This is a genomic window from Sphingobacterium sp. NPDC055431 (assembly GCF_053644255.1).
On sequence record NZ_JBSHLH010000021.1, the window covers coordinates 1 to 57,671 of the forward strand.

The following is a 57,671-nucleotide window of genomic DNA, read 5'->3' on the forward strand; positions in this document are numbered from 1 at the left end:
GGCAACCTTTGGCCCAAAGCAAGGGAAAGGGAAAGGAAAAACAACCATAGAGGCAAATAATCAAGAAAAAATTTGGAATACAACATAGAAGGGGCATATTGCATATGCCCGCAGCATACAAACCTAATTTATTATCATCTGGGAAACCCTTGGAAGGGGTGAAGTCTTTGTAGAACTTGGATGTTTGAAACGGCCAACCCCCAGAGGGGGTGAAATATTTTTCAAAAAATCTTTCTATGGATAGAAAATAGTTTTCTCATCTTAGATTTGAAATGAACGAAGGTGTAGGAACAGTATGCAAATAAAATCATATATTCCCTGGTCTCTCAGCATAAAAAAACTGAACTTAATCGCATTGCCATCGGTGCTAGCTGTGAAGTTAGGATGGGGGATCTAGGAGATTTCCTGGATTTTGGTTTGACCTTATTCGAGACATATTCGGAAAATTCGCAAAGTGGATAGAATATTTCTCGAATATGGCTCGAATGATTCTCGAATAAGGTCAGAATTAGGATAAGAAAATGACTTTAATTTTCTAGGTCCATGATCTCTTCTGCCAATGTCTCCCAATCTTGTTGCAGGGTTTCCAATTTGGCTTTTTCAGAGTTGTAATTTCTGGTATGTTCCTGCAATTTTACTGCATCGGAATAGATTTCCTCTTGAGCAAGCTCGGTTTCCAATTGCTTAACCAAGGTTTCTTGGTTTCCAATATTTTCCTCCAAGGCTGCAAGTTCCTTGTTTTTCTTCTGGATAATTCTTTTGGTATCTTCAGTAGGAGCGACTTTCTCCTTTTTAGGTTCCTCTTTCGGTTTCTTTTCCTGTTTTGCTTCGGGTTTGATCACACGTTTCGAGTTCCACTCCTCATATTCCTGATAGGTACCTGGATACTCCTTGATTTCTTTGTCTTCGATAAACCAAATCTTGTTTGCCACATGCTCTAAGAAGTAACGGTCGTGGGAAACCACGATCAATGTACCCTCATATTGTTGCATGGCTTGGATCAAGATATTAACGGAAGCCATATCCAAGTGGTTGGTCGGCTCATCGAGTACTAGGAAGTTAGCATCTGCAGTCAATGCCTTAGCTAAAGCCACCCTTGATTTTTCACCTCCGGAAAGGACTTTGATTTTTTTGAAAACATCATCTCCAGTGAAAAGGAAACTTCCCAAAATGGAACGTAGTTCTGTTTCGGTATGCTTAGGCGCAAAGGCCACCAGTTCCTGTAAAATGGAATTTTCTAAGTGCAAGGCTTCTAATTGATGCTGGGCAAAGAAGGTCTGGGAAACATTATGTCCCTTAGTGCTCTTGCCTTCAAATTCAGAATCTGCATCTGCTACGATCCGCAATAGGGTTGATTTACCTTTACCATTGGCACCGATCAACGCAATTTTATCACCTTTTTCAATCAGGCCATTCGTGTTTTCCAGGATTTCTACGTTCGGGTAAGATTTGGAAATGTTTTCCATGGTTACCACATGTCGACCTGATGGTTTGGAGAATTTAAAGCTGAAGTTCACTTCAGGGTTGTCATCATCCACCTCATCTACCTTTTCCATTCGGTCAAGGGCTTTTATACGAGATTGTACCATTTTAGCCTTACTTGCTTTCGAACGGAACCTTTCGATCAACCTTTCCTCTTGTTTGATCTTGGCCTGTTGGTTTTTATATTGATTGCCTTGGATTTCTTCACGCAATGATTTTTCTTCCAGATAGAAGCTGTAGTTTCCAGCATAAAGGGTCAATTTTCCCTTTCTGGATTCAACCGTTTTATTGATGATCCTATCCAAGAAATAGCGGTCATGGGAAACAATCACGATGGCACCTTCAAAACTTTGTAGGTAGGTTTCCAACCATTTGATGGAGGGTAAGTCCAAGTGGTTGGTAGGCTCATCCAGCAATAAGATGTCAGGAGCTTGCAGGAGGATCCTGGCCAGCATCACACGCATCCGCCATCCTCCAGAGAAGGTCGCCAAAGGTCTTTTTTGTTCCTCTTCTGAGAAACCTAAACCTGCAAGGATTTCATGAGCACGAAATTCGATACTGTAACCATCCAATGCCTCAAATTCAGTCTGCTTATCGCTCAATTTATTCAGGATTTCATCCGAATAGTCTGTTTCTAATTTTTTGAGCAGGTTTTCAATTTCCGTATGCAGCTGATTTTGTCTTTCAAAAGCTTCCATTGCAACATGAAGAATGCTTTTTTCAGAATGATAGGATAGGAGGTCCTGGTTTAAATAACCTAATTTTAGGTCTTTGGCCATGGATATGGTCCCGCTGGTAGGTGCGTATTCCCCTACGATAAGTTTCAATAAAGTGGACTTTCCGGTACCGTTAGCACCGATAAGACCTGCTTTATCCCCTGGTTTGATATGCCAGTTTGCCACATCGTACAATGCCCTTGAGCCAATTTCAAATGTTAAGTTATTTATAGATATCATTTCGGGTGCAAAAGTAATGAATATTTCTGCATCTTTGGCTACCTTTGCACTCATGTATAAGCTAGTTAAACCATTTTTCTTCTCGATGAACCCTGAACAAGCGCATCATAATGTGACTTCAGGCTTGAAATTTTTTAATAAAGTATGGGGTTCAAAAGCATTGTTGAAATCCTTGTATTGTGTAGAAGATCCGAGGTTAGAAACCAAGGTCTTTGGCTTGACCTTCAAGAATCCAGTAGGGTTGGCTGCAGGTTTCGACAAGAATGCAGAATACATCGAGGATATGGCTAGACTAGGATTTGGCTTTATTGAAATCGGTACCGTTACACCAAAGCCGCAACCTGGAAATGATAAACCTAGGATGTTCAGGTTGGTCGATGACCATGCCTTGATCAACCGTATGGGATTCAATAATAAGGGTGCTGATGTAGCTGCCGGAAAACTTAAATTCCTAAAGGAGAGAAACGGTGTTTTAATCGGTGGAAATATCGGTAAAAATAAGGTTACACCAAATGAAGAAGCTGTAAATGACTATATCTATTGCTTCAAGGCTTTGTTTGACTATGTGGATTATTTCGTGGTAAACGTAAGCTCACCCAATACACCGGGATTGCGTGATCTTCAGGAAAAAGAACCGCTTATGCATATCTTGAATACATTGCAGCAATTGAACCTGGAAAAGGCAAACCCAAAGCCTATCCTTCTAAAGATTGCTCCGGATTTGACCTTTACCCAATTGGATGATATCGTTGAGATCGTGATGGAAACCAAAATCGCAGGGGTAATCGCTACCAATACTACCATCGCCAGAGAGGGATTACAGAGCCACCGAATGTTGGTACAGGAACCAGGTGGCGTCAGTGGAAAACCATTGACCCGTCGTTCTACAGAAGTAATCCAATACTTGGCAGATAAATCCAATAAAGCCTTCCCGATCATTGGGGTAGGTGGTATACATTCTGCTGCGGATGCCATTGAGAAATTAAATGCTGGAGCAAGTTTGGTCCAGGTATATACCGGTTTTATCTATGAAGGGCCATCTTTGGTGGCAGATATCTGTAAGGGGATCTTGAAAGAGAGAAGTAGGTAGAACCAGGATGGAAGGGATGAGAGGATGGACCAAGATCGTGTCCATTATGTCGCTGGAAAGGTAGCCGATTTTGTAGGGGCTTATTGCATAAGCCCGCCTCCTGCAATCCTAACATCAAAATCTCCCTTTAGGGTGATTAACTCCTTCATCCTTTTAGGACAGATAATTACCCCCAGAGGGGGTGGAATCTTTGTAGAAATTTGATGTTTGTAATGGCGAACCCACAGCGTGGGTGAAATGTTATACATACCTTTTGTGTTAGCCTGAGTTTGCCGAATGGGCCTCGGAAGTATCCACTCTTCATTTGAAAAATAGTTCCCTCATCTTACGATTTCGGGATGACAAACACCTCAAAAAATAAAAAAATAGATTCTTCACTTCACTCTGAATCCCTCTTTAACGCATTTTGATTCTGAACGAATAGTGAGGAATCTGTACGGTTCTCAATATAAAGACCCTGTCATCCTAAATCTTTGATTTAGGAACTGTTCGCCAGTACAAACTATTGCAGATAGAAAAACTGTATGCCAATGCAATTATTCACAAAATTAGGTTTGCAATGTTCTGAGATCCTTCGGATGAACCTCAGGATGACTAAACGGAGGATAACCGCAGGTAAAGGAAAGTATGCCAATGCAATTATTCATAAAATTAGGTTTGCTATGTTCCGAGATCCTTCCTGCGTCAGGACGACAATGGGGTGTTAGCCGAAGATTTAGGAATTGTTCGCCAGTACAAACTATTGAAGATAGAAAAACTGTACGCCAATGCATTATTCACAAAATTAGGTTTGCAATGTTCCGAGATCCTTCGGATGAACCTCAGGATGACTAAAAAAACTTAACATAATGACATTTCCCATTGGGGCAAAAATAAAAAGAGCTGATTTTTTCAAACCAGCTCTGTACAATATCTATAAACTCAATACTATTGAGTTACTTTTTTCAAGATATAATTGTCTTTCAAAGGACCGTCGATAGGTTTTCCATCTTGGTCTAGGGAGAACAATTGGTTTTCGCCAACTTTTAGTTTCATGTTTACTTCTTTACCTACTAAATGAACGACACTGCCGTTGTCATGCCACATAAATTTACCGGTATCCTCAATTTTAGTGTCTCTTTCTTGATATTCACCTTCATAGGTAAAGGTTTCATCGGAGTTTAAGGTCACCGTAGTTTTGATTCCTGGACAGTCAGCGCAAGGAAATACGCCAGAATAGGTACCCGCCCAATCAACCGAATTTTGGGATGTATGGGTGCTGTCAACGGGGTTAGAATCTGTCAATACCGTTTCACTTGAATCTTTAGATTCCAATTGTTTATTAGCGTTTGAAGTACAAGAACCGAATGTCAATAACGCTGCGGTTCCAGCAAGTAAGCATAGTTGTTTCATATAACATAAATTTTATATTCAAAAATGCCCAAAAACTGCGCCAAAAGCTACATTACCAAGAGTTTTTGTAATAATAAATTTCCTTATAAAAAATTTCAGCTGTAAACCCATTTGGTCTACAGCTGAAAATTAATTATTAACAAAATACTAATATTGATCGATAAAATATTTTAAGAGATCTGTTGTAGTTACTATCCCTACAAGGTCTTCACCGTCCACGACTGGAATGGAGTGGAAAGAAACTTGAGAAAGGGTTTCTGTCACTTCCTTTATAGTCGCTTCAGGATCTACCGTCAATGGTGATTTAGCCATTAACTGCGGAATGCTGTACATATCATAAACGATAGTTTCGATATCATCCTCTTCGTTTACATCCGCATAGCTAATTTTCAATAAATCAGAATAACTGACTACCCCAACTAATTTTTTGCCCTCTACAATAGGCAAGTGACGGATATTATGTTTCTTGAATAGTTTCTCCGCCTCATATAAGCTATCTTTTGGAGTCAATGTGATCAACTCGGTTGTCATAATCTGCGATACTGGAACTCTTTGTTTCATGATATTTGATTTTAATGGTTTGCTTAATCCTTTACTCAAATATCATGTTTGCATTGCGCCAAAAACAGGAGATTAATTACGTTAATAAATGATCTTTACCGCGCTAATATTGTACTTTTTTTTGTAACTTAATAGTTGGCCCAAAATTCAAGAATTGCTTACCATTTTATATTCCGATAAGCAGCATCCCAGAAATTAAATTCCAATCTACTTGCGGCAATAAAGACTTCAAGCATGGCTTTTCTACCTTTATCTGTGCTGTTTTCTGCCATGTAATCACTATACTGTAGGGCTTTTTTCACACCTTCGGCAAATTCATCGCCACTATAGGTCTCAATCCAATTCTTGTAAGGGTTATTATCTGTATTCTGGTTTTGATAGATATGGTCTCCCACTTCTTTGTAAATCCAAAAGCAAGGTAAGATGGCTGCCGTAGCTACCTCTATGGGATCATAGGCCACCGTACTTTTCAAGAAGTGAATATAATGGTGACAAACGGGCTCTATCATAATCTCTTGATTGGGTTCAAGCTTGAATTGCTTGAAATAAGCCTCATGTAAAGCTCTTTCCACGATCAAGGCATTCTTGCCAAATTCAAAGAAGTCCAAGGCCATTTCATTGTCCTCTGCCTTTGAACCGAGTGCCGCAAGTGCTCGTCCATAATGTTCGAGGTATTTGGCATCCTGTAGCATATAGAACTGAAACTTTTCCAATGGGAGGGTTCCGTTTTTCAATTCTTCGATAAAGGGCATTTTCAATATTTTATGATAGATGGGTTGGATAGCTTCCCAAGCTTGATCAGTCCATTTCATATTTAATGAGTCTTTGAGGGTTAAAAAAGTGATTCAGTGGTCCATTTCCTTTTCCTATCAGCAGATCTTTGCTTCCTTTTATGGCACTGTTGATATACATGAGAGCATTTTCGGTGGATTGTTCCAAGTGATAGCCACGGGCAAGGAATGATGCAATGGCAGAGGAAAGCGAACAGCCTGAGCCGTGTGTGTTCTTGGTATTCACACGTTTAGATTCGAAATATTGCGCTGCTTGGTTTTTCTGGATCAATATACTGGTGAGTATATCGCTTTGAAGATGTCCACCTTTTAATAGTGCAGCATTACAGCCTAAGCTCAAGATTTCATCAGCGACTTCTTCCATCGCATGTACGCTGCTGATTTCTCTACCCACCAATACGGAAACTTCATCAAGATTAGGGGTAATGATTTGGGCTATCGGAAACAATAGTTCTTTAATGGCCGCTATGGTTTCTTCATGGATCAGCCGATGTCCGCTAGTGGAAACCATAACCGGGTCAAAGACGATACTGCCTTTATAATCTTTCAGGGAATTAGCAATGGTTTCGACCAATTTGCTATTATGTACCATCCCTATTTTGATGCTGTCGGGATAGATATCTTCAAAGAGACAATCTAATTGCTCCTTTACAGCCTCAACAGGGATGTCGAAGATGTTCTTCACCCCTTGGGTATTTTGTACCGGCAAAGCCGTCAATACATTCATGGCATAGCAGCCTAGGGATGAAATGGTTTTGGTGTCAGCTTGGATGCCGGCACCACCACTGCCGTCAAAGCCCGCTATACTGAGAACAGTTGGTACTTTATATTTTTTGTTTTCTTTCATTTTAATAATCCTTTCAACAGTTCGGCTGCTTTTCTTGGGTCTGAACTGCCGCAAATTCCAGAAACGACAGCAATGGAATTTGCGCCGGCTTGAAATGCCTGTCCAGCATTGTCCTGGTTCATGCCACCGATAGCGATCAGCGGTTTATCGGCTTTTAGTTTTATTTCTTGTATACCGTGAATACCCCAAGTGGTCACAGTATTGGTCTTTGTCGCTGTTTTAAAAATAGGGCTGAGCCCCAGATGATGGGTTGGGGCTATTTGAGGACTTTCCAGTTGATCTTGGTATTCCAATGACCAGCCAATTTTCAGGATATCTCCATATTTTTCAGCAATGTCCAGGGGCTGTGTATCCGAAAGGCCAACATGAACGCCCCAAGCATGGATTTCAACTGCAATTTCAGGAGCATCGTTGATGATCAGAGGAATCTGGTATTGGTCTGTAATTTTTTTCAGTGCCTTTGCCTTGTTCAAATATTCCGTATGGCTGAGTTCTTTTTCACGCAATTGAATGATATCCACCCCGCCCAATATGGCTTCTTCCGCAACTTGCAGCCAATTCATTTTAACACAATCTTTTTCTGAAATCACCAAATAAAGGGGATAGGGGAAATCAGGATGGATTGGCATATTTTTTTAGTTTTAAGTTGCCTAAAATCTGTTCTTTGGCAAGATTGTAAAGGATGTCATAAAAATTGAGTTGAAGGCTACCTGGGCCTTTCGATATTTTGGCAGCCAATTCGCCTGCAAGACTAGTGATGGCAATACCAGCGACAGCTTCTTGGTAGGGGTCTTTTGCTAAGCCAATGAATGCTGCGGTAATTGCGGAAGCCGTACAGCCCATTCCAGTTACCTTGGTCATCACGGCGGTGCCGTTTTTGATTTCGGTGATTTCATCCTTTGAAATGACATAATCAGTGGCACCGGAAATACAAACTATGGATCCCGTTTCCTCTTGCAGTAACTTTCCGGCATCTAGGGCCGAGCTGCTTGATTGGGTGCTGTCCACACCTTTAGCACTTTTATTGTTAAAGTTCTGAAGGGCGATAATTTCAGAAGCATTCCCACGAATGACCGTTGGTTTTAATTCCAATAGAGATTTTAGCGTTTCATTGCGTAGGGTAGAGATACCTGCACCAACCGGATCCAATACCCAAGGTTTAGCTAATTTGTTGGCCAGCTTTGCGGCTAGGATCATATTTTCTGCCCATGGTTTGCTTAGGGTACCGATGTTGATGACAAGGGCATTGCAGAAACTGAGGACTTCCTCTAATTCCTCTTCGGCATGGACCATAATTGGAGATGCACCAAGTGCCAGAAGGGCATTTGCGGTATTGTTCATGACCACAAAATTTGTAATGTTTTGAACGAGTGGAGATTTTTCTCGGACTTGAGTCAATAAATGATAAATGTCGTTTTCCATTATTTGAAAAATTAAAAACAATAATGGCTGAAGGGAGGGAATAGGCAATTAGGTTTGCCAAGCAATTTTGCTTTTCCCTACGACGGTTTTAACCGTATCAGGTTCAAAGGGTCTGTCTCAATTCCTATTAGAATACCCCTAAAGCCAATCAAATATAGCCCAAACAATCTGCAAAGACAAATTCTTGGGCTATAGCTTTATTTTTCGTTCAAAAGAATCTTAATTCTAAGGATGGTGTCTCGATCTTTCTGTTTTTCACTTTCGCTCAAGATTTCCCAAGGAATCAGGGAGGGGTGGAGTTTAAGCTCATCATTTCGTACTTCCCCATAGTCCCAACCATTGATATATCGGTGTGCCATCCAGCGGTTATGCTCGATAATGGCCAAGGTTTCCACTTCATCCTCACTGAAAGCTATTGCATCCGGCTGGTTTACTGGCCATTCTTTATGGGTCAATAAAAACTTATAGGGAATATGGTCTGCCTGCGCTCGGCTGGCATCTTTTGCATCTTCGCTCAGGGTTAACCAATCAGAGGTGTATCGGGCACTTTCTGAACTGGTACCGGAAAGTAATTTTCTATAATCATCATGGATGGCCTGGGCTAATTTGTCCAATTTATTGCCCGTGATAAATTCAAGGTTACAGATATCTTCCATCTGACCAAAGAATTTTATCCTATCGCTTTCTTCCGAATAGCGGATCAACTTCCGCAAACCTTTTCCTTCAGCATTGAGCACATAGATCGGGAATTTACTATTCTGGGTTTTGTCCAAGAGTTCCAAAGCGGTATTGAGATTAGTTTGGTCCTGGTCGAAAGCAGTAATGAACAAAGTTTCATTGCCTTTATCCAATAATTCCTCCCTAGATACCAGCTCATTGTAGGTTCCTTGAAAATTATGGAATTCAATAGGAAAAATCTTATTGGCTTTAGGATATTGCTCGATGAAGTAATTCCTGTCTTTTTCAGCTTGCTCGGAATAAACAGCAATTTTTAGGTCATTTTCGACAGAAATATGGAAAATCCTCATGGCTTGGACCAACATGGCTTTTGCGAAATCCCCATAGCCTAAAAATACGATTTTATTGATATCGGAAAGTTCCTTCCCGGATCGCTGAAGATCTATTGGAAATTGCGAAAAAAACTGCCTTGCCAACATCTTGTGGATGTTGAAGAATCGAAGTTGGATTTGGTTGTTATCTAAATGGATTCCGGTGTTCTTGACCAAGTCGATCAACCTTGGGTTGCTGATATGTAAAAAGCAAAGCAGGTCGTTCTGACATTTTGATCTATCGTAGATATCCTGAACAGATTCAATGATTTCAATTACGGTTTGCTCATTTTCTAGGAAGACGATCAGTGAAGAGGCGCGTTTGATCCCTGCTTCCAGTAGGGTACTTTCTTCTTCGGCATTTCCGATAATCACTAAGTGGCCCTGTTTTTTTACAGAATTGATGTCGGCATGCTCTGTTTCCTTTTCAATGGCAATTCCTTTTTGCTTATAGTCTTCCTTTAGGCTTTGGAAAAGTTGCCTACCTTTTTTTGAGATACCCACAGAGATGACATGGTTCTGTTTGAAAGAAGCCTTTAAGAGATTGAACTGTTCGGAGAATACCTTTTGAATAATCTTGTAGGCACCGAAAAGCAGAATGCCAATGGCACATATCTTAGCTAGGATCAATTCCCAGGGTACATTTTCAGCTTCTAGGCCTGAACCTGAAGGGTCGCCACCGAATACGATTTTGATGATGCGGTATATCCGATCAGGTAGGTACCTCAAGGAGTTGCTCTCAGGAAAGAACTTGGATAAACCGATCCAAGATAATATTATCAAAAAGCATACAAATGCTATTCCCAATAGACCTTTTTGTCTTCTTGTCAAATTCATTCTTTATTTGCTTAAGTTCTGTTTTGCTTCTTTTAGGAGCGTTTCAACTTCAGATTTCAGTTCTTTGTTCTTGATCTTGATCAATTGTTTTTCTGTAATGTCAACCATACGCTGACCTATCAATTTCGTTTCAGGCTTACTGCTGAAATAATTGGCAACCATAGCCCTGGCCAACGGATGGTAGTCATAGGTCACTGCCAACAATTGAAGGTTCGCCTCATTTTGGATAGGGTAGTTTTTCTTCAAGATATCGGTAATCTTGACGTTGGAGCTAGGGGATACTGACCTGACGAATGGATCTTCAAAATACCAGGTGTCATAGGTGCCGGTCGTATCAATATAGTTCAGGATTGCTCCGGTTTCATTGTCATATTTTTTACCATAGAATTTCTCCAAATCTCTAGCCAATTGGTCTTTGGACATGCTGACCTGTCCTGGAACTTCCCAGATATTGATGGCGATGCCATTCATGAGTGATTCAATGGTCATTAACCTTTTGTCGCCTGGCATTACATTGATCTGATCAAATCGCTGGTTGATAAAGGGCATAGTCAGGATGTTTCCGGTTTTTGCATCAACCACCTTTGCTGCATAACGCATTCCTTCGCCGTCATCCTGTACAAAGATCTGCTTGTCATCATCCGAGAAATGGAAGTATTGTGTGTTTTTGCTGATGCGGATAGTTTGGCCAAATGATTTTTTGTCCTCCAAATCCCATAACCGCATATGGGTGGCGTCTTCAGAAAGGGCCAGTATATTTCCTTGGTTATTGAAGACCATAAACGGCGTAGCGATGGTTTTCATTTCCAAAATAGGTTTATAGGTTTTGGTTTCTAATACCTGTGCATCGCCGGTAGAACTGACCTTGATCAAGTATTGAGAATTAGGACTGAAAGCGCCACTGCTCAAAGCGTCCTTTCCTTCGATAAGAACTTTTTTAGAAGCAATATCCACCACTTTCCAGCCATCAGGATTTACTAAAATCACTGATCTGTAATCTGGGCTAACCGTAAAACCAGCGATATCCTGTTCCTGCGTATAATTGATGTTCTGTTTTCCGGTTTCAATATCCCAAGATGCAAAGCTGTTCTTACCGGTCCTTGCGAGGACTTGGGTTTCATCCTTATTGAAGATGTAAAGTTTCGCTTGAGAATCAAATGGCTTTCCAACTGGTTTCCCCGTGCTGGCATCAAAGAAGTAGGTTTTACCACTTTTGCCCTTAACAAGTATCCGTTTAGTTTTGTGGAGTACTAGGTGAACCGTTACCTCTTCAGGTACCTGAATAAAGTTTTTGGTTTTTTCGCCAGTCTTAAGATCCATCTTTTCCACTGACTTTCCAGCTCTGTATCGTAAGAATGCAGAATCATCGGTAATACCTGGCTCAATATGGGCAAGATCTTTGGTTTCATAGAACTGTGCCACTCTTAAGGGGTCGCCTTTTTTGTTTTCAATAAAGGTCTGTGAATTTCCACTTACCAAAGATTGGGTCCAATCTGGTGAGTTGGTTTCTGCATTTCTAGCATCTTGTTCCATAATCTTCATCATGTTGCTGAAAAAGAAGATGTTTTCTGGTAATTTACTGGTTTTGGTAATGGATCCGTTCGACGTATTGATCTGGTTGATCTGGGAATCATTTCCTTGGTATAGATTACCATTACCGGTGAAGCCGGTAAACCTGACCAACATGGCTGATGGGGCAGACCATTGAACGCCATTGGATTTGTTGAAATAATTCGTTCCATCAGCATTGTGAAAGGCAATTTGGTTTCCATCATTACTGAAGGTCGGTGTCTTGATTCCAGATTTGAAGTGTTTTTTAAAGACTGGTTTAGGGTCGACTGCAGCTAGGTCATAGATGCTAACTTCAGAATCTTCTGGAAATAGACGCTCCACAAATAGAGTTTTGGAGCTATTGTCAATATATGCAGAAGATGGAGCAATCTGCTCTGTTGCCGAAATGACCTGTTCTTGTTTTGTTTCCGTATTGAAAAGTACGACTTCCCGTGACCTTTTATTGAATACTATATATTTAGCGTCTGGTGAAACAGCTATTATGGCAATAAAGGAGCTGTCCGGATTTAATCGAAGTTCCTCTTTTTGGTCCTTTTCAATATCGTATCTGACGATATTGCTGTTCGTTGTGGTAACATATGCCCTGTTCTGTCCATCGAACAGCGGGTAGCGGGTTTGGATTGCGGTGATATCATCCCGTTGTTTAATAAGTTTCCGATCAACGGCATCCCAAACTTGGAGTACATTCAAATTGTTTCCGGCACTGGCGAACCCAACCAACCATTTGCCATCAGGGGAGAAGCGCGTTACACCGTAATTGACATTTGGCATTCTGGTAAGATCATCTTGGACCGACAACATGGAGTGTGCAAAAAGTTCTGCACTTTCATCACCTCTTCGGGTTGCTTCCGCAATATATGCGGCGCCATCACCATATTCGCTTTCGGTCAATTTATTGATTCCTGAAGCATACAATGATTTTGCAAGATTGCGCAAGGCGGAGTTTCTTTGGTTCCAGGCAAAAATACCGGCAATGATGGCTAGGATACCCAAGGCAGCAATGGCCGTTGCAATGCGTTTGATATTTTTGTTCTTCTGTTTTATTTTCTCCAATTGGTAGGCTTGGTCCCTCTTGGTCAATTCACCCAATGGTACGCCCAATATTCCGGATATTATTTTCAACAAGGCGAGGTCCAATCTTTTCTTGTATTCCTCGACCTGGTTTTTGATGAGGTGGTTTGCTACTCCTTGTTCGTGCAAATACCGGCGATAGCCTTCGGCAGTGGTGAATCCTTCGTCCTGTGTATGTGGAATACGGACATCAGCAGCAAGTACTTCCTCCGGTTGATCTTTGATTACCTGTCCATTTTGATCAATGTTATATCGCAGTTCATCAGGGAAACATTGTGCTTCGGTATGTGTATCGCCATATTCAGGCTCACCTTTTAGGATCAAAGCCATGATCTGCTTGGATTTGCCCGTCTGTTTGAAATACCTGATTTCGTCCCGTACATAAGTTGATCTGGCTGACTTAGGAGAGCTTAAATAGATCAGGAATTCAGAACGGTCGAGTGCTGAGGTCAGGGAACTGCTCAAGCTAGAACTGGCCGAAAGTTCCTTTTCATCCTGAAAAACGGGGTAAATCTGTCTTGGGATTTCCTGGCCGGCAGCATTTTTCTTACCGATAAGGTCTTCAGGGATTTCATAGGTTTCTAATGCATGGTGTAGCCAATCCGCCCATTTCCTACCTTCACCCTGATTATCACTATGACTATAACTTATAAAAGCTTTATACTTCTTACTTAGGTCTTGCTCTTGATTTTCCATGTAATAGCTATTTGGTAGTATCTTGAATTTCAAATGACAAAAACCAATCCCTTTTCAAGAGTTTTTAAAAAATTTGAATAAAAACTGGCTTTTAACTTAATTTAATTATTGAATTAACTCCATGTTTTGCGCTGCTGCTAATTATCATTCGTAATATGTAGATTTTAATGAACAGGGGGATGGCTCCTTATTTCTGTAAAATATTTGTGGAATAAATATAGAGTACTGTTAAACTTTTATACCTTTAAAAACCTTTTTTAAAACATACGATTATAAACAGATAGAAGTATTTTATTTGATCGTATAGCATGTATAGAAACAAACAAAAGCTCTTTTGGGCTTTGGGCTTATCGCTATTATTTAGCACGGCATCTCCTGCGACAAGTTTTGTTGCTGCAGGGACATTAAAACAACAAACTCAAGAAGATTCTGTCCGGGTTCAATCGGTGCAGAAGATTAATCCCACTACAGTCCAAATCAAATTCAGTAACGATCAATTATTATTGGTTGATTTTTATGCTGACAATATTTTCAGGTTATTTCAGGACAATAAATCTGCTGTGCTGAGGGACCCGCAGGCAGAGCCAGCTGCCCAGATCTTGGTAAATAATCCTCGGAAGAAGCTGCACAATTTTGAAGTCAATGAGAAAGATGGTTCCTGGTTTATTTCCAGTAAGGAAGCCGCGATGGAAATCAGCAAAGCAAATGGCCTATTTAAGATCTACAACATCAAGAATAAGCAATTGGTAACCCAATCAATTGCCCCAATAGCATTCAACAAGAAGAAAGTTAGTCTTCAGTTAGCTGAAGATCCAACGGAATACTTTTATGGTGGTGGTGTGCAGAACGGTCGTTTTTCCCATAAAGGAAAATCCATCGCTATCGAGAATACCAATAATTGGACAGATGGGGGTGTAGCCTCGCCAACTCCCTTTTATTGGTCAACTAAAGGCTACGGTATGATGTGGTACACCTTTAAGAAAGGGAAGTATGATTTTGGCAATACTGAAAAAGGAAAGGTAAAGCTTAGCCATGATACCGATTATCTGGACTTGTTTTTTATGGTCAGCGATAATCCGGTCGGAGTATTGAACGATTTCTATCAGTTAACCGGAAACCCCATATTGTTGCCAAAGTTTGGTTTTTATGAAGGGCACCTGAATGCCTACAACCGCGACTTTTGGAAGGAAGATGAAAAAGGCGTTTTATTCGAAGATGGGAAACGGTATAAGGAAAGCCAAAAGGATGAAGGCGGTACCAAGGAATCATTGAACGGCGAAAAGAACAATTATCAATTTTCAGCAAGAGCGGTTATTGATCGGTATCAACAGCATGATATGCCATTGGGTTGGATATTGCCGAATGATGGATATGGAGCCGGATATGGGCAAGAGAAAACATTAGATGGAAATATCCAAAACCTTAAATCATTAGGTGAATACGCTCGTTCAAAAGGCGTGGAGATAGGGCTTTGGACGCAATCAGATCTGCATCCAAAGGATAGTATAGATGCCTTGCTGCAAAGGGATATCGTGAAAGAGGTTCGTGATGCTGGGGTTCGTGTTTTAAAAACAGATGTGGCCTGGGTCGGTGCGGGATATTCCTTCGGGTTGAACGGTGTTGCCGATGTGGGACATATCATGCCATATTATGGCAATGATGCACGTCCATTTATTATCTCATTGGATGGCTGGGCAGGTACGCAACGATATGCTGGTATCTGGTCTGGAGATCAGACCGGAGGGCAATGGGAGTATATACGATTCCATATTCCGACCTATATTGGTTCTGGTTTGTCGGGGCAACCTAATATCACTTCCGATATGGATGGTATTTTCGGCGGAAAGAACACAAAGGTGAATACAAGAGATTTCCAATGGAAGACCTTTACACCGATGGAATTGAATATGGACGGCTGGGGTTCGAATGAAAAATACCCACATGCTCTAGGTGAACCTTTTACATCGATCAACAGAAACTATCTGAAGTTGAAATCTGAGCTTTTGCCCTATGCATACAGTATAGCAAAGGAGGCCATTGATGGAAAACCCATGATCCGCGCGATGATGCTGGATTATCCTAACCCTTATACCCAAGGTTCTGCCACGCAATATCAATTCCTGTATGGACCTTTTATTTTGGTTGCTCCAATCTATCAGGAAACCAAAGTTGATTCCTTAGGGAATGATATACGTAACGGTATTTACCTTCCAGAAGGAAATTGGATAGATTATTTCTCTGGCGACCTCTATGCAGGGAACACCATCGTGAATAATTTTGATGCTCCGATATGGAAAACACCGGTCTTTATTAAGGCCGGTGCAATTATTCCACGGGTAAACCCTAATAACAATGTCCAAGAAATCAATAAAAAGCACAGGATATATGAAATTTATCCTGCTGGAAAATCACATTTCTACGAATATGATGATGATGGATTTACTCAAGCTTATTTAAATAAAGAGGGGGTTTATACATGCATTGAATCGGATGCTGAAAAGAAGGCAGAGGTGAAGATTCTGGTTCATAATGCCGAAGGTGATTTTAAAGGTTTTGAGAAGGAAAAGAGCACAGAGTTTTGGGTCAATATGACCAAAAAGCCAAAGAAGATTGCGGTGAAAGTTGGAAAGAAAAACTTAAAACTGAAGGAGGTGAATTCTAAGGCAGAATTTGAGCGTTCAAATAATGTGTACTATTATGAGGGAAGGCCGAATTTGAATGCTTTCTCTTCCAAAGGCTCCCTATTTGAGCATACAGAGATCATTAAGAATCCACAGTTATTGGTGAAAGTTGAGGAAACTGATGTTACCATAAATTCGATCAGTTTAACAATTCAAGGCTTTGAATATGCGCCAGTAGATCGCTTTAAAAAATCGACAGGGGTACTCAGCGCACCGAGTACCGTTAGCATTTCAGAGGAAAAGACAAAGGCTTATACTTTAGAGCCAACATGGGATCGGGTAGAGCATGCAGACTATTATGAAATAGAATTTGATGGACAGCAGTATAGTTATATCCAAGACAATCATCTCCTGTTTGAAGGATTGAAACCTGAAACCAATTATAATTTCAAGATCAGGTCGGTAAACAAGGACGGTGTTTCAAATTGGAAGGAATTTGAACAGACTACCAAATCGAATCCATTGCAATTTGCCATAACAGGATTATCTGCTGAAACATCTGTGCCTAATCAAGGATCAGAGGGAGTTGATAATTTGGTGGATTTTGATGAGGGTAATATGTGGCATACGAAGTGGGGACAGAAGGCAGTTCCATTTGATTTGATAGTGGACCTGAACAGTTTTAACCAGTTGGATAAGTTTCAATATTTACCAAGATCTGGAAGAGGAAATGGAATCTTGTTGGAAGGTAAGGTGGAATTCAGCAATGATAAGGAGGTGTGGACTGAAGCCGGTGGTTTCAAATGGGAGAACAATGATAGTATGAAGGAATTCAGCTTTAGGGACCAGCCGAAAGCAAGGTTTGTGAAGTTGAAAGTTTCTAAAGCTGTTGGAGATTTTGGTTCTGGAAGGGAGTTATATGTGTTTAAGGTTCCTGGAACGGATAGTTACCGTCCTGGTGATATCAATAATGACCGATTGATCGATATCAATGACCTGACTTCCTATACCAACTATACAGGTTTGAGAATGGGAGATGCCGACTTTGAGGGCTACGTGAGCAATGGAGACATCAACAAAAATGGGTTGATTGACGCGTATGATATTTCAGCTGTTGCTACGAAGTTAGAAGGGGGCGTTGAGTTAGATCCGAAGGAAGAGCTTTCAGGATCACTGAAGGTTTCTGCATCTAAATCTAATTTCAGCAAGGATGATATCGTGGAAGTTCACGTGAAAGCAGATAACTTGAAGGATGTCAATGCATTCTCATTTGCCCTGCCATATAATCCTCAAGATTTTGAATTCGTAGGAATTGACAATCATCTCGCAAAACAAATGAACAATATGACCAATGACAGATTGCATAGCAATGGTCAGAAAGCCTTATACCCTACATTTGTGAACTTAGGTGATAAGGAAGTCATCAACTCCAAAGATGGTTTGATCCTAACCATAAAATTGAAGGCTAAACGTGCTGGTCAGTTTAATTTGAAAGCCAAGGATGTCATGATCGTTAGTAAGAGCATGAAGACACTAGGCTCAAGGCAATAGACACTAGACATCAGACACAAGAGCCTTTCTAAGGGGGGAAGTTTGAATTTAGTCTGCTGTTTTAGGACGGCTGAAAATTCTACTGTCTTGTATCTTATGTCTTAAGTCTAAAAACCAGGAAAGGCCAGATTAATCTGGCCTTTCCTGGTTTTAATAATTCACTTATGCTAGAACGAATTGTAAGTCAGCTTGGAATTTCACGTCTTCACTCACCATTACACCACCAGTTTCAAGGGCAGCATTCCAAGTTAATCCGAAGTCATTACGGTTGATTTTACCAGAAACGGTATAACCAGCTTTTTGGTTGCCCCAAGGGTTTTACCAATTCCACCGAATTCTACATCGAAAGTAACAGGTTTGGTCACATCTTTTATTGTTAAGTCACCAGTTAATTTGAATTCATCGTCATCTACTTTTTCGATTCCAGTGGAAACAAATTTGATATCTGGGAATTGAGATACAGCGAAGAAATCTTCACTTTTTAAGTGTTGATCACGTTGGCTGTTTTTAGTGTTGATGGAATCAGCTTTGATTTCTACTGATACATGTTTTGCAGCATCTAGTACATCTTCGCTATTTTCTACACTAACATTGAAGTTTTCAAAATGACCTTTTACTGTGGAGATCATCATGTGTTTTACTTTAAATTCGATTTCGCTGTGTGCGGTATCTAAGTTCCAATTTGCCATAATATTATTCTCTTTATTTATTCTCTATTTGTTTTTGTTCAACAAAGATGAGGGGAAATTTATTCTTGCACATTGATGTATGTTAAGAAATGGAATGTTAATTAAAATATTTAGAATAGTGGGCAAGAATTTATTCGCGATTTCCTTTGCTATTCATATTTCCTCTTTACAGGGATATTGAACTTGGTCTTTACTCTAGGTTAAATTTACGACAAAAGGCATAATTATCACTAATGGAATGATTGATAATAAAAATTAAATAATTGATAATGAATTACTGACGGAATTATGACGGTTAAAATCTGTTAAAGCCATTTGAATTATTATTCCACATAGTATATTTGCCTTCAAATGAAAACGATTGTCACATTTGTACTTTTTTTCTTCTTCCTGTTAATAAGGAGTGGGAACAGTCATGAGGTAATCAATCATTCTGATAGACCCGCTATCAGTTTTATGGAGAACTTTGCTGGCAGTATTAGCCCAGCTCAGCAACATGAGTTTCAAAAGTTAAAATACACGCAAACAAATTCTAATGGATTAGGAGGGCATGCAGAGCATATCCTTTTAGAACAAGAATCTGAGTATTTCCAACTGTGGAAGGACTATCATCTTCAGATGGCTTTCTATTCTTGTCTGATTGCCTTTTCCTTTCTGTTGTTTTTTCCAAAAAAAACACATCAGAAATCTACGGATTTTATCCTCGATAATAATCCCAATCCTATTTTCATTTCTCAACGCTCCTTGAGAATTTAATACCCTTGATACTTCAATGGTCATTGGCATTTTATGCTGTTGATTTGATGGTATCTTAATTATTATTTTCTTAAGCACTAACAATCTTCATTGACTATTGAATGTCCTTATCCCTCATTTGGGTTCAAGCCCATTTTACATTCAAAAACTTTAAAAAAATCTTTAAAACAAAATGAAGAGAGTTGTCATGCTCATGAGTTCACTGGCTGTACTGTGCCTAGTGTCTTGCAATGAAAAAAAAGAAGAAAAGGAAGAGGCTTTCAGATACACTGTAACCTCTCCGGCAGAAATTGACACGAGCTTTAACAAAGAGTATGTGTCCCAGATTAAATCTGTAAGAAATATTGAATTGCGTGCGCTGGAGAAAGGATATCTCGAGCAAATCTATGTCGATGAAGGCCAAACGGTCAGAAAGGGTCAATTGCTGTTCCGTATCAAGCCTACCATGTACCAAGCCGAACTGAACAAACAAATGGCTGAGGTTGAAGTCGCGCAGATCGAAGTTCAGAATACCCAAAACCTGTCTGATAAGAATATCGTATCGCCGAATGAACTGGCAATGGCAAAAGCGAAACTGGAACGGGCAAAGGCTGAGGCAGCGATAGCAAAAATACACTTAAACTTTACAGAGGTTAGAGCACCATTTGATGGTACTATTGATAGGATTCCATTGAAATTGGGAAGTTTGGTTGATGAAGGGGAGCTATTGACGAGCTTGTCGGACAACTCGCAGATGTTTGCCTATTTCAATGTCTCCGAACCCGAGTATCTAGATTATCAACGCAATGTGGCCAACCGTGCCGATAATCACGTTTCCCTATTGTTGGCGAACAATGAAGAGTTAGAACATAAGGGCATGGTGGAAACCATTGAAGGAGAGTTCGATATCGAAACCGGTAATATCGCTTTCCGTGCTCGATTCCCTAACCCGAATAAATTACTGCGGAACGGAGAGACTGGAAAGGTCTTGATGAAAGTTCCAATGAAGCGTGCCCTATTGATTCCACAAAAGGCAACTTACGAAGTTCAAGATAAAAAGTATGTATTCATGATCGGCAAGGATGGAAAAGTCGTTTCGCAACCGATCAAGATCAGTGCTTCGCTACCCGATCTATATGTCGTTGCGGGAGGAATTGCGCCGAACGATAAGATCCTTCTAGAAGGATTGCAAAAAGTTAAGGATGGCGAAAAGATCAAATATGAGTATGTGGAGCCGAAAGATGCCATCTCAAATTTAAAGATCAGAACAGAATAAGTTGTAAGGAAAAAAATAGAATAACATGTTTAACAGATTTATAAATAGACCGGTACTTTCTATTGTCATATCCCTTATTATCGTATTCTTAGGGGTATTGGCCATGACACAATTGCCAGTAACACAATTTCCGTCAATCTCTCCACCGAAGGTAAATGTGAAAGCAGAATATCCAGGTGCGAATGGAGAGTTGATGATCAAAGCCGTCATCATCCCATTAGAAAGGGCAATCAATGGGGTGCCCGGCATGAAATATATGGCTTCCGATGCCGGAAATGATGGGGAAGCCAGTATTCAGATCGTTTTTGATTTAGGGACCGACCCTAACCAAGCCTCCGTCAATGTACAGAACAGGGTAGCTTCGGTAGTCAATAAGCTTCCACCGATTGTGGTCCGTGAAGGGGTAAAAATAACCCGAGAGGAATCCAATATGTTGATGTACATCAATATGTACAGTGACGAAAAGGATTTAGATGGGAATTTCATGTACAACTTTGCGGATATCAATGTGGTGTCAGAGTTGAGGCGTGTTCCAGGTGTGGGTGTCGCCGATATCTTGGGAAACAGGGAATATGCCATGCGTATTTGGTTGAAACCCGATCGGATGACAGCCTATAAGGTTTCTTCAGAAGAAGTGATGAAAGCCCTTGAGGAACAGAGCCTAGAAGCTTCTCCAGGTCGAGCCGGTGAGTCTTCGGGTATAAAATCCCAATCCTTTGAGTATATCCTAAAGTATTCCGGACGTTTTACGACGGAGGAGGAATATGGCAATATCATCCTTAAGGTAAATCCAAATGGGGAGATCTTGAGATTGAAAGATGTAGCCGATATACATTTCGGTTCTGCCATGTACGATATCTACTCCACCTTGAACGGGAGACCTTCTGCAGCGATTGTCCTGAAACAATCCTATGGAAGTAATGCCTCTCAGGTAATCAAGGATGTCAAAGCGAAAATGGAAGAGCTGCAGCAATCTTTTCCCAAAGGGCTGCACTATGAGATAAGTTACGATGTATCCAAATTCTTGGATGCTTCTATGGAAAAGGTAGTACATACCTTGGTCGAAGCCTTTATTTTGGTGGCTTTGGTGGTATTTCTGTTTTTAGGGGATTTACGATCGACCTTGATCCCGACGATTGCCGTTCCTGTGTCTTTGATCGGAGCATTCTTGTTTATGCAATTTTTTGGGATCAGCATCAACTTGATCACCCTTTTTGCCTTGGTGCTGGCTATTGGGGTGGTCGTTGATGATGCGATCGTCGTCATCGAGGCAGTGCACAAGAAGATGGAGGAACACCATGTATCGGCCTATAAAGCAACCAAAAAGGCTATGCATGAAATTGCAGGTGCAATTATCGCGATTACCTTTTTGATGGCTGCGGTGTTTATTCCTGTAGCCTTTATGTCGGGACCTGTCGGCATCTTTTACCGTCAGTTCTCGATTACCATGGCGACCTCCATTATCCTTTCGGGTATTGTGGCATTGACCTTGACTCCGGCATTATGTGCCATTCTCCTAAAGAACAACCATGGAAAGCCTCGTAAGAAATCCATCGTTGATAAATTTCTGGATTCCTTCAATAGAGGATTTGACAATATGCAGAACCGCTATGTCAAGTTGCTGAGTAAGATTGTAAACAAACGCATATTAACCTTCCTGATATTGATCGGTTTTTGTATTGGAGCCTATTTCCTAAATAATAGTGTGCCTTCAGGCTTTATCCCCAATGAAGACCAAGGGATGATTTATGCCATTATACAGACCCCACCAGGATCAACCTTGGAACGGACAAATAAGGCTGCATTGGATTTGCAGAAAGAAGCAGAGGATATCGATGGTGTAGCATCCGTTTCTTCACTTGCAGGTTATGAAATCCTGAATGAAGGTACGGCAGCAAATACCGGGACACTATTGATCAATTTGAAAGGTTGGGAAGAAAGGAAGGAATCTGCTTTAGAGATCATTGAGCAATTGGAGAAAAGTGCTGAAAACATTCCTGGAGCATCCATTGAGTTCTTCCAACCACCAGCAGTACCTGGTTATGGAGCAGCCGGAGGATTTGAATTGAGGTTGTTGGATAAAACCGGTAACAATGATTTCCAGAAAATGGAACAGGTGAGCAAGGATTTTGTGAAGGAGTTGAACAATAGGCCAGAACTGGCATCTGTATTTACATTCTTTAGTGCAAGTTTTCCGCAATACCTTTTAAAAATCGATAATGAAGTAGCTCAACAAAAGGGTATTTCCATAGATAATGCGATGACCACCCTGTCTACCTTGGTAGGATCGAACTATGAAACCAACTTCATCAAGTTCGATAGACAATATAAGGTCATGGTTCAGGCTTTACCTCAATATAGAGCTTTGCCTGAGGATATCTTAAAGCTATATGCCAAAAATGATAAAGGCGAAATGGTGCCATTTTCTGAGTTTATGCATATGGAAAAGGTATATGGACTTTCAGAGATTACCCGACATAATATGTATTTGGCATCAGAGATTTCTGGGTCAGCGAAACAGGGCTTTAGTTCTGGCGAAGCGATCAATGTAGTAAATGAAGTTGCTCTGAAAAGCTTGCCACGTGGCTATGCCATTGATTGGGCGGGTATTTCGAAGGATGAGGTAGCCCGTGGTAACCAGGCCATTTATATATTCATGATCTGTTTAGGCTTTGTCTATTTGATTTTGGCAGCGCAATATGAGAGTTTTATCCTCCCATTTGCTGTGATACTTTCCCTACCTGTCGGAATCTTCGGTGCCTTTTTCCTATTGAAACTGTTGCATCTTGAGAATAACATCTATGCGCAGGTTGCACTGGTCATGCTGATCGGTCTGCTGGGTAAGAATGCCGTATTGATCGTGGAGTTCGCTGTTCAGAAACATCAAGAAGGCCTGAGCATTTTTGAAGCAGCCATGGAAGGTGCAAAAGTCCGTTTCAGACCGATCTTGATGACCTCATTTGCATTTATTGCAGGATTGATTCCATTAGTCCTGGCTACGGGTCCAGGTGCTATTGGGAACCGAACGATTGGTACCGCGGCGGCAGGAGGGATGCTGTTCGGTACCATCTTCGGGGTCCTTGTGATCCCGGGATTGTACTTTATTTTCGGGACAATCGCCTCCAAACGTAAATTGATTAAACAAGAAGACGAAAACCCTTTATCTGAAGAAATCGATGGAAAATAAAAAATATAACTGCTTCAATTGGGTTGCCGTCGGAATATTGGCACTTTCTGTATCAAGCTGTAAAGTGCCTCAGGCAACGCAGAAGAAAGAAAATAAAGTAATGCCGACCAGTTTTGTGGATTCATTGGCCAGCCAAGATACCACAAACTCAGGCAACGTGAAATGGAGGGAGTTCTTTACAGATCCAAACCTGATTTCATTGATCGATACTGCTTTAAAGAATAATCAGGAACTGAACATTACCCTTCAGGAACTGGAGATTGCCAAGAATGATATCATGCTCCGAAAAGGAGCATTGAAACCTATCGTGGGCATTGGAGCTGGGGGGGGAGTCGAAAAAGTGTGTCGCTATACCTCGCAAGGAGCAGGTGATGCTTCCACAGAAATTACTCCTGGACATGAGATGCCCGATCCCTTAGGTGATCTAAATGTTTCTGTTTTTGCCCATTGGGAGGTTGATATCTGGCGAAAGTTAAAAGATTCTGAACAGGCAGCGGTAAACCGTTATTTGGCAACCGTGGAAGGTAAGAACTTTGTGCTGAGCAGCCTGATTGCTGAAGTGGCCAATTCCTATTATGAGTTATTGGCCTTGGATAATCAACTGTCCATCATTCGTCAGAACATTCAGCTGCAGGAAAAAGCCTTGGAGGTCGTGAAGATCCAAAAGGAAGCAACCCGGGTAACGGAATTGGCTGTTAAAAAGTTTGAGGCAGAGGTTGCAAAAACCAAGGGAATGGAATTTTCTACTTTGCAACAGATCAAGGAAACGGAAAACAGGATCAATTTTCTCTTAGGTAGGTATCCGCAGGAAATTGCAAGAAACCAAGCTAATTTCATTGATCTAGTTCCTGCAACAGTGAGAACGGGGATTCCAAGTCAATTGCTGAATAACCGCCCTGATATCCTACAGGCAGAGCATGAACTTGCTGCGTCAAAATTGGATGTTCAGGTGGCCAGAAAGGAATTCTATCCTTCACTGGATATCTCAGCTGCTTTTGGACTTCAGGCATTTAAACCATCTTATCTTTTCAGGTTGCCGGAATCCTTGTTATATAATTTAGCGGGGGACCTTACTGCACCACTTTTGAATAAGAACGCCATCAAGGCGGATTTCAATTCCGCAAATGCAAGGCAGATCCAAGCCATCTATAATTATGAACGGACCCTGTTGAATGCTTTCACCGAAGTATCTACCCAGCTGTCCAATATTGACAATTTGGAGAAAGGATATGTCTATAAGAACCAAGAAGTGGATGCATTGAATAAATCCATTGATGTATCCAATGAACTCTTCAAGTCTGCAAGGGCAGATTATTTAGAAGTTTTGATGACACAAAGGGACGTATTGGATGCAAAGCTCGAATTAATCGAAACAAAAAAACAACAACTCAATGCAGTTGTTAATGTATATAAAGCATTAGGAGGGGGGTGGAAATAAACTTCCTTCTAATATTATTAGGGTTAGTTTTCAAGGGAGCGGTAATTCTGCTCCCTTTTTATTTTTAGCATTGTTGATGTAGTAATTTTTATATATTTGGCGATTATTTATTAACCCATTAACAAATCATTATGCTTAAAATTACAAAGAGTCTTTTCTTGTTAACTCTAATTACTATTATTCATTTGCATTCCAATGCCCAGTCTAATCCATTTTCTATCGGAGCACATTTAGAATGGAACATGGAGTCGCCCACCTATGCCAAGCTATATTCGGTCAATGCTAAATATGATTTCAGAGAAAGACAAGCTATTCAAGCTCAGGTAGGATTAGGTGATTATGATGTTTACTATATAGGTGCCGATTATCTATATACCGTATTGCTCTTGAAAAAGATGCCGAGTGTGTTTGTGGGGGCAGGATTAGGTTTTGAAGGGATTCGCGGAACGGATGCTAATGATATTATCATAAATGCGCAGGCTGGATTCCAGTTCGACATCAAGAAGTTTTCTCCTTTTGTGGGATACAAACCTAAGTTTTATTTTGAAGCAGAAGGAATTGATCCATCTACGATTTTTATAGGATTACGTTATAGAATTTAAGATATTATTTAAAAGCACCTGTACTTTGTTATAGGTGTTTTTGCTTTTAGAGTACTGAAGATTTCCTAGGGATCAATTTAGTCTTTAGTTCAATGGTTTCATATTCCTCAATTGGGTATTTGGCATTGATCAGCTCCACTAACTTTTGGAAGGCAATCATTCCAATCTCTTCTGTAGGTTGAACCACTGTGGAAAGGGACGGGTTAAGGGAGTTTGGAATCCTAATATTGGAGAAGCCAATGACTGAAACCTCTTCGGGAACCTTGATGTTCATTTCAGCTAATATGCCCAAGGTCAGGGTGGTGATGTCATCGGTTGCACCAAAGATGGCATTGACCATGTTTCCTGTAGATTTTAGATAGTTCAGCTTTTTTATGATTGAATCTTCGATTTCATCATGTTTGCTATAGTCACATTCTAGGTAAAAATTATTATCAAATTCTATCTTATGGTCTTTCAGGCATTTCTGGAACCCTACTAATCTGGCTTCCGAAACTCCTATGTTTTTACCCGTGATATGTAAAATATTCTTCCTTCCAGAGTTCAGGAGGTGTTCGGTGGCATCATAGGCGCTCAGTTGGTTGTCGATTCCAACCTTATGGGTTTGCAGGTCATGGTTTACCCGGTCAAATAGAACCACCGGGATCCCCGAATCCTGTAGGCTCTTTAATTGTTCATAATTTGAATTGAAAGAAACAGGGGATATCAAAAGGCCATCAATTCCACGCATCTTTAGCACCTCAATGGCATGCTTTTCCAAATTGACATCATCACGGCTCTGCATGATGATGATATCATATTTATCAATTTGGGATCCCTTATGGATCCCATCAAGGACTTGGGAGATAAACGTATTGCTGATATTAAAAACGATGACACCAATCGTGTTGGTCTTGCCTGTTTTCAATGTCCGAGCGACCTTGTTAGGGACATAGTTATGTTTTTCAGCATAGTCTTTTACCATTTTTTTAGTAGACTCACTGATTTCATAACTATCTGATAGAGACTTGGAAACGGTAGAAATAGATAGTTTTAAGTCTCTGGCAATATCCTTTAAAGTCTTACGTTCTGTCATAATTAGTTCATCCTGAAATGATCCTGATAGGGAGATTTCTAAAAATTTAAATAAACAAATTTTAAATGATTTTGGCAATTTATTCTTCCTTTTTAATAAAAAGACATCCAATTTAAGTTAAATTGGATGTCTTTTTTAGCCTTTACTTAAAGATTTTTATTTACTTAGCTCGAAAGGTAAGACAGCATTTTCAACGATCAGCTTCTCGTTATCATAGATATCTAAAACCATGAAACCCTCGTAATAAGTTCCAAAACTCTCTGGAGGATTTGAATGCTTTTTTAGGGATTGGATTTTTCCCTTGACCTTAAATTTTTTCCACTCTCCTGGATTTATACTATAGTTGTAATTTGCAGTAAAAGGTCCTATGTATTCCATATATTCAACCCAGTTTTTTTGGTTTTCTACATCAAGATCAATTTCTTGACCCAAATAGCTGGATATGCCATTTTCTAATTTTAATACCAAATGTTGGCCTGAATTGGAAAAGGTATTATACCTGTAATCATAATATTCATTCGTAACGTTGGAGAGCGATTTACCAGAAGAGCTTATTGTCGAAAAGAACTGAAATTTTGGATTAGTGGTTCTAATGTCAAAAATGAGTGCTTCACATCCCACAGATCCAATCTCTTTGGCCTGGATGGATCCCTCGATTTCCCTTTCAGATTTAGCATTAGGGAATTCAAAAATCTTTCCCTTAAATTTAAATGACACCGTTTGATTCTGTGGGTCATATTTAAAGTCTTCAATAGAAAAGGATTTTTTAGGCTCTATAGTTTGGGAATAGAAAACACCATGTCCAGTAGGAGTGTTTGTGTTGTACTTTACGGATACCAATTCACCATTGGAGAGTATGGTAAAGGTAATTTCAGCATATTTACCTTCCGCAGCTTCAATTTGGGCCGAAACATAAATTTTTCCGCAATTTTCATTCCCCCCATTGAAAGATACTTTTCCTTTAATTTCCTTGTGGTTCTCAATGAGTTGAAAGGATGGGTCTTCGGAATCAATTTTTTCTTCGGTCTTGTCACAGCTAGTAAAAAACAAGCTTAAGCATAGGAATAAGAATAGGAAAGTGAAATTTTTCATAATCTGTTATCAGTTAGTGTGTTGGCATTAAATGCGCTTTATTTTAATTTCTTCTAGCGCTAATTGTTTAAAGATAGACAATGGAAATGAGTAAAAGTTTATTCTAGGTTAAGATTATTCTTGATTTTTTTCAAGAACTACCAAGCTTAGTGAAAGGAACGACCAAATCAGCATAGTTTATAGCATACAACTGTATTAAAAAAAGGATAATTATTCAAGAGGAATGTAAAGCTTCTATTAATTTGACGAAATCGATATCCTAAATCAAAAAAAGGGTACAAATCAATCATTATTCTTGATGTCTGTTTGGAGATGCGGAAACTAAGACCATTGAGAATTTTACCACAGATAGCTAGGCTAACTGGATCGGATCACTGGATCAAGATTGTGGTAGGAAGCAGTAATCATGCTAATAATATTAATTTAATATTAATACCCTCATTTATCCAATAGTTGGGCTTGTAGATTAGTTATCTGGGTGAATAATATTTCTGCAATATGTATTTGTGTTAATTTTTAAGAAACAATAGCAAGAAGTCAATTTGTTAATTAATGTGGGTTTAAAACTTATGTGGTTTTACATTCAATTTTTGGAATAATTTATGTAGAAATTTTAATTCAAGATATTGGAATCTAGAATAGGTATGCAAAAATTAAAAGTGATTATTACGGGGGCAACTGGAATGGTTAGGGAAGGAGTGCTTCAGGAATGTTTAGTCAATCCTGAAGTAGAAAGGGTATTGATTGTCAACAGAAAGGAATATCCGCTACAACACCCCAAATTATCACAAGCGATTCTGTCTGATATTCAGGATATTGAAAGCATAGGAGAGGATCTATCTTCGTACAATGCCTGTTATTTCTGTGCTGGTGTTTCTTCCGTAGGCATGGATGAACAAAAATACAGCATGTTAACTTATGACCTAACTTTAGGCTTTGCCAAAAAACTATTGGCCATCAATCAAGACATGACTTTCTGCTATGTTTCGGGTTCAGGAACCGATAGCTCCGAACAAGGAAGGACCATGTGGGCTAGAGTAAAGGGTAAGACTGAAAATGACCTGATGAAACTTCCTTTTAAAGCTGTGTACAATTTTCGTCCCGCATTTATGCGTCCTACCCCCGGTGCAAAAAATGTCAAGGGTATCTTTAAACTGATTACTGCCCTCTATCCAATCCTGAGACCGTTCAACAGAACCTATTTCCTAACCTTAGAAGAAGTCGCAAAAGCCATGATCGTCGTATCCATACATGGTTACAATAAGCATGTGCTTGAAGTTGAGGATATTTCATTCCTAGCGTCAAAATCCTGAGTCTTTCTTGTTCCCATGTCCTCCAAAAAACTCCATTTATTGTCTTGAAATAAAAAATTTATCGATTTTTTCAGAATTACATTTTCTCATAATTACTGATAATATAGAAATATATCTACAATTCCGTTTAGGTTTTCCATTATTTTCCTGTAAATTTATTGAGTAAAATTAACTATTGTGAATTGCTGTCTTTGCTATTAGAATATAATTTAATAGCTAGTTATAACTATTTACATTCCTTAACCATTATTACAAAACACGAAAGAGTTTATAAAATTTTTAAAAAGTATAGCTGAAATCAAATTTATTGCGTTAATTCGTGATGAACTTTAACTATTGAAGAGAACACCTAACACAGTTATTTAATTAGGAAACCTGTATTTGAGATTTTTAGAGCCAAAATTATAAATCGTTTTAGCATTATTTATTATTAACTATATTTTTATGTGGAATTCTGACAATTTTACTCGTAGAGGCAAGAGGCTATGGATTATTCCCTTAGTGCTCCTCGCAACTAGTTACAGTCCGGCTAATGCCAATGTTAGCTTTGGACCGAACGCAGTCCTAACCACTAATTTGCAGCAACAGACCGTTTCAGGCGTTGTCCGTGATGCAGGTACTAACCAGCCTATGGGAGGGGTGACCATCTCTGTCAAAGGTACCAATACCGCCACGCAGACCGACGACAATGGTAACTTCTCCATTGCAGCAAATACCGGTCAGGTAATCGTTGCCAATTTCTTAGGGTTCAAGTCCCAAGAGAAAACGGTAAGTTCCAGCACCATGAACTTCTCGCTAGAAAGTTCCGATCAACAGATCGAGGAATTGGTGGTTGTAGGTTATGGTACCATGAGAAAGTCTGATGTGACGGGTTCGATCTCCAACGTAAAAGGAGAGGACATGATCAAGGCACAGAGCTTCAGTCCCCTAGAAAACTTGAGGGGTAAAGCGCCAGGTGTCAACATCTATTCCAACTCGAGCCAGCCAGGTGCCTATGCCAATAGGGTGATTATCCGTGGTACAAACACCATCAACTCTTCTTCAAACCCACTTTACGTGGTGGATGGAGTGGTGATGCAAGATTTCCATTTGTTGAACCCGAACGATATCCAGAGTATCGAAGTATTGAAAGACGCTTCATCAGCAGCGATCTATGGTGCGCGTGGTGCCAACGGTGTTATCTTGGTTACGACCAAAAGGGGAAACAAGGATGGCAGAAGGACAATCAGCTACCAAGGTTCTGTGAGCAGTAACTCTGTTCAGCGCTACATGGATGTTCTGAGCGGTCAGGAATGGGTGGATGCCTTTATGATCGGTCTTGAGAACGAAAACAAATGGCAGGGCAAGAACTGGAACCTGAACAAGAATTCCTGGTTCAATGACCCGAACTATTTCGATGCAAGCGGTAACCCATTGTACAATACGGACTGGCAGAGAGAGGCGACAAGGAATTCCCTGTCCCATAACCACCAGATCGACATCCAACAAGGTGACGAGAATTCATCGGTTGGTGCGTTCTTGAACTACTCTGAAAACCAAGGGGTGGTGAACAATACCTACAGCAAACGTATCAACGGTAAATTAGCCTATGATTCTAAAGTTAAGGAATGGTTATCGACTAGTGTGAACTTATTGGCAAACCATACTTGGGGCCAACATACACCGGAGGATGGTGGGGGTCAGGATGCACGTCGTACCATGATCGAAATGCTTCCATGGTTACCTATCTACCAACCGGATGGTAAATACACTAACTCTTCATCTTCAACGGTTTCTAACGTGTTGGCATTTGAAGGTATGGCAAACCCAGTTTCTATCTTGGATTTGCAGAAGAGAATGCGCTACAATACCCAAATCTTCGGTAATGCGGCATTGACTTTCCATATTGCTGATGGTTTAGACCTGAAAACTCAATTCGGTATTGACAACCATAGAAAAGAATACAGAGGATATTCTTCTATTTTATTGAATAACATCTCAAGACCTAACGGTTGGGCTGAAGTGAGCAGCTGGAATGACCTGTATTGGCAAGAAGAAACGTACCTAACCTACAACAAGACTTTCGACAAACATAGGGTAAATGCTATGGCGGGTCTTTCTTGGCAGGAACGTACCTATTTCGGTTTCAATACCCGTACGGAAGGATTTACTACCGATGCTTATGAATATAACAACTTAGGTGTTGGTTCTATCCCAGGTTCTCCAGGTTCAGGAACAAACAAATGGGCGATGAACTCCTATTTCGTTCGTGGTAACTATAGCTACGATGACCGTTATTCAGTTACTTTAACTGCTCGTGCGGATGGTTCCTCTAAATTTGGACAGGATAAGAAATATGGTTTCTTCCCATCTGCAGGTTTAGCATGGAATGTTTCCAACGAACAGTTCATGAGAGACCAAAATACAGTTAGCAACCTAAAACTTCACACGTCTTACGGTATCACCGGTAACTCGGAGATCGATCCATATTCATCATTGTTCATGATCGGCGCGGGTACTACTTTGATCAATAGTAACCGTGAACCATCTTATGTGGTAGGAAACCTTGGTAACCCAGGATTACAATGGGAAAAGACCAAAACTTATGATGCTGGTTTTGAATTAGGTTTGTTCGAAAACAAATTGAACTTTGATATCTCATACTACAATAGAACAACAACAGACCTATTGTTGAGAGCACCGGTTCCTTATTCAACAGGATTCAATGATGTTTGGAAAAACATCGGTTCAGTTAGAAACAGTGGGGTAGAGGTATTGGTTACTGCTAATCCGATCCGCAGAGATGACCTAACCTGGAATATCAGCTTGAACGGTAGCTACAACAAGAACAAGGTGTTGAAACTAGGTGAAAACAACGAAGACATCCTATTGAACGGATGGGTTGGTGGACCTAACAGTATCATCCGTGTAGGCGAGAACTTGAACAGTTTCTATGGATACGAAAGAGAAAAGATCTATACCGTTCAGGATTTCGAAAACGGAGAGATCGATCAGAACAAGATCGGTAGACCAAAACGTTCTACGACCCAAAGAATCTTAGGACAAGGTGTGCCTGATTGGATGGGTAGCTTTATCAACACCGTGAACTACAAGAATTTCGACTTAACCGTTGACCTTCAGTTTGTTTACGGAGTAGAGACCATGCAACAGTTCTTCCACTCGACCTATGACCGTTTCGGTATTACCAATGGTTTGAAAACTATCTTGACCGATGCATATAATGGAACTAATCCAGGTACCATGCAGCAGGCGATATATTTGACAAACAATGGTCACGCTGGACAGGATACCAATGTGGATTCACAATGGGTGGTTGATGGTTCATACCTACGTGTTAACGTGCTACAATTGGGTTATTCATTCAAGTCAGACCTAGCTAGCAGAATGGGCTTCTCGGCATTGCGTATCTATGCAAGTGCGAATAACCCATGGTTGTTTACCAACAAAGACTTCCAAGGATACGATCCAGAAAGTACTTCATTGGGTGAAGGAAATAAATTCGGTCAGAACATGACTTTCTTCTCGTACCCAAGAGCTAAGACTTTCACTTTCGGAGTTAACCTGACCTTATAATCTATAGAATTATTATTATGAAAACTAGAAATTTTGCAATCGCTATACTATTGACAGGTGTGCTTGGTCTGAGTTCCTGTGAGAAGTTTTTAGAGGAACAGCCTAAGTCCAATGAGACTTTAAATTTCTTCTATAAAACAGAGGCCCAAGCAATAGGAAATGTCAATGCATTATACCGTAGGGGAGCTACCGTAAGATACGGAAATGCAGGAAGTGCATACCTCGGTCCAACGGCTTCCATCCCTACCTTTTTAACGGGGTACTTTACCAACTCTTATGAAAACCAAGAGTTGATCTGTCAATATTCAAGATTATTGAACAGACAGGAAAACACCCGTATCGTATCCAACACCATGAACACGATTTGGAATGATAGTTACAATTCCATCAATATCGCTAATGGTGCCGTGAAACATATCCCTGAGATTCCATTTACGGATGCCAACCAACAGAAGACCTTGATCGCTACTGCTAAGTTCTTCAGAGCTTTCAACTACTTCTATTTGGTGAAAACATTCGGAGATGTGCCTTTGCACTTGGAACCTACTGAAAATCTTGACAACCTTTACCTTGAGCGTTCTCCTGTAGCTACGGTTTATCAAGCTATCGAGAAAGATCTTAAAGATGCGGTCGATGGATTGCCAGCAGTGACTTTCACAGAGAACAAGAACCGTATTACTAAATATGTTGCGGCAATGACGCTTGCGAATGTTTATTTACAACAAGGTAAATTTGCAGAGGCTGCTACCTATTCTAAAATGGTGGTAAACTCTCCGCACAGCTTGACAGCAAATGAGGACTTAAAATTGAAGAGTGCTTACAACAAGTTGCGTACTACAGATAACTTAGCAGAGTCAATCTATGCGTATGAATTTGACGGAACGATTTCTTCAAGTGGTTGGTGGCCAACTTATGGATTCAACTCTTCTGCTACGGCTGTATTTGACAAATATGCCATCTTCGAACGCGTTTATGGACCGACCAAAAAGTTCTTGAACGTGTACAAAGCAGACGACTTAAGGATCCAGCCTAACCAATTTTTCCATTGGGAATATAAAAACCCAAACACTGGAAAGATATGGAAATCTGATGATGCAGGTGTTTGGTACTATGTAGATGAGGCTGCGATATTGACTTCTGGTCGTGGTACCAAAGATTTCAATATCTACCGTTATGCAGAGGCGTTATTGATCGCTGCTGAAAGTACAGCTAAAGCTGCCAATGCGGTTACCGCAGAAGCTGCAGGATACTTGGCAAGGATCAAAGCTCGTGCGAGCACAACCAATAAAACAGTGGCCCAGTACACAACAGAACTTCAGGCTCTTTCTCCAACTGCCTTTGTTGAAGAAGTATGGACTGAACGTCTTCGTGAATTGCCACTTGAGTTTAAGATGTGGGACGACTGTTTGCGTACCGGTAAATTCCCTGTTATTTCAGATACTGAAAAAGGAAAAGTTACTTACATAAACTTAGTTGGAGGCAAAAATGCTTCAGGAGCTACATTCAAAGATTCTGACCTTTTATGGCCAATCTCTCTGGATGAACTTCAACGTAATCCTAAATTGACTCAAAATAAAGATTACCAATCTAAAAATTAAGGCGATAATTTAAAATGGAGAGGCTACCTAATATTTTAGGTAGCCTTTTTTATAAATTCCTTTCGATAAATTGAACCCGCTCCGCTATGGACAGTTTGGGGACTTCAATGGTCTCATAACCATATTTCTCATATACTTTTTTCATGGATTCAAAGGTTTCCAATGCCTCGGCCCAAGATTGTTTCCTTTCAGAATCCGTTACGTAAATTTCCTCCCATGGTGGAAGGATAAATACCTTTTTGTACAAAGCTGAACTCAGGTCATCCTGAATTTCCTGACTGATCTTTATGTCTTCCATTTCCATATAGCAAATGCTGTCCAACAAGCCTCGGTCAAAGAAGACCACCTCATTTTCAAATCGCTGTAGGGTCAACTTATAGGAACACAGAGATTCAGACCACATCCGATTGGCATAGGCTTCTTTGTCGGCCCAGGGTAGAGCAGAGCCTCTGTTCAACACTTGTTCTTTGATGATTTCTCGGGCTACTTCTGGAATACATGGAAACCCCTTTTCTGCAAGCAGTGTTAATAAGCTGGTCTTGCCAGTTCCCGGTCCACCAGTGAGCACATAGTAGTTTCTAATACTTTTCTTCATTAATATTTTTAAAATATAAGCTCCAATATTTCCCCTGGAAGGCCGTTAAAGTCACGGAATTCCCTAGATTGAAAGCCATTTTTAGTTAAGATCTTTTTGGATGCATAATTTTTGGGGTCAATTATGGCAAATAGTCCCTTTAGGTTTTTAATAGATTTTGAGTATTGGACTAAATGTTCGGCTATTTGGCTGGCAATGCCTTTTCCCCAGAATTCAGGAATGATAATGTAGCCTAATTCAGCAATGTCAGCATTGGACTCCGTGATTTCAAGTTTTGCTAATCCAATAAATGAACCTTTTTTCTTTTCTACTATTTTAAAGGTACCAAAGTTAGGGGAGATGGAGTTTAATTTTAAGAGTTTTTTGAAGTCCTCTCTGGCTTCTGCATATTCAAAGGGCCTTTCTGTAATCATTTCCATCACCTTACTGTCGTTTACCAACTTGAAGTAGTTGTCAAAGTCCATGCTGGTGTTTACAAACTTCAGCAGTTTATACTGATCTAAATCCATCATAAATCAATAAATTTTAATAAAAGTAAAAATTATTAATGTAATTAGGCTTTGCTTTTGAAGGATTTATAAAAACTTAAGACAATGGTAACCGCAAATTTATAGTTCAGGGTTTTTAATATGTCTTCTCAGCTTCAAGATCTTGTCGCTGAACAATACGATCAGCAGGACATAAAGCATCTGGGAGAATAATCCTAGATAATTTCGGAGCTGAAGATCTGTGATTTTTGGAAATATCAGTTCAGTGACCAGATAGTTTAAGCAGATTCCAAAAAGCGTACCTGCTGCAAAAAATATCAATGCATATTTCCTGGACTTACTGATTGATTCTTTCTCTGCTTCAATTTTTTCAATCTTAGACATTACCTTAGCATCAAAATCATCAAAAGGCATCTCCAATTTTGCCATCTTCATGATCTCCTTGAAGTCATCCCTGTTCTCTTCCATAATACATGCTGTTTATTTCTTTGTTTAGTTCAAATGCCATTCTTTTCCGAGCACGAAAAAGAATGATTTTACAGTTGGCAGTGGTCCAGCCAGTGATTTCACATAGCTCCGCCGCTGGCAATTCCTCAAGATAAAACAACCTCAAGGCGAGGGCTTCATTGCTGGGTAGCCTTCTCAGCACTTCGTTTATCATTTGTTTCTGTTCCTCTATCATCAAGTTTTTCAAGGCATGGTCATCAAATTGAAGATCATGTTGACCTAGGTCTAGTTCCACAAATTGAATGGTTTTTTTTTGGATCATTTTGTAAGAGCAATGAACCACGATCTTGTAAAACCAAGTACTGAACTTGGAATTGCCCTTAAAATTTTTGAGTGAAAGATAGGTTTGAACAAAGGACTCTTGTGCAACTTCTTCTGCGAGAAGTTCATTTTTTACAATAGAGATAGCAATGGAAAAGGCCATGTCTTTATAGGTACTGATAAAGTAGCTAAAGGCATGGCGATCTCCAGAAAGAACTTTGTCTATGTAAAGACTATCCATCAATGCTGTTCTCTTCTTTTTTGTCCTGTTTATCCGCAAAAATTAATGAAACTCCTACAGTCAAGGCAATGAGCCCAATAATGATAAAACCATCCCAATCAGAATCATTCAGAATGTGCAAGGCAAATAATAGACCTGACAATAGAGATCCAAGGGCAAATCCAATGACCACAACCCCAATTTTCTTCCAAGAATTTGGTTTACCCGGTGTTCTCGGAATCGGTCCGCCTAATTTGGTAATCGTTTCTGACCTATATTTGCTGATAAAATATGTACACAGTACAATACAAGCAAAAAATGAAATTGGAATTAATACTTCGAATGCTTCCATAATATTTGATTTTATACATTAGTGGAAGGCTACGGCGAAAAGGTTACAAAAAATTGGATTTATTTTTTTGGAAATAAAATTATAGTAGTTCTCCTTGCTCTTTTAACTGTTTAAAGATGATCTTATCCACGGCAGAGACACTATCTAGATCAGAATAATTCAACCATTCCATTCGTTCTATTTCTGCACTTGCTTTCAACTCCCCAGTATATTCAGCTCTATAGCAAGTCATTTTGACAAGGATCCCTTCAGGATGGCTGTCGGCCTGTGCCTCAAATGTGCCCATGTATCGGATGCTTTCTGGAATTAATTGGACTTGTAATTCTTCCGAAATCTCTCTTGTCAACGCTTGAATATCCGATTCACCATCCTCTCTTTTCCCACCCGGAATGTAATATTTTTCCTTGCCGTATGATTTTGTCGAAAGGATTTTGCCATTCTTTATTTCGATCCAAGCTAGCTTATCGATCATCTTCATAAATTTTCAGGTTATTGTCCTAAATTAATGAAATATCAGATAACTAGTTTTGGATGACCGGTAAAATTTTCTTTTTGAAATTATCCTCAACTTCCTTTTCTAATAATATAGCACCACGACGATTGATATGCCTATCATCATAATATATCAAGGTGTCTTTGTAATAAGGAGCATCATTATATATGGATGCTTTTGAAATATCCCAGATGAGTACGTTTTTGTTAACTCGTGCGATGGAGTCTATGGTATGCAAGCTATGGGTATTCGGAGTTACTTTAAATTTATAGTCGCTATTTTTCACAAAGCCATGGTTTATCCTTACTGGATTTCGATCTACAATAGGATAGGAGTTGATTAAAACCAACTTTTGATTGGGTTTCAAGGCCTTTGCCAGGGAGTCTACAGCTTTCGTCACACTATGGTATTCATCAAATGAATCTGCAGAAATGATGATGACCTCGCTGGAGGAAATGAGCTCTTTAGTATGCGGAACAAGAGCCCTAGAAAGATTGTAAAACAACATTTCTCGCTCTGGAATTTCCCTCTTGTCGATTCCTTCCAAAGCAGGAAAGCTATCGGAAGTCAAAGTATTGATGGAAAAATGAAATTTCTTGCCAAGGATATTGAATAAAGGTTTGATGGAATTAGCATGGCTGTTGCCTAGCAAAAGCACATGGGGCCTCTTGTCTTTTCGATCGCCTAAGGTATCGACATGGTCCACATTATGCGAGCCGGTTGCAAAGGATGCCTGGGTAAACTCATAGGGTGTTTCAAACTTTTTGGAAAGCCAATGTAAACTATAGGTAGCAATTCCAAATGGGACAACAATACAGGCAAATTTAATCAGGAATTTCTTTGTGCTTCCTTGGCGGATGGAATTTTCGATAAAGGTATAGGATAACCAACTCAGCACAAAAGTTAATATGCTGATGGTCAAAATTTCTTTCCAGTCAAATTGGTGACCTTCAAAAACACCTTCTCTATAACGTTGGAATGCCATCAAAGGCCAATGCCAAAGATATAAGGAATAAGATAGCGTACCTATATAGACCAGTGGTTTTGATGCTAAAAGCCGGGTGATAAAATTGTCATTTGATATAAGGATCAAGCCAATCCCTAGGCATGGCAGAAATGAATTGATTCCTGGAAAAGCTGAATTCTCATCTAAACTCATTAAGCCATAGATCAATAATGAAACTCCAGAAAGGGCTAGCGGGAGGCTGTACTTTTTGTTCTTTACCTGACCGTTACTTAGAACAACGCTCATGAAGGCACCAATCAAAAACTCTGGAATCCTAGCCAAAAGGCTATAGTAGGTTCCACTTTCTTGACCGAAAGCCATGAATCGATACTGGTAATATGCTAAGATGATGCTAATTATTCCGGCAAGGATATACGGTAGGTATTTCTTTTTAAAGAAAATTAAGATAAACGGCAGGAGGAAATAAAACTGCATTTCTATACCTAGGGACCAGGTGTGCAACAGTGGGTTTTCAGCCTGTTTTGCCCCAAAGTAGGAGTCCCCCGTGGCAAAAAAGAAATTCGAAACAAACAGACCTGCCGTGATCAATGAACGTCGTAAAAGCCCAAGGTCCATGGGTAAATAGATAAAGAAACCTAGTATGGAAATCACCATGAGCAGGAAATAATAGGCTGGGGCGATTCTTTTTAATCGACCTTCATAAAATTCCATGATGCTGAACTTGTTTTTCTCTTTCTTGTGAAGGATAATGGAAGTGATCAAATAACCGCTGATCACAAAGAAAACATCTACACCTAGAAATCCTGCGGGAAGCCAACTTGAGTTTAAATGAAATATAAAGACCAAAAGAAATGCAATGGCCCTTAACCCCTGAATATCATTCCTATAACCCATAAAATAAAATTTTATGAAGGTAGAATTTTGATGATTAACTCCATGTAATTGAAATTCTACAAATTGGATATTTTAGTATCGATATCAGTTAATTCTGTCATGGCTTAATTCTTGCAGCCTGTTAAATATGGAAAATCAAGATAAAAATGTTAATGGCAACGTGAATACTAATGTAGAGCCACCTACTCAAGAATATCTTAAACAATTGCAAGAACAAGCTCTCGCAGTGACGAAGGATGAAGATGCTACATTTGGCGAACAGATTATCCGCGAAGGTTTGCAGACATGGCCACAGCTAATCGATGCGGAGTTGGGAAAATTTAAGGATAAGATTTCGAAAGGTTAATACTATCCCTTCGATTTTATATTTTATTCCGACCAATAAAACTGCCCTTTCCCAATAAAAAGGCAATAGCTTTGTCTGTATTTCGAATAATGCTGTTTTCAGTTTTGAGGGTAGCGATATATCGCACAATTTCTTTCCGTAAGCTAGGGCTTATGGCTTCAAAGACGGCTTTGGCATCTTTATTTTCTTCTAGTGCCAGTTGTAGCTTAGGATGTATAGCAACATTTCGGTCTGAAAAATCCAACTTGATCTTGATTGTCAGTTCTTCTGCAATCCTTTTTGGAGAATCTTTCAGCATGCTGGTATTGATGTACAGTCTCCAATCTCCCTTGTATCTTAAAAGTGTTTGCGGATGGTATTTTGATCGGTTTACGGATACTTTCAGTGCTATATTCCCTTTTTCTCTGTTCAGGGTCCTGAATAGTTCATGGAGAATGGGCTCAGGAACAAATACAAATGGATTGATACCAATGATATCAAGAGGTGCTTTAAAGGAATATGAACTTGCCTTACTCATTTTAGCTTTTTGCCTGATTGCATGAATCAATTTATAATATAAAAATGGCATTTTTTTATTTTATTTATTTCGTTTCTTTCATTCTTAACCAAACCCATATGCCAGAAAGCAGCGTAACTAGACCAGCTATATGCACTGCCCACATTAATCCAAAAATATTGCCTACAATACCGGCCATTAATGCTCCAATGGCATAGCCCATATCTCTCCAAAAGCGATATACCCCTAAAGATGATGCTCTCCAATTTGGATGCGCAGCATCGCTCACTGCTGCTAGTAGGGCCGGATAGACCATGGCTGTACCAATCCCTAAAAATACGGAGCCTACGATTCCAGAGGTCAGTGGTTCTAGGAACTCCATGCCGATTACGATATGGCCAATGACTTGAACAAACATCCCCCACACGATCAGTGGTTTGCGGCCCCATTTATCTGCTAAAGGACCGGTGATGATTTGTCCTAGACCCCATACTACTGGGTAGATAGCCTTGATCCAACCTACACCCTCTAGCCCAACACCCATAGACATGAAGAGTAAGGGGAAAACTCCCCAGGACATCCCATCATTCAAGTTGTTGATCAATCCCGCTTGCGAAACAGAGAATAAATTCTTGTTCCGAAATGAGGTCTCCTTAAATGCCCATCCAAGAGTTGGTTTAGGAGTCTTTTCACTAGAAAACCGAGTGGGGATGGCTTGCGCTTCTAATTGAGCAAATTTCCTCGTGTCGCATATGACGAATATGGAAAGTAGCATTCCGATTATGGTGTAAGCAATTCCGATATAGAATGGTTGAGGCCTAAGTCCATATTCTGATGCTATGTAACCTGTCAATAGTGCGGTCAATCCTACAGCTCCATATCCGGCAGCCTCATTCAAGCCCATGGCCAGACCTCGACTTTTCTTGCCCACAAGATCGATTTTCATGTTGACCGTCATGGACCAAGCCAAACCTTGGCTCATGCCCAATAAAACATTGGCAAACAAGATCCAGTTCCAGGAAGGTCCAAAAGCAAGCAAAAAAGGAATAGGTAATCCAATTATCCAGCCCCAGATCAATACCTTCTTACGGGTAAATCTATCCGCTAAAACGCCAGAAATTAGGTTGGTAAACGCTTTGACAACAGCAAAGGCAATAATAAAGGAGAACACCACAACATCCGATTGAATCTTAAAAACCGATGTCCCTACCAAGGGAACAACAGTTCGCTCTAGACCAACCATTCCACCAACCATCATATTCACCAAAATCAATAAGCTGAATTGTTGCCAGTTTTCTTTTAACCCTAACTTTATATTTCCCATTGATCTTTATCGTTGTCAAATCAAAAATGCTGAAATAAAAAGTAAAAGTTAGTTACTCTAGTTACAGAAAAATGGAGTCCGGTTATTTTCTTGATGTCTGATGGTAAATGAAAATAATTCAAGAAAGGGAAGGAAGTTGAATAGTCTAGCCTTTTATACCTGCGATTTAAGACAGGGTAAATTTGAAACAAAAAAGAATAGACCCAATTAATATTAGGTCTATCTTTAATCTTTTGTTGTGATCTTATTCGGATAGTGTTTGGAAAATTTAGCAACGTCATCGATCTCCTTTGACTCTCTTGATATTGATGAAGGGACTCTTCATGAGGTAAAGAAAGCTTTGTTTTTCTTCGCTGTCAAATTCAATTAGGCCATATTTCATCTTGTTGAGTGGAAGAGTCTTGAATGTGCCGAATATTCGGTCCCAAAGAATGAATATATCGGCAAAATTGCTGTCGGTATAAAATTGGTTTTGGTCATGATGTACGCGATGATGATCGGGCATGACGAATATCAATCCGAAAGATCTGTTGAGCCAATTTGGGAAGCGTAGGTTGGAATGTTCCATGAACAGGAAGATATAGAGAATAAAGTAATAAAGGCCCAAAGCGATGACATCGGTGCCGAATACTGCAGCTGAAAGGATGTTTCCAGTTTCATAGACGAGGATCATTTCGAGCGGGTGAAAGCGGAAACTACTGGATGAATCCATGCTGGTGTCGCTATGGTGTACCCGGTGCAAGCGCCACAGTAGAGGGACTTTATGTGCAGCTCGGTGGATCCAATAGGTTGAAAAATCATAAAGCATGACGCTCAGGATCAGCTTTGTCCAGAAAGGAAGCTCTGCAAGGTAGAGAAGTCCTATTTTGTTTTCGTTTAGCCATTCTATGCAATAGACCTGAATGACTACGAAAAAGATATTCATCAAGGTCAATAGGAGTTGGAATAGAATGTTCTGGACAAGGTGTTCGCCTCTTTTTTTGAAAGCAAATGGGTTAGAACTGATCTGTTCTAACGTAAAAAAAAGGACAAGTAATCCGATTATTAAATAATTCGGATCGAGACTTAGAATTTTTTCTAATAATTCCATGACTATATTATTTAAGTAAATAGAATAAGGGATTGTTCTTCTCTAAAGCTTCAATGGTAACACGAGAATTTATTGGGATGGGCATTTACAGTTCCTGATTGATCCTAATAATCTACAGGAGGTTTCGACAAAAGAGGGTGAAACGCAAAGTTAGTGGTGAAATGCAAGTAAGGATTGATAATTTTTCTTATAAATTTTAAGTAATATCTATAAAGAATAGATTAAGTTACAAAGAAAATGAATTGAAATTCAGTATTTTCTGAAAAAATAATGGATTGACTACAAATATTTATTTATTCCATTCAAAAGGTTGAATTTTAATCCATGGCAAAAAAATATTAGAGAAGTCTTCTTACTTTAGTCCCAACTAATTAGTAACACAGTCAATTATTAATTTATTTCTCGATGAATACTCCAGATACACACGGTACTTATGGCGCCTCATTGTTTGATATCAGGTGGAAACAGAAGCGGAAGGCAATTCTGGAAAGGGACAATAATAAGTGTGTCATCTGTCAGGATGTTCATCAATTGCAGGTCCATCACCGCCAATATCATTTCATCAATCGGCTCAACCAATTCAAGGAGCCTTGGGACTATCCAAGTAATCTACTGATCACACTTTGTGCGCTGTGCCATAAGCGTGGGCACCGTAAATATAAAATACCAACCAAATACATTTAATCTAATGGGTCTATTTAATTTTTTTAAGAAAAAACAATCCGAAAGTTCACCTGAAGATGCTTTGCTCAATGGTCATCTGCCACCAATTCCGGAGGATATCTTCGTGGAAAAGGACATTAATCAAGATTGGACTTCTCCAGTAAGTTCATTCACAGGTATCAACACCATTTATGCCTATCTACAGTCCGATTTTGAGTCCAAAGGTTTTAATGATGCATTGACAAGTCCAGATGAAAAATATAAAGAAGATAATCTAAGGCTGATCAAGTTTGATCTAGAAATCATCATTTCAAAGGTCAAGACTTATCATGATTCCTTTCTGAAAGAACTGGAATTCCATATCAATTCCCGAAAAAGATCCGGTTTAGTGGATTTAGTAGAGGAGCTGAATTCCAAAAAGGAGGACCTCGAAAACCATATGCGAAAGGTGGGCGATATTGAAGAGTCGCTTAAGACCGACTCTGGCTTATTTGAAAGAGCGATCTTGGCCTATAAAAGAGGTTTTACCAAAGGATTGGCTTCCATAACCCAAAGGACTTTACTAGCTAAAGAGTTTTAACATGAAAAAGAATCCCTGGCTTAAGTTTGGATGTTTTTTGACGGGTTATAACTATTACCTAGTCCAACATTCCAGTGAGCAGAGCTCAAAGGCGGTAAAGAAATTCACCTCTGCAGTATTGTTGATCGTCCTGGTATGGATGTTCATTGCCTACTCATTTGCCGTTCGTTACTTGCATGTCGGTGTAGTGGGTGGAATTCTTGCATCCGTCATTGCTGCATTTGTGGTGATACAGATTGAAAGGATCATTATACTTTCTACAAAAGTCAATAAATGGTCCGTGACCTTTCGTGTTGGTCTTGCTTTGGTCATGGCCATACTGGGTTCATTTATCTTGGACCAAATAATCTTTAAGGATGATATTGAGTTGAAGAAAACCCAGGTCATGGAAGATCGCGTAAAAATCGCCATTAATAATTCGGAGAAAGACATCGATGAGCAGGTAAAAAGCATAGATGCGAGCATTGAACAATTGGAAGCTAGGCAAAAAGTAGTTTCTGATGACTTGCAGAAAAATCCAGTGATCGTAACTTCCTATACCAATACCTCTGTCACTCGGGACAATCAAGGAAACCGGATCAACAGTACGAATTCAACCAATAAAATGGTCAATGAAAACCCTAAGAAAAGGGAGTTGGAGCAGATCAATGAACAGATCAACCTGTTGAATGGTCAGAAATTCAAGACCCTTGGCTCCTTGGATTCCATCAAGGCCAATAAGGAAAAAGACCTAAGGAAATCCTCAGGGTTTATTGATGAACTGAATATTCTGCACGAGGTTATTACCAGTTCAAAAATTGGATTGATTGTCTATCTACTGTTCTTTTTCTTTTTTCTTTCAATCGAGCTTTTCGTAGTTACTATTAAGCTTACAGATAAGGCCTCAGATTATGATAAATTGATCCATCATCAGACTGAAGTACGCTTAAAGATGCTGGAGCGGCTAAATGGGTAGAAGGGTAGCTTATTGTTTTTGTATAGCCATAATATGGTGAAACAAGTTTTTTAAGCGGCGCTTTTCATCCGTTAACTGGTCAATTTATATAATTTCGCCACCCAGGTTTTATTGTTTGTGATAAATCCTGGGCATATTTGTGTTCATTTGAATGATTTATGGAAGGGTTCCTATCTCAGGATAGCAGCTTCCAATATTTGAAGCTCACACTATGAAAAGACACAATTTTACATTTTATTCCCTATTTATTCTGATCGGAACGGTCCTGTTCACTTTAAGTTCATGTAAAAAGGACAAAAAAGAGGATGGGGGTGATTCTCCTGAGAGTTATGATCCTGCTTATGATGGCATGAAGATTTATATGTTTGGCCATACCACAAAAGAAGGGGATGCATTAGGTTCAAGACCGGCATATTGGTATAACGGAAAAATCAGTTATTTAGAAGGAGCTGAGAATGGCGGAGTTGTGCTGAGTGCCTATCTAAAAGGAACGGATTTATATGCTGTTGGGTATGAAGGGAGGGTTGGAGATGATGTTAGCTCTCGGATACCGATGTATTGGTTGAATGGGAAGAAGAATGTCATTGAGCAAAATACCTTTTCTGCAGGCAACCAAATATTTGTATCGGATGCCAAGGATGTTTATGTCAAAAGGACTTGGTACCAAAATGGGAAGGTACATTCTATCGATATCCTGAAAAATGGAAAGCTTTATGATCTGGAAAAGAAAGATGGTAAAAAACCAATTATTGAAAAGGTTACCGGTATAAATAATGATGTATATGTCATTCAAAGAAGTAGTATATCCCTCGTTTGGAAAAATGGTAAGATCTATACAGAACGGAAATCTCCTGAAATGATTTCAGATATCGGTTTTAATCAGCAGGATATATATTTGTTTACCACTATAATATCTAATAGAGGGACCGATTTGCCATCCTTATTAATTTATAAAAACAATAAGGTCTTTCAGTCCATCAAATTAAAATCAGATAGGGAGATAGGAAGCATCAGCGGTGTCAAGTTCTTTGTCGAAGGAGCGAACACCTATATCGCTGCAAGTTTTAGGTTAGATGATCAAGGTGAGATCGTGGTTTGGAAAAATGGGAAAATCCATCAAGAAATCAAACAGAATAAAATTATCGATGATCTATATGTGAAGAATGACCGAGTGTTTATAGGTGCCTATTCACCTGAGTCAGGAAATCATTTTGATACGTACTGGATGGATGGGAAGGAATTGCCAATCGATGGCGGTTGGAATAATGAAATAAATGTAACGAAGATTGTGGTAGAAGCAACTAATTAAATCAATCTCAAAAGATGTTTTAATGCGCTGTATTCATTTCTGGTAAAAATGAAGTTTTGCTAGAATTTTCTGAATTCCAATATTTTCTTATTAAAAATAAAAAGTTTATAAAGTTCGCTTAGGCGAACTTTTTTGTTTTCAAATATCAGCTGTACAGGTGAACGGTTTATTCAATAATCAACCAGCAAAAATTGAAAACCATCAATGCAAATTATCCTTTCAGTCTTAAGTGTATGGAGATTGTGAATAGTCAAAGTCATATCCCAATATTCCTCGTTCGATACCATAAACGTCCGTATTAATTAAAAAAGTTATTAAATGTGTGCTATATGAAATAGGGTTCAAAAGGTTTTGCTATGATTTTATTAAAAATTTCAATAAAATACTTGTAAGTTTATTTATAATTAATATATTAGTTTCATAATAAAATACAGTTCCAGCATTGTTATGTGTTGATAATGTTGAAACTATACCATACCAAACCAATGACCAATAAAACTAAAATGATCCGAGGATCACTCTGTATGCTTATGTTTTGCCTTTTGCTAAATCCGCTGAAGGGTCAGGAAGTCAAAATTCTTGAAGGTTCAAAGCCTGGAAGTTTTAATGTCCGCAGTAACATGCTGGGCTGGCTATTTCTTGTTCCCAATCTGGGGATGGAATATCGTGCTGCTGATCGAATTGGCCTTTTGGCCGATGGGGGACTGTCGCATTGGAACTTCAAGCGGAATGGCAATGACCATTACTGGCGTAACTGGTATGCCGCTCCTCAACTGCGTTATTACACAAATGATTCGCGGGATGCCTACATAGGCCTGAAAGGTACCGTCGGCGACTATAACATCTCCAATGAACAAGGCCACTTTATGGGCGGGGGATTTACTTTCGGAAAGCAGTATGCTGCTGGGGAAAAGCTGTTGATCGATATCGGGCTTACGCTTGGTTTCCTTCAATTTAGCAAAGTGGAAAAGATGCGCCATGTAAATGGAGAGCACTACCGTACAGCAACCATTCCTGACAGGACCTACTGGGGACCAACGGGAATCAGCATTAGCTTTTCTAGACGAACCAATTAAACCTTAAATGAAATGGAGAAAAATTATCAAAAAACACGAAAAAGATCTCGCGTAGTTTGCTGCCTATATATCACTATCCTAGTCAGCTTTCTGTTTCCTTCCTGTAGTAGGCTAGAACTGACCGAACAGGGGCATTACCTGTTGCAGACGGACTGGGAAAAACGAACAGAGGGAATTTCAATCCCTAACAGTTACCAAGTCATTCTTGATGGAAAAGTACATTCCTTTGGCCAAGGTCAGGCTGATTTGCCGGAACTGTTTCCTGGTAACTATCCCTATCTAGCTTATAACCTTGCTTCCGGATTTGATATTGAATCTGGCATTGCCAAACAGCACACTGAAAACGGACAATTGATCCCAATGCCTGAATGGCTTTTTTCTTCGACTGGCGAACTTCAATATGCAAATGAAAGCAACGTGGAAGCCACTGCAGTAATGCAACAACAAGTCCGTCAATTGACCATTATCCTCGAACCAGAGGGAGGGAGTGCGTCCAACATCAATTCGATCCAAGCTCAATTATCTGGGATCGCTTCTGCTTGGGACCTACAGGGCAATGTGCCCTCAGGGAGTCCGAGTAGCGTACCGTTAGACTTCAAGAAGCAGGCAGACGGCACATGGATGGCTGTGATCCGCATTCTTGGCGTGCAAGGTGGGAAACAGATGATTTCTGGAACCTTGAGTTTTGACCAAGGGGTACCTGAAGTCGTAGCCATGGAGTCGGACATGACTGAGCTGCTCGCAGATGCAAACACGGACAAACATATCCCAATGGAGCTCAAGGCAAAGGTAGAAACCCAAACAGCTGCAGGATTTAAAGTTAGTATCAAGGACTGGGTCAAGCAAAACGCTTCGGGCCAGGCTTGGTAGCCGTATAAAATCAAATCGTGTTAAAGCCACGATTTTAATAGGTATTCCTAATAAAACAAATGAAAGTAATGAAAAGAAGAACGATATACTTCCAACCTATGAAAATCATCATGTTTTCCATGGTTCTGCTAATTTTTGGTTGTAGCAAGGTAAAGGATGGACCAACACCTCAGGGAGAGAAGATCAATTTTAAGGTTAACATCAATAACGGAAAGGAAAAGAAAGCTACGGTACACCCAACATCCAGTGCTGATTTCACAACTACCTTTAAAGTAGGTGATGAGATTGGGGTGTTTGGTGCTGCTCAAGGAACAAATTTGGTTGCTTCAGGCAATCCGATCCACAACGCTAAACTCACTTACAATGGTACGGGGTGGGATGGAGACATAGAGTGGCCAAATGGAGCCGCTAATTATGATTTTTATGCATATTACCCATATCAACCTGATCCATCAGTAGAAAATCCTATAGATCCATTGCAAATACATTTTTATCCAAGCTCCATGAATGAAGGATTGAATGGGTTTGCAAAATCAGACTTGATGTCAGGTGCAGTAGGGAGTGTGGTAAAAGGGGGGGATGTTGAATTAGTTCTTACCCATAGGTTGGCTATGCTGCAGATAGAAGTATCTAAGGGAGCGGGGGCAGGAACGGGACCAGATCAAAGTTTGGAGGTTTCAGTGACCTCTAATATAGGAATGGCAATGTTGAATTTATATAATCATAGTTTATTGAATATCAATGGAAATATTTCCTATTACCTATATAGGGTAGAGCAACCTTCGTCCCCAGATTATTTAACCAAATTTACCTATCGTGCTTATTTGCCAGTTCATAACCTGCCAAATTCAAAAGAAATAATAACATTAACAAGTACCGTCGGTACAAAAAAATATTTACTTCCAAAGGTTGTCCAACTCATGGCTGGGGAAGCAAAGATAATAAAACTCGATTTTTTGATTGAGTAATGAATAATACAAACACAATAGAAAAAGATAATTATTAACAGAACTGAAAAAATCAAAACAATAAAAAATGAAAACCCAATTATTAACCAGTATTGCTCTTGTGGCATTAATGTTCAGCTCGTGTAGTAAGGTCGATAACCTTAAGGAAGAAACCTCTGACCAAGTAAGATTTACTGCAGGAATGAAGAAAGCGACTATAAACAATGGAATAACCAGTTCCTGGCAGACGGGAGATCAGATAGGGATATTTATGCTGAATACAGGTACTGCAGATGTTTATGGTGGTATGGCAAATAAGTTATATGTGACAAGTGACGGAATTGATTTTGCTCCTCAACCAGGCCATGAAATCTACTATCCGGTATCTGATAGCAAGGTAGATTTTATTGCATATTACCCGTACAGACCAAGTATTACAGCATTAGGAGATAATTATGAAATTGATCTTTCTACACAGGCCAATCTTGCTCAAAATGATTTGCTTTGGGTAAAAGTGAACAATGGCAACAATGGTTACAATAAAAGTACAGCCGGACAGGTTCCTCTGGAATTTGAACATAAACTGTCCAAGATAGCTATTGTTCCAAATGCTTCAACGGGTATGGACGATGCCAGTTTGGATTGGGCTAATATGACAGTACAGGTTACTGGTATGAACACAGCGGCCGATTTTGACCTGTCGACCGGTACACTAAGCAATCCAAGCGCAGCACTTGCGGTGGCGCCTTTTGCAAAGACAGCAGGAGCGCTATATGAAGCCATCGTGCTTCCAGCAACCTTTGCTGCAGCAGGTGATCTGCAAATCAGTTTCACGGTTGGTACAGATGTATTTGTATGGAAAGCGGCAGCTGGTGAGCAATTTGAGGCTGGAAAACAGTATACCATTAGCCTTGATATTGAAAAAACGGGTGTGAACCTGAGTGGTATAACCATCACAGATTGGGAAACAGAAAGTAGAACAGGTATAGCAAATTAATGTATAGGTACAGGGGAAATTAACCTGTCCTGAACAATATGATGTTCTTTCTTGCATAAATTGATCTGAACATCAGTTTTTCGCAAGCCCCAACATTGGGGCTTGTGATAGCTTGCCAAGATGGTGATATAAATTCAATGGAAAGCGAGATGTAAGCCTGTGGCAATTACATATGGAATAAACAGAACATTCAATTAAGGAAAAAATATAATTCTATAGCAGATGAAAATCCAATTAATAACCTCTATCGCACTTGCGGGGATCCTGATCAGTTCTTGTAGCAAGGTAGACAACCTGAAGGAAGAAACCTCGCAGGTGGTCAACTTCAACGCCGGAATGAAAAAGGCAACCGCCAACAATGGGATCACAACGACTTGGAGCACAAATGATCAAATAGGGATATTTATGGTCAACAATGGGACTTCGGATATCTATAATGCCATGAGCAATCGATTATACCAAACTGCAGACGGGAGCAACTTCAACGCCGCAACAGGACAGGAGATTTATTTTCCAGTATCTGGAAGTAAAGTAGACTTTATTGCCTATTATCCTTATCGAGCAGGGATAACCAATCTTGGTAATTTCGCCATTGACCTTTCTTCCCAGACTGATCTTGCGTCTAATGATCTATTATGGACAAAAGTTGATAATGCAGGTATTGGTTATGATAAAACTTCTGCAACGATGGTTCCACTGGAATTTGAACATAAACTGGCAAAGCTGGTCATCCTGACATCGGCAGGTAGCGGAATGGATGATAGCAGCCAGGAATGGGATGATATGGAGGTGTCGATGGCTGGCATGAATACTTTGGCTGACTTTAGTTTGGCCACTGGAGTGATCAGCAATCAAAATACCCCTGCCACTATTGAGCCTTTTGGAAAAACCTTGGGTAGCCGTTATGAGGCGATCGTTCTTCCAAAAACATTTGCAGCTGCCGGAGACTTTTCGGTAAGTTTCAGTATTGGGACTGATGTGTTTGTTTGGAAAGCCAATGCTGGTTTAGAATTTGAAGCTGGTAAGGAGTATACCATAGACCTTGATATTGCAAAAATTGGAATGGTACTCGGAAATGTGACGATTAGAGATTGGCAGCCTGAATCCTTGACAGGAACAGCCAACTAAAATAAAGATATAGACACCTCTGCAGTTTGCAGGGGTGTTTTTTTATGCTCCAAATTTCTAAACTTACTTCATGTTAAATGCATTTATTTGAGGTTATGTAGATTCTTGTTTTATCTTTGTGTAAACTAATTGTAACCTTGAGGTATCTTATCTGTATATTTTTTGTGCTGTCTACTTTCTGCCTATCTGCGCAGACAGTTTATAAAACTCCATCAGGCAGTAAATACCATACTGCAACGTGTCGTTATGTCAAGAATGTTTCAAATGCGTTGAGTATTGCTGATGCCCAAAAAATGGGTCTTAGTGCCTGTTCGCAATGTAATCCTGGGCAAACGAAGCCAAAAGGATTTGTAGGGACAGCTCAAAGTGGATTAGGGATAAAACCAGGAGAAGCGCAAGGGGCAGTTTCTCGGTCTGTACAATGTAAAGGTAAGACCAAAAAAGGCACACCTTGTAAGCATATGACAAGAAATGTCAATGGATATTGCCATCAACATGAGCCGAGGTAGGTTTTTGTGTAATCTTAGTTCCGGATTGGAATGTAATAATGGATAACAGCACCGGATTTGAAGGATTTTGTTTCGCGAAGGTTCATGTCAATTCGTTTTTCAATTTTATCAAATAACATTAGTCCTGGGCCTGCAATAATGGGGTGAATGCATAGCTGAAATTCGTCGATAAGGTTTTGATTCAGCAATTGAATGATTAAGCTCCTGCTGCAGATTAAGATGTCTTTCCCTTCTCCGTTTTTTAATTCTTTGATCTTTTCGGACAATGGTTTTTCGGACAATTGTGCAGTATCCCAGCCGGTTGATAGTATGCTGTTGGAGAATACGATTTTTGGAACCTTGTCTATGGCTATTGCAAAATCATTGTGAGATTGTTGGTCGGAAGGGTTGCTAAGGAGGGTTTGCCAAAATTTCATCAGTTCGAAGGTAATTCTACCGTAAAGGAGAGTATCGGCATTTGATATGAGCTGACTGTAATGATCATGGATATCAGCATCGGGACTTGGAACGGTATGATCGCAATTTCCGTCGAGGGTCATATTGAAGGCGGCGGTTATTTTTCTCATGGTTGTGGGAGTTTGATAAATCAAAGATAAGGAAGGGAGGAGGGAATTGGCTTGTCATAGGGCAAGAAATGTAGGGGGAAGAGAGGGGGTTTTGATGTAAAGGGTGTATTTTTTGAAACACAGACATTCTTTAAAGGAACAACGAGCTTTTCTTTAGCATCCATAGGATTTTTATCTGGGACCAACAGGTTCTCCTTTAGCTTTCAAAGGGATTCTTTGAGCGAACACTGATACTCTTCAGTGAACAACGAGCTTTTCTTTAGCATCCATAGGATTTTTATTTGGTACCAACAGGTTCTCCTTTAGCATACATAATATCCTCAATATCATTCTAACTTGAAACATCAAACGGTTATTTGAGGGAGGACGGGATTGCCTTCGGCGATCCCTGGAGGGGGGAGGCTAAAAGATAGTATCAAAACCTTCGCTCGTTACACTCGCTGGTTTTATTTTTCACATCAAATTGCTTTAAGCAAGCTTGGCAATTTGATGTAAAAATTAAAACCCTTCAATTAACATTGAAGGGTTTTAATTTATCTTTGCGGAGAGGGCGGGATTCGAACCCGCGGTACCGTTTCCAGTACGACAGTTTAGCAAACTGTTCCTTTCGGCCACTCAGGCACCTCTCCGGGTTTCGACAGTGCAAACATAACGCAAAATTTTCACTCTTCAAAGTCGATTTAGCGAAAAATACGCATTTTATGAGCTGCCTACAGCAACCTTTTGAATATCAATTTGTTTTTTTAATTATCTTTCTTCTTACTTAGATCGTAATCAATGCGAACATGGTAAATGCTCTTCAGCATGGCCTTGAAGATCTTGGCCGATTCAGTGATCTCACGCATCGTAATATCCGCATTCTGGAACTGTCTCTGCAATAATTTATGATCTATGATCTTATCCACCAAATTATTGATTGACTCTTCGGTAGGCTCCTTTAATGCCCTTGAAGCAGCCTCAACAGAGTCTGCCATCATTAAGACAGCGGTCTCCTTTGAAAATGGTACTGGACCAGGGTATTTAAAGATTGACTCGTCAATGACCTTGTCTGGATTCGCCTTTACCGCCATGTTGTAGAAGTAATCAACCTTGGTCGTTCCATGGTGCGTTCTGATAAAGTCGATTACCACCTCAGGCATCTGGTTCTTCCTAGCCATTTCAATGCCCTTCAACACGTGCGAGATTATGATCTGTGCACTTTGTTCAGGAGTCAACTCCTCGTGGGGGTTGTCATTGGTTTTCTGGTTTTCGATAAAGTACAGTGGATTGATCATCTTACCAATATCATGGTATAAAGCTCCTGCACGGACCAGTAATGGGTTTCCACCAATCTTATATATTGCGGCTTCAGCAAGGTTAGCAACCTGTAGCGAATGCTGGAATGTACCTGGTGCCTTTAAGGAAAGCTCACGCAGTAACCTGGAGTTACTGTTGGTCAATTCCATTAAGGTTAAGTCTGAAACGATTCCAAATAACTTCTCGAAAGCATAGATCAAAGGATAGGCGAGAAGCGTCAATCCTACACTCACTGTAAATGGAAGGATGTCCTGCCAGTAAATCGAAGAAAAAGATCCGTTACGGGTCAGAACCAATCCCATATAAGCTAGGATGTAGGTTCCTAAGATCAGCACACTGGATACCAGGAATTGCTCTCTCTTAACCAGTGTACGGATGCTGTAAATCGCAACCATACCGGCCGTGAACTGCAAGAAAACAAAATCAAAACTGTTAGGTACGAACAGTCCGGCAATCAGTACCATCAGGATATGGATGTTGAGAGCTATCCGTGTATCGAACAATAATCTGAAGATGATCGGTACACTACAATAGGGAATGTAATAAAGACTTGGGATCTTGATCTTGATAGCCCAACTCAATACCCCTAACATTACCAAAATGACGATGAAGATAATGAACAGCAGACGGTTATTGTTGAAGATATCCCTTCTGAAGAAATAAAGGAATACCATCAATAGGGCCATGGCTAGCGAAATCAGGATAAAGTGTCCAAAAGTGACAAGGTTCTGTTCGCCACTGATCCTAGATTCGTCCTCGAATACCTTTCGTAGGGACTCTAATTTCTGATAAGTGTCGTTATTGATTATTTTCCCCTGTTCAGCAATCAGTTCGTCCTTTTGCACCATCCCTCGGGTAGTTGAGATATTGGCCAAGGCCGTTTGCTCAACTTTGTTGGTCTGGGACTCATTAAAGACGTAGTTGATGGTGATGTAGTTTTTCAGGACTTCAGACAGCCATTTCTTATGCTCGATCAGTTTGTTCTTTTCAAGTGCTCCAACGATATATTGATTTGCAGATTCTATCGTATAACAATCTACCGTATTCTTCTGCTGGGCGATATTGTCGTGGATCAGGACAAAGTTATACTCCAACGAAGTAGGGTCATTTCTGGAGGAGTCATTGCCTTTGTTTTGATATCGATTATTGAGGGAAAGGACACCTCTTTCGTAGATGTAATTCAAGAGGGCGGTTCCTACTTCTCGATAGTCATTGAGGTTTCCTGTCTCGGCGGAATCTAATTGGCTGGATTGCCATTTTTCGTTGAGGTCGGTATTGAACTGATCGATCTGTTCCTTACTGGCCACATCGTTCAGGTTATAGATAGGTTGGACCGTATTCAGGATGTACTGTTTATCGCGCTCCATTTCTTCGGCAGTTTTGAGGACTGCGAAGTTGTAGGGGGAGGTCAGGTTTTCATGGTTCCAAGGTTTTCCTTTCTGGTATTCGTACCTAAATCTGGGTTGTTTGGGTAGGAATATACAGATCAGGACAATGGTTAAGACAACCATTCCATATTTCCACAAACTGGAGTTTTGCTGTAATTTATCCTTAGGGTAATTTATCTTTAATTTCGCCACAATCTAATTTTAGTAATCCTAACTAACAAATGTAATTATTTTACGGCAAACAGTTTGATTTTAGGCTAAGACAATCTGAAAACATTGTCCTTATTGTCGAGGAGTTTCTTTCCTTTTTGCTTTGGATTGTAAGTTGAATGTAGCAATTCTAGGGAAAACCTGTCTATTTTTCAATTAGAGGATAATACTTGTTATCTTTGCAAAAAATTTAAGACATGTCCACACAACAACACTTAATAGCACCTTCGGTATTGGCTGCAGATTTTGCAAACTTACAGCGTGACGTAGAGATGGTCAATGCGAGCGAAGCTGATTGGTTTCATATTGACATCATGGATGGGGTATTTGTCCCAAACATCTCTTTTGGATTCCCGGTAATGAGTGCCATTGCAAAGCATGCAAAAAAGCCTTTGGATGTACATTTGATGATCGTGGATCCAGACCGTTACTTGAAGGTTTGCAAGGATAATGGGGCAGAGGTTATAACTGTTCATTATGAAGCTTGCACACATTTACATCGCACATTAGCAGCGATTAAGGAGTTGGGATGTAAAGCAGGGGTTGCATTGAATCCGCATACACCGGTTTCCTTGTTGAAGGATGTGATCCAGGATATTGACCTAGTTTGCCTGATGTCTGTAAATCCCGGTTTCGGAGGACAGAAATTCATTGAGCGAACGTACAGTAAAATTAAAGAATTACGCGCTTTAGCGGCAGAGCAGAATACGGATGTTTTGATCGAGATTGACGGAGGTGTTGGGACTTCCAATGCGGGCAAGTTATTGGCAGCTGGAGCTGACGTTTTGGTGGCCGGTAGCTTTGTGTTCTCTTCCGAAAATCCAGTTCAAACAATACAGGAATTGAAGGCTGTAGACCCTTCAGTTCAATTGGTTTAACCCTTTTGTTTAGAATACTTCCAAATTAGCGAGAAGTGGCAGAAATGCGAATAAAACGCAGTTTTTTTTGTATTTTTGCGTAAACAGCTCATAGTATGAGCTTAATAGTGTAAAATTTAATAAATCATATTAAACTACAAATAATGGCTTTTGATATAGACATGATCAAAAAGGTTTATTCTCAATATGATGAGCGTGTAAAAGCTGCTCGCCAAGTTGTAAATAAACCATTGACTCTAGCTGAGAAAATTTTATATACGCATCTTTGGGATGGTAATGCCTCAGAGGCTTACGAGCGTGGCAAATCATACGTTGATTTCGCACCGGACCGTGTAGCGATGCAGGATGCAACTGCTCAGATGGCTTTATTGCAATTTATGCAAGCAGGCCGTCCGCAAGCAGCAGTTCCTTCAACTGTTCACTGTGACCACTTGATTCAAGCGCGTGATGGAGCAGCAGAGGATTTAAATCGTGCTAAAAATGAAAGCTCAGAAGTATTCAACTTCTTGAGTTCTGTATCGAACAAATACGGTATTGGTTTCTGGAAACCAGGTGCTGGTATTATCCACCAGGTAGTATTGGAAAACTATGCTTTCCCAGGTGGTATGATGATCGGTACTGACTCCCACACAGTAAATGCGGGTGGTTTAGGTATGGTTGCGATCGGTGTTGGTGGTGCAGATGCATGTGATGTGATGGCAGGATTACCATGGGAGCTGAAATTCCCTAAATTGATCGGTGTGAAATTAACAGGTAAACTTTCTGGTTGGGCGGCTCCAAAAGATGTAATCTTGAAAGTGGCTGGTATCTTAACTGTAAAAGGTGGTACTGGTGCTATCGTAGAATACTTTGGCGAAGGTGCTGAATCTTTATCTTGTACAGGTAAAGGTACAATCTGTAACATGGGTGCTGAAATCGGTGCAACGACATCAACCTTCGGTTATGATGCTTCTATGGAGCGTTACTTGCGTGCTACAGACCGTGCCGAAGTTGCTGATGCGGCGAATGCAATCAAAGAACATTTGACTGCTGACCCTGAAGTTTATGCAAACCCTGAGCAATACTTCGATCAATTGATCGAAATCAACTTATCGGAGTTAGAGCCTTCATTGAACGGACCTTTTACTCCTGATTTGTATACTCCAATTTCACGTATGCGTGAAGAAGCTGGTAAAAACGGCTGGCCTACTAAAGTAGAGTGGGGATTGATTGGTTCATGTACTAACTCTTCATACGAAGATTTATCACGTGCTGCTTCTATCGCTCGCCAAGCTGTTGAAAAAGGACTTGTAACCAAAGCTGAATTTGGTATCAACCCAGGATCGGAGCAAGTTCGTTTCACTGCTGACCGTGATGGATTATTGAAAACTTTCGAAGACCTTAATGCAACTATCTTTACCAATGCATGTGGACCATGTATCGGTATGTGGGATCGTGCTGGATCTGAGAAACAAGAGAAAAACACTATCGTTCACTCCTTCAACCGTAACTTTGCGAAACGTGCTGATGGTAACCCGAACACTTTTGCATTCGTAACATCTCCAGAAATGGTTGCTGCGATCGCTATCTCAGGTGATTTAGGTTTTAACCCGCTTACAGATACGTTGACCAATAAAAACGGTGAGCAAGTAAAATTAGATCCTCCTACAGGTGATGAATTACCAGAAAAAGGATTTGCAGTGGATGATCCAGGATACCAAGCTCCTGCAGCTGATGGATCAAGCGTTGTAGTGGATGTGAACCCTGATTC

Annotated in this window: 48 protein-coding genes, 1 tRNA gene and 1 riboswitch (1 of these 50 running past the window's edge); of the genes, 23 read left to right on the forward strand and 26 right to left on the reverse strand. The window is 40.0% G+C overall.

Features of this window, described 5'->3' with window-relative positions; translation table 11 throughout:
* Positions 1–527: 527 nt before the first annotated feature.
* Positions 528–2,438 (reverse strand): ABC-F family ATP-binding cassette domain-containing protein, encoded by a 1,911-nt coding sequence (locus ACWIB3_RS15785; RefSeq protein ID WP_454292124.1) that lies wholly within the window; start codon positions 2,436–2,438, stop codon positions 528–530.
* Between the two features lie 52 nt (positions 2,439–2,490).
* Between ACWIB3_RS15785 and ACWIB3_RS15790 the strand changes: the two genes are divergently transcribed.
* The gene (locus tag ACWIB3_RS15790; RefSeq protein ID WP_185218335.1) at positions 2,491–3,528 is read left to right on the forward strand and encodes a quinone-dependent dihydroorotate dehydrogenase; all 1,038 of its coding nucleotides are present in this window, start codon (positions 2,491–2,493) and stop codon (positions 3,526–3,528) included.
* 927 nt (positions 3,529–4,455) lie between these two features.
* Here the strand turns inward: ACWIB3_RS15790 and ACWIB3_RS15795 are convergent.
* The 8 genes from ACWIB3_RS15795 to ACWIB3_RS15830 form a co-directional block, all read right to left on the reverse strand.
* Positions 4,456–4,920, reverse strand: coding sequence for a copper resistance protein NlpE (locus ACWIB3_RS15795; protein WP_185213811.1), 465 nt, complete (start codon positions 4,918–4,920; stop codon positions 4,456–4,458).
* Positions 4,921–5,067: 147 nt separating this feature from the next.
* On the reverse strand, positions 5,068–5,481 hold the full coding sequence (locus ACWIB3_RS15800) for a CBS domain-containing protein (RefSeq protein ID WP_093097648.1): 414 nt from the start codon (positions 5,479–5,481) through the stop codon (positions 5,068–5,070).
* Between the two features lie 158 nt (positions 5,482–5,639).
* Positions 5,640–6,293: a thiaminase II gene (gene tenA, locus ACWIB3_RS15805; RefSeq protein ID WP_454292093.1), complete on the reverse strand. Its 654-nt coding sequence runs from the start codon at positions 6,291–6,293 to the stop codon at positions 5,640–5,642.
* Positions 6,280–7,119, reverse strand: coding sequence for a bifunctional hydroxymethylpyrimidine kinase/phosphomethylpyrimidine kinase (gene thiD, locus ACWIB3_RS15810; protein ID WP_454292094.1), 840 nt, complete (start codon positions 7,117–7,119; stop codon positions 6,280–6,282). Before thiD ends, tenA begins: the two co-directional genes overlap by 14 nt.
* Positions 7,116–7,748 (reverse strand): thiamine phosphate synthase, encoded by a 633-nt coding sequence (gene thiE / locus ACWIB3_RS15815; protein ID WP_454292095.1) that lies wholly within the window; start codon positions 7,746–7,748, stop codon positions 7,116–7,118. Before thiE ends, thiD begins: the two co-directional genes overlap by 4 nt.
* Entirely contained in the window at positions 7,732–8,541 is an 810-nt protein-coding gene (thiM, locus tag ACWIB3_RS15820) for a hydroxyethylthiazole kinase (RefSeq protein ID WP_185218331.1), read from the reverse strand. The genes thiE and thiM overlap by 17 nt, the downstream gene beginning before the upstream one ends.
* 57 nt (positions 8,542–8,598) lie before the next feature.
* A riboswitch (TPP riboswitch) is annotated at positions 8,599–8,691 on the reverse strand.
* 47 nt (positions 8,692–8,738) lie between these two features.
* Positions 8,739–10,427 (reverse strand): NAD-binding protein, encoded by a 1,689-nt coding sequence (locus ACWIB3_RS15825; RefSeq protein WP_454292096.1) that lies wholly within the window; start codon positions 10,425–10,427, stop codon positions 8,739–8,741.
* Positions 10,428–10,430: 3 nt separating this feature from the next.
* Entirely contained in the window at positions 10,431–13,766 is a 3,336-nt protein-coding gene (locus ACWIB3_RS15830; protein WP_454292097.1) for a toll/interleukin-1 receptor domain-containing protein, read from the reverse strand.
* A gap of 308 nt (positions 13,767–14,074) precedes the next feature.
* Here ACWIB3_RS15830 and ACWIB3_RS15835 point away from each other — a divergent pair, with 308 nt between their 5' ends.
* On the forward strand, positions 14,075–17,938 hold the full coding sequence (locus tag ACWIB3_RS15835) for a TIM-barrel domain-containing protein (RefSeq protein ID WP_454292098.1): 3,864 nt from the start codon (positions 14,075–14,077) through the stop codon (positions 17,936–17,938).
* A 162-nt stretch (positions 17,939–18,100) separates the two neighbouring features.
* Here the strand turns inward: ACWIB3_RS15835 and ACWIB3_RS15840 are convergent, their stop codons facing one another.
* Both ACWIB3_RS15840 and ACWIB3_RS15845 read right to left on the reverse strand, forming a co-directional pair.
* Entirely contained in the window at positions 18,101–18,211 is a 111-nt protein-coding gene (locus tag ACWIB3_RS15840) for a hypothetical protein (protein WP_454292125.1), read from the reverse strand.
* Entirely contained in the window at positions 18,187–18,627 is a 441-nt protein-coding gene (locus tag ACWIB3_RS15845) for a YceI family protein (RefSeq protein ID WP_454292099.1), read from the reverse strand. Before ACWIB3_RS15845 ends, ACWIB3_RS15840 begins: the two co-directional genes overlap by 25 nt.
* Positions 18,628–18,978: 351 nt before the next feature.
* On the opposite strand from ACWIB3_RS15845, the gene ACWIB3_RS15850 reads away from it, so the two are divergent.
* The 5 genes from ACWIB3_RS15850 to ACWIB3_RS15870 all read left to right on the forward strand — a co-directional run bounded on the left by ACWIB3_RS15850 (position 18,979) and on the right by ACWIB3_RS15870 (position 25,865).
* Positions 18,979–19,383 carry a hypothetical protein gene (locus tag ACWIB3_RS15850; RefSeq protein ID WP_454292100.1) on the forward strand — a complete coding sequence of 135 codons (405 nt, stop codon included), beginning with the start codon at positions 18,979–18,981 and terminating at the stop codon, positions 19,381–19,383.
* Positions 19,384–19,555: 172 nt separating this feature from the next.
* The gene (locus ACWIB3_RS15855; protein ID WP_454292101.1) at positions 19,556–20,638 is read left to right on the forward strand and encodes an efflux RND transporter periplasmic adaptor subunit; all 1,083 of its coding nucleotides are present in this window, start codon (positions 19,556–19,558) and stop codon (positions 20,636–20,638) included.
* A 25-nt stretch (positions 20,639–20,663) separates the two neighbouring features.
* Positions 20,664–23,825: an efflux RND transporter permease subunit gene (locus ACWIB3_RS15860; RefSeq protein ID WP_454292102.1), complete on the forward strand. Its 3,162-nt coding sequence runs from the start codon at positions 20,664–20,666 to the stop codon at positions 23,823–23,825.
* A complete protein-coding gene (locus ACWIB3_RS15865; protein ID WP_454292103.1) occupies positions 23,815–25,263 on the forward strand; it encodes a TolC family protein in 1,449 nt (482 codons plus the stop codon). The genes ACWIB3_RS15860 and ACWIB3_RS15865 overlap by 11 nt, the downstream gene beginning before the upstream one ends.
* Positions 25,264–25,394: 131 nt before the next feature.
* Positions 25,395–25,865, forward strand: coding sequence for a hypothetical protein (locus ACWIB3_RS15870; RefSeq protein WP_313262186.1), 471 nt, complete (start codon positions 25,395–25,397; stop codon positions 25,863–25,865).
* 46 nt (positions 25,866–25,911) lie between these two features.
* Here the strand turns inward: ACWIB3_RS15870 and ACWIB3_RS15875 are convergent, their stop codons facing one another.
* On the reverse strand, positions 25,912–26,940 hold the full coding sequence (locus ACWIB3_RS15875) for a LacI family DNA-binding transcriptional regulator (protein WP_185213824.1): 1,029 nt from the start codon (positions 26,938–26,940) through the stop codon (positions 25,912–25,914).
* Positions 26,941–27,096: 156 nt separating this feature from the next.
* On the reverse strand, positions 27,097–28,032 hold the full coding sequence (locus tag ACWIB3_RS15880) for a hypothetical protein (RefSeq protein ID WP_454292104.1): 936 nt from the start codon (positions 28,030–28,032) through the stop codon (positions 27,097–27,099).
* A gap of 644 nt (positions 28,033–28,676) precedes the next feature.
* Here ACWIB3_RS15880 and ACWIB3_RS15885 point away from each other — a divergent pair.
* The 3 genes from ACWIB3_RS15885 to ACWIB3_RS15895 all read left to right on the forward strand — a co-directional run bounded on the left by ACWIB3_RS15885 (position 28,677) and on the right by ACWIB3_RS15895 (position 34,516).
* Positions 28,677–29,345, forward strand: a complete 669-nt coding sequence (locus ACWIB3_RS15885; protein WP_454292105.1) for a hypothetical protein — start codon at positions 28,677–28,679, stop codon at positions 29,343–29,345.
* A 444-nt stretch (positions 29,346–29,789) separates the two neighbouring features.
* Positions 29,790–32,918, forward strand: coding sequence for a SusC/RagA family TonB-linked outer membrane protein (locus ACWIB3_RS15890; RefSeq protein WP_454292106.1), 3,129 nt, complete (start codon positions 29,790–29,792; stop codon positions 32,916–32,918).
* A 17-nt stretch (positions 32,919–32,935) separates the two neighbouring features.
* Positions 32,936–34,516, forward strand: coding sequence for a RagB/SusD family nutrient uptake outer membrane protein (locus ACWIB3_RS15895; protein WP_185213829.1), 1,581 nt, complete (start codon positions 32,936–32,938; stop codon positions 34,514–34,516).
* A gap of 49 nt (positions 34,517–34,565) precedes the next feature.
* Here ACWIB3_RS15895 and ACWIB3_RS15900 read toward each other — a convergent pair whose 3' ends face one another.
* From ACWIB3_RS15900 to ACWIB3_RS15930, 7 genes are all read right to left on the reverse strand, one after another.
* On the reverse strand, positions 34,566–35,111 hold the full coding sequence (locus tag ACWIB3_RS15900; RefSeq protein WP_185218319.1) for an AAA family ATPase: 546 nt from the start codon (positions 35,109–35,111) through the stop codon (positions 34,566–34,568).
* An 8-nt stretch (positions 35,112–35,119) separates the two neighbouring features.
* Positions 35,120–35,623: a GNAT family N-acetyltransferase gene (locus ACWIB3_RS15905; RefSeq protein WP_214648504.1), complete on the reverse strand. Its 504-nt coding sequence runs from the start codon at positions 35,621–35,623 to the stop codon at positions 35,120–35,122.
* Between the two features lie 96 nt (positions 35,624–35,719).
* Entirely contained in the window at positions 35,720–36,067 is a 348-nt protein-coding gene (locus tag ACWIB3_RS15910) for a hypothetical protein (protein WP_185213831.1), read from the reverse strand.
* On the reverse strand, positions 36,048–36,608 hold the full coding sequence (locus ACWIB3_RS15915; protein WP_185213832.1) for an RNA polymerase sigma factor: 561 nt from the start codon (positions 36,606–36,608) through the stop codon (positions 36,048–36,050). Before ACWIB3_RS15915 ends, ACWIB3_RS15910 begins: the two co-directional genes overlap by 20 nt.
* The gene (locus ACWIB3_RS15920; protein ID WP_454292107.1) at positions 36,601–36,939 is read right to left on the reverse strand and encodes a hypothetical protein; all 339 of its coding nucleotides are present in this window, start codon (positions 36,937–36,939) and stop codon (positions 36,601–36,603) included. The genes ACWIB3_RS15915 and ACWIB3_RS15920 overlap by 8 nt, the downstream gene beginning before the upstream one ends.
* A gap of 79 nt (positions 36,940–37,018) precedes the next feature.
* Positions 37,019–37,411, reverse strand: coding sequence for an NUDIX hydrolase (locus ACWIB3_RS15925; RefSeq protein WP_454292108.1), 393 nt, complete (start codon positions 37,409–37,411; stop codon positions 37,019–37,021).
* 49 nt (positions 37,412–37,460) lie between these two features.
* Complete coding sequence (locus tag ACWIB3_RS15930; RefSeq protein WP_454292109.1) at positions 37,461–39,293, reverse strand: acyltransferase family protein; 1,833 nt, start codon at positions 39,291–39,293, stop codon at positions 37,461–37,463.
* A gap of 127 nt (positions 39,294–39,420) precedes the next feature.
* Here ACWIB3_RS15930 and ACWIB3_RS15935 point away from each other — a divergent pair, with 127 nt between their 5' ends.
* Complete coding sequence (locus ACWIB3_RS15935; RefSeq protein WP_185213836.1) at positions 39,421–39,639, forward strand: hypothetical protein; 219 nt, start codon at positions 39,421–39,423, stop codon at positions 39,637–39,639.
* Positions 39,640–39,655: 16 nt separating this feature from the next.
* Here ACWIB3_RS15935 and ACWIB3_RS15940 read toward each other — a convergent pair whose 3' ends face one another.
* The 3 genes from ACWIB3_RS15940 to ACWIB3_RS15950 form a co-directional block, all read right to left on the reverse strand.
* The gene (locus ACWIB3_RS15940) at positions 39,656–40,156 is read right to left on the reverse strand and encodes a YdeI/OmpD-associated family protein (RefSeq protein ID WP_454292110.1); all 501 of its coding nucleotides are present in this window, start codon (positions 40,154–40,156) and stop codon (positions 39,656–39,658) included.
* Between the two features lie 64 nt (positions 40,157–40,220).
* Complete coding sequence (locus tag ACWIB3_RS15945) at positions 40,221–41,459, reverse strand: MFS transporter (protein WP_454292111.1); 1,239 nt, start codon at positions 41,457–41,459, stop codon at positions 40,221–40,223.
* Positions 41,460–41,736: 277 nt separating this feature from the next.
* The gene (locus tag ACWIB3_RS15950; protein WP_185213838.1) at positions 41,737–42,549 is read right to left on the reverse strand and encodes a sterol desaturase family protein; all 813 of its coding nucleotides are present in this window, start codon (positions 42,547–42,549) and stop codon (positions 41,737–41,739) included.
* Between the two features lie 405 nt (positions 42,550–42,954).
* Here ACWIB3_RS15950 and ACWIB3_RS15955 point away from each other — a divergent pair, with 405 nt between their 5' ends.
* From ACWIB3_RS15955 to ACWIB3_RS16000, 10 genes are all read left to right on the forward strand, one after another.
* Positions 42,955–43,233, forward strand: a complete 279-nt coding sequence (locus ACWIB3_RS15955; protein WP_185213839.1) for an HNH endonuclease — start codon at positions 42,955–42,957, stop codon at positions 43,231–43,233.
* A 4-nt stretch (positions 43,234–43,237) separates the two neighbouring features.
* Entirely contained in the window at positions 43,238–43,792 is a 555-nt protein-coding gene (locus ACWIB3_RS15960) for a hypothetical protein (RefSeq protein WP_185213840.1), read from the forward strand.
* A gap of 1 nt (position 43,793) precedes the next feature.
* The gene (locus ACWIB3_RS15965) at positions 43,794–44,747 is read left to right on the forward strand and encodes a DUF4407 domain-containing protein (protein ID WP_185213841.1); all 954 of its coding nucleotides are present in this window, start codon (positions 43,794–43,796) and stop codon (positions 44,745–44,747) included.
* A 211-nt stretch (positions 44,748–44,958) separates the two neighbouring features.
* A complete protein-coding gene (locus tag ACWIB3_RS15970) occupies positions 44,959–46,056 on the forward strand; it encodes a hypothetical protein (RefSeq protein ID WP_454292112.1) in 1,098 nt (365 codons plus the stop codon).
* A gap of 458 nt (positions 46,057–46,514) precedes the next feature.
* Positions 46,515–47,132 (forward strand): DUF3575 domain-containing protein, encoded by a 618-nt coding sequence (locus tag ACWIB3_RS15975; protein WP_454292113.1) that lies wholly within the window; start codon positions 46,515–46,517, stop codon positions 47,130–47,132.
* Between the two features lie 12 nt (positions 47,133–47,144).
* On the forward strand, positions 47,145–48,002 hold the full coding sequence (locus tag ACWIB3_RS15980) for a FimB/Mfa2 family fimbrial subunit (RefSeq protein WP_454292114.1): 858 nt from the start codon (positions 47,145–47,147) through the stop codon (positions 48,000–48,002).
* A 68-nt stretch (positions 48,003–48,070) separates the two neighbouring features.
* Positions 48,071–48,970 carry a fimbrillin family protein gene (locus tag ACWIB3_RS15985; RefSeq protein ID WP_454292115.1) on the forward strand — a complete coding sequence of 300 codons (900 nt, stop codon included), beginning with the start codon at positions 48,071–48,073 and terminating at the stop codon, positions 48,968–48,970.
* A 67-nt stretch (positions 48,971–49,037) separates the two neighbouring features.
* A complete protein-coding gene (locus tag ACWIB3_RS15990; RefSeq protein ID WP_454292116.1) occupies positions 49,038–49,946 on the forward strand; it encodes a fimbrillin family protein in 909 nt (302 codons plus the stop codon).
* 222 nt (positions 49,947–50,168) lie between these two features.
* Positions 50,169–51,074 (forward strand): fimbrillin family protein, encoded by a 906-nt coding sequence (locus tag ACWIB3_RS15995; protein ID WP_454292117.1) that lies wholly within the window; start codon positions 50,169–50,171, stop codon positions 51,072–51,074.
* Positions 51,075–51,190: 116 nt separating this feature from the next.
* Positions 51,191–51,583 carry a hypothetical protein gene (locus ACWIB3_RS16000; protein WP_454292118.1) on the forward strand — a complete coding sequence of 131 codons (393 nt, stop codon included), beginning with the start codon at positions 51,191–51,193 and terminating at the stop codon, positions 51,581–51,583.
* A 14-nt stretch (positions 51,584–51,597) separates the two neighbouring features.
* Here ACWIB3_RS16000 and ACWIB3_RS16005 read toward each other — a convergent pair whose 3' ends face one another.
* The 3 genes from ACWIB3_RS16005 to ACWIB3_RS16015 form a co-directional block, all read right to left on the reverse strand.
* On the reverse strand, positions 51,598–52,149 hold the full coding sequence (locus ACWIB3_RS16005; RefSeq protein ID WP_454292119.1) for a dihydrofolate reductase family protein: 552 nt from the start codon (positions 52,147–52,149) through the stop codon (positions 51,598–51,600).
* Positions 52,150–52,691: 542 nt separating this feature from the next.
* A tRNA-Ser gene (locus ACWIB3_RS16010) sits at positions 52,692–52,778 on the reverse strand.
* 114 nt (positions 52,779–52,892) lie between these two features.
* The gene (locus tag ACWIB3_RS16015) at positions 52,893–55,025 is read right to left on the reverse strand and encodes an HD family phosphohydrolase (protein ID WP_185213851.1); all 2,133 of its coding nucleotides are present in this window, start codon (positions 55,023–55,025) and stop codon (positions 52,893–52,895) included.
* 215 nt (positions 55,026–55,240) lie between these two features.
* Here ACWIB3_RS16015 and rpe point away from each other — a divergent pair, with 215 nt between their 5' ends.
* Together rpe and ACWIB3_RS16025 are read left to right on the forward strand one after the other, a co-directional pair.
* Complete coding sequence (rpe, locus tag ACWIB3_RS16020) at positions 55,241–55,921, forward strand: ribulose-phosphate 3-epimerase (RefSeq protein ID WP_185213852.1); 681 nt, start codon at positions 55,241–55,243, stop codon at positions 55,919–55,921.
* Between the two features lie 143 nt (positions 55,922–56,064).
* Positions 56,065–57,671 carry the 5' portion of an aconitate hydratase gene (locus tag ACWIB3_RS16025; protein WP_185213853.1) on the forward strand. 655 nt of this gene lie beyond the right edge of the window, so the window shows 1,607 of its 2,262 coding nt (coding positions 1–1,607); its start codon is at positions 56,065–56,067; its stop codon lies off the right edge, out of view.

Excerpts from the sequence above, each read along its gene's own strand:
- ACWIB3_RS15785 (WP_454292124.1), bottom strand. The coding sequence starts at position 2,438 with ATGATATCTATAAATAACTTAACATTTGAAATTGGCTCAAGGGCATTG.
- ACWIB3_RS15790 (WP_185218335.1), top strand. The coding sequence starts at position 2,491 with ATGTATAAGCTAGTTAAACCATTTTTCTTCTCGATGAACCCTGAACAA.
- ACWIB3_RS15795 (WP_185213811.1), bottom strand. The coding sequence starts at position 4,920 with ATGAAACAACTATGCTTACTTGCTGGAACCGCAGCGTTATTGACATTC.
- ACWIB3_RS15800 (WP_093097648.1), bottom strand. The coding sequence starts at position 5,481 with ATGAAACAAAGAGTTCCAGTATCGCAGATTATGACAACCGAGTTGATC.
- tenA (WP_454292093.1), bottom strand. The coding sequence starts at position 6,293 with ATGAAATGGACTGATCAAGCTTGGGAAGCTATCCAACCCATCTATCAT.
- thiD (WP_454292094.1), bottom strand. The coding sequence starts at position 7,119 with ATGAAAGAAAACAAAAAATATAAAGTACCAACTGTTCTCAGTATAGCG.
- thiE (WP_454292095.1), bottom strand. The coding sequence starts at position 7,748 with ATGCCAATCCATCCTGATTTCCCCTATCCCCTTTATTTGGTGATTTCA.
- thiM (WP_185218331.1), bottom strand. The coding sequence starts at position 8,541 with ATGGAAAACGACATTTATCATTTATTGACTCAAGTCCGAGAAAAATCT.
- ACWIB3_RS15825 (WP_454292096.1), bottom strand. The coding sequence starts at position 10,427 with ATGAATTTGACAAGAAGACAAAAAGGTCTATTGGGAATAGCATTTGTA.
- ACWIB3_RS15830 (WP_454292097.1), bottom strand. The coding sequence starts at position 13,766 with ATGGAAAATCAAGAGCAAGACCTAAGTAAGAAGTATAAAGCTTTTATA.
- ACWIB3_RS15835 (WP_454292098.1), top strand. The coding sequence starts at position 14,075 with ATGTATAGAAACAAACAAAAGCTCTTTTGGGCTTTGGGCTTATCGCTA.
- ACWIB3_RS15845 (WP_454292099.1), bottom strand. The coding sequence starts at position 18,627 with ATGGCAAATTGGAACTTAGATACCGCACACAGCGAAATCGAATTTAAA.
- ACWIB3_RS15850 (WP_454292100.1), top strand. The coding sequence starts at position 18,979 with ATGAAAACGATTGTCACATTTGTACTTTTTTTCTTCTTCCTGTTAATA.
- ACWIB3_RS15855 (WP_454292101.1), top strand. The coding sequence starts at position 19,556 with ATGAAGAGAGTTGTCATGCTCATGAGTTCACTGGCTGTACTGTGCCTA.
- ACWIB3_RS15860 (WP_454292102.1), top strand. The coding sequence starts at position 20,664 with ATGTTTAACAGATTTATAAATAGACCGGTACTTTCTATTGTCATATCC.
- ACWIB3_RS15865 (WP_454292103.1), top strand. The coding sequence starts at position 23,815 with ATGGAAAATAAAAAATATAACTGCTTCAATTGGGTTGCCGTCGGAATA.
- ACWIB3_RS15870 (WP_313262186.1), top strand. The coding sequence starts at position 25,395 with ATGCTTAAAATTACAAAGAGTCTTTTCTTGTTAACTCTAATTACTATT.
- ACWIB3_RS15875 (WP_185213824.1), bottom strand. The coding sequence starts at position 26,940 with ATGACAGAACGTAAGACTTTAAAGGATATTGCCAGAGACTTAAAACTA.
- ACWIB3_RS15880 (WP_454292104.1), bottom strand. The coding sequence starts at position 28,032 with ATGAAAAATTTCACTTTCCTATTCTTATTCCTATGCTTAAGCTTGTTT.
- ACWIB3_RS15885 (WP_454292105.1), top strand. The coding sequence starts at position 28,677 with ATGCAAAAATTAAAAGTGATTATTACGGGGGCAACTGGAATGGTTAGG.
- ACWIB3_RS15890 (WP_454292106.1), top strand. The coding sequence starts at position 29,790 with ATGTGGAATTCTGACAATTTTACTCGTAGAGGCAAGAGGCTATGGATT.
- ACWIB3_RS15895 (WP_185213829.1), top strand. The coding sequence starts at position 32,936 with ATGAAAACTAGAAATTTTGCAATCGCTATACTATTGACAGGTGTGCTT.
- ACWIB3_RS15900 (WP_185218319.1), bottom strand. The coding sequence starts at position 35,111 with ATGAAGAAAAGTATTAGAAACTACTATGTGCTCACTGGTGGACCGGGA.
- ACWIB3_RS15905 (WP_214648504.1), bottom strand. The coding sequence starts at position 35,623 with ATGATGGATTTAGATCAGTATAAACTGCTGAAGTTTGTAAACACCAGC.
- ACWIB3_RS15910 (WP_185213831.1), bottom strand. The coding sequence starts at position 36,067 with ATGGAAGAGAACAGGGATGACTTCAAGGAGATCATGAAGATGGCAAAA.
- ACWIB3_RS15915 (WP_185213832.1), bottom strand. The coding sequence starts at position 36,608 with ATGGATAGTCTTTACATAGACAAAGTTCTTTCTGGAGATCGCCATGCC.
- ACWIB3_RS15920 (WP_454292107.1), bottom strand. The coding sequence starts at position 36,939 with ATGGAAGCATTCGAAGTATTAATTCCAATTTCATTTTTTGCTTGTATT.
- ACWIB3_RS15925 (WP_454292108.1), bottom strand. The coding sequence starts at position 37,411 with ATGATCGATAAGCTAGCTTGGATCGAAATAAAGAATGGCAAAATCCTT.
- ACWIB3_RS15930 (WP_454292109.1), bottom strand. The coding sequence starts at position 39,293 with ATGGGTTATAGGAATGATATTCAGGGGTTAAGGGCCATTGCATTTCTT.
- ACWIB3_RS15935 (WP_185213836.1), top strand. The coding sequence starts at position 39,421 with ATGGAAAATCAAGATAAAAATGTTAATGGCAACGTGAATACTAATGTA.
- ACWIB3_RS15940 (WP_454292110.1), bottom strand. The coding sequence starts at position 40,156 with ATGAGTAAGGCAAGTTCATATTCCTTTAAAGCACCTCTTGATATCATT.
- ACWIB3_RS15945 (WP_454292111.1), bottom strand. The coding sequence starts at position 41,459 with ATGGGAAATATAAAGTTAGGGTTAAAAGAAAACTGGCAACAATTCAGC.
- ACWIB3_RS15950 (WP_185213838.1), bottom strand. The coding sequence starts at position 42,549 with ATGGAATTATTAGAAAAAATTCTAAGTCTCGATCCGAATTATTTAATA.
- ACWIB3_RS15955 (WP_185213839.1), top strand. The coding sequence starts at position 42,955 with ATGAATACTCCAGATACACACGGTACTTATGGCGCCTCATTGTTTGAT.
- ACWIB3_RS15960 (WP_185213840.1), top strand. The coding sequence starts at position 43,238 with ATGGGTCTATTTAATTTTTTTAAGAAAAAACAATCCGAAAGTTCACCT.
- ACWIB3_RS15965 (WP_185213841.1), top strand. The coding sequence starts at position 43,794 with ATGAAAAAGAATCCCTGGCTTAAGTTTGGATGTTTTTTGACGGGTTAT.
- ACWIB3_RS15970 (WP_454292112.1), top strand. The coding sequence starts at position 44,959 with ATGAAAAGACACAATTTTACATTTTATTCCCTATTTATTCTGATCGGA.
- ACWIB3_RS15975 (WP_454292113.1), top strand. The coding sequence starts at position 46,515 with ATGTTGAAACTATACCATACCAAACCAATGACCAATAAAACTAAAATG.
- ACWIB3_RS15980 (WP_454292114.1), top strand. The coding sequence starts at position 47,145 with ATGGAGAAAAATTATCAAAAAACACGAAAAAGATCTCGCGTAGTTTGC.
- ACWIB3_RS15985 (WP_454292115.1), top strand. The coding sequence starts at position 48,071 with ATGAAAAGAAGAACGATATACTTCCAACCTATGAAAATCATCATGTTT.
- ACWIB3_RS15990 (WP_454292116.1), top strand. The coding sequence starts at position 49,038 with ATGAAAACCCAATTATTAACCAGTATTGCTCTTGTGGCATTAATGTTC.
- ACWIB3_RS15995 (WP_454292117.1), top strand. The coding sequence starts at position 50,169 with ATGAAAATCCAATTAATAACCTCTATCGCACTTGCGGGGATCCTGATC.
- ACWIB3_RS16005 (WP_454292119.1), bottom strand. The coding sequence starts at position 52,149 with ATGAGAAAAATAACCGCCGCCTTCAATATGACCCTCGACGGAAATTGC.
- rpe (WP_185213852.1), top strand. The coding sequence starts at position 55,241 with ATGTCCACACAACAACACTTAATAGCACCTTCGGTATTGGCTGCAGAT.